A 57,141-nucleotide genomic window follows, 5' to 3' on the forward strand; every position below is an offset into this window, starting at 1 on the left:
TATTGCGTCAGGGGTACGCCCGGTCCCATTCCGAACCCGGAAGCTAAGCCTGGTAGCGCTGATGGTACTGCAAACGGGAGTTTGTGGGAGAGTAAGTCACCGCCGACCTAAAACTTAAGATGGTGGGAGGGGTTGTGTGCAGGCTGTGTGCTTGTGCGCAACCCCTCCCCCTTTTTTTGTCTCATATACCCGTAATCGGTTCCGGGTTGCTTACCATTTCTGGCGCAGGACTATTTTGTCCTTGAAATAGGCTAGAAGATTCCAGATGGTTAGTGTCGATACGGGCAGGATGCGGAGTAACTAACTCGCGGTTATTGTAGTCACCATTTTGCCGACTCCTAGGGGCCCAGGAGTAATAGATCCAGGGAATAAACGCCTAATTGCTCGGTGGAGAGTATACTCTCTACCGGCTCGGGATATAGAGCTGTGCAGCCGGCTTTAGATCTCAAGGGAGTTAATCGACAGCTATAATAAATGGTCCAAAAACTTCCTGTATTCTCCAGCATGGCGCCGTCAGCTCGGGGGGCTTGGGATCCGGATAATTTGGTAGACCTAGATCTAGCGGCTTGATGCTGTACCTAGTTCAAGTGGTCCCGATTCTTTCCTGCAACTAATACCTAAGCGGGGGGCACCCATATCTCCAATAGGGTGGCTATGAAAGCTCTAACTCGAGCAAATTTCTCGGGGTAGCTTGAACGTCTTCAAGACGGTGAAGATTTTCTTCCAAGACTCTCCATTGTTCCTCAGGGATTGCTGCTCTAGCGCGCGCAATTACCTCCCGGTCCGGTGTCCCCCATGTAATAGGCACAGGGGAGACTTCGCCCCATGCATCCTTTGCGTATACATCTTTGCGTCCACTCACCGCTACCGCAGGAACTTTCTCACCGATCTTTCGGGTGTGGTCCCCCAATCCAGTAACGGTGCGCGTAGCTAATGCCCATTGTGGTGGCTGGGTATCGAGTGCGCTTAAATTAACGAGGGCTAAAAGGACGCAGTCACGTGGATTAACCTCCGCGATCATAGCGGCGCACAGTTCGTAGCTATTATAAAGTTTCTCGGCGCTGCCAATAGCTCTAGGTAGAACGAAAACGAGCACTGCGTTCATAGCCGCTAGAGCACCTAAAACGATCTTGGCCACGACTGCGTAACCACCAAGATTTATATAGTCAACCACGAATATTAGGCCTATCAGGAGTACGACGGCTAATAGAGCCGCTTTGATTAATCGCGATCCATCGCGCAGCAGCTCGTTATGTTTGCGGGCATACTGTTCGTCGACGCTAAACGAGAATTTTTGCATCTTTATCCTTCTTTCCGTGGTGCAATCTGAGGCAAGAGCTCATCGAGGTCTTGAAGATCGACTATCCGGTAGGCGTAGCCTTGTTCTGCTAAGAAGCGTTGCCGATTCGCCGCGTACTCGGCGTCAATACTGTCACGACTGACAACTGTATAGAAGTGCACCGATTGCTTGTTTGCCTTAGGTCTGAGCAACCGCCCTAAACGCTGCGCCTCTTCTTGACGGGATCCGAAGGTACCCGAGACCTGAATCGCCACCTGGGCGGCAGGAAGGTCGATAGAGAAATTCGCAACTTTGCTCACCACAAGTGTTGGCACTTTCCCTTCGCGAAATTGCTGGAATAGTTCCTCTCGTCGGCTCGTGCGGGTACGCCCGTCAATGAGCGGCGCTCCGAGTTTCTCACTGAGCTCCTCAAGCTGCTCGACGAAAGCGCCGATAATTAAGGCTGGATCCCCAGCGTGGAAATCAAGAATTTTTCGCACCGCTGAGGTTTTGCTCTCCGAGCACGCTGCGAGGCGGTAGCGCTCCCTAGTTTCGGCGATAGCGTAGCTCATCTTCTCATCGTGCGTCATGGTACTTCTGACCTCAATGCACTCTGCGCTCGCGATGAACCCCTGCATTTCAAGGTCTTTCCAAGGGGCATCATAGCGCTTGGGTCCGATCAGTGAAAAGACATCGCTCTCGCGCCCGTCTTCTCTAATTAGTGTTGCTGTGAGGCCGAGGCGACGCCGTGATTGCAGATTGGAAGTCATACGGAAAACCGGGGCAGGAAGCAGGTGGACCTCATCGTAGATGATGAGGCCCCAGTCTCGGCTATCGAAGAGTTCGAGAGCCCGATACTCGCCCTTGGATTTGCGTGTCACCACCTGGTACGTGGCTATGGTGACGGGTCGAATCTCTTTCTTTTCCCCGGAATACTCACCGATCTCCGCCTCAGTAAGAGAGGTCTTCGCCAGCAGCTCGTCGCGCCATTGCCTCCCTGCAAGGGTGTTAGTGACCAAAATAAGGGTGGTCACTTGCGCCTTAGCCATAGCCGCGGCACCTACGATGGTTTTCCCCGAACCACAAGGTAACACTACGACACCTGAGCCCCCGTTATAAAAGGCGGCTGCGGCCATCTTCTGATAATCGCGGATATTCCAATCGCCGGTCTGTAGCGTGATGGGGTGACTTTCCCCGTCTATATATCCGGCAAGATCTTCGGCCGGCCACCCGATTTTAATGAGCTCTTGCTTCAAGCGCCCGCGCTCGGAAGGGTGGACGGCAATAGTTTCTGAATCAATACGGCTCCCCAGCATTGGTGCGATATTCTTATGCCGCGTGATCTCCGTCAGCACGCTAAGATCTTCAGACTCAAGTATGAGACCGTGAGCGGGATGATCGAGGATCCGCACGCGCCCGTAACGAGCCATTGTTTCAGCTATATCGATCAGGAGTGCTTGAGGGATCGGAAAACGCGAGTAGCTATCGAGGACGTCGATAAGCTGCTCAGCGTCGAATCCTGCGGCACGGGCATTCCACAGGGCAAGGGGCGTTATGCGATAGGTGTGGATATGTTCAGGGGCGCGCTCGAGTTCGGCGAATGGGGCAAGGGCAGCCCGAGCAACATCGGCGTTAGGGTGGTCAATTTCGAGTAGAACTGTTTTGTCTGACTGGACAATAAGGGGGCCCGATCCGTTAGTCATCCGTTTTTCCTTCGCTGTGTATGATCTGCGCTGCACTGAGGCGATGAGCGGGGATACGAATTAGCTCCCCGGTAACTTTCTCAATGGCTGAGATATGACCCGCGGTCATCGCAATGGGGCTCATTTCTTGAGAGTGCTGGATACCTGCAGCATCGACATAGCTAAGTATAAGGTCTAATTTATGGCGAATCGCTTTGTGAACCACGCTTATTGATGCCTCCCCGGACCCGATAGAGTGCGAGGGCGGAGAAGCCTTCAGTGCCTGGAGTGCTTTGAGGATGGAATCCTCACTGAGACTAGGTGTTGATCGTGGAGCCGGAGGGGTTTCCTGGCGTTCACGCTGAGGCCTGATATCGACGCTTAAACCGTGGTGATCCTCGGCTACGGCGTGGTAGCCATCCGCCCGTAAGGCTGCAATAACGTGGGCTAGCGGCGCTGACGATACCGCGACTGTGGGTGCTATCTGACTGAGGCTGAGCCTTTTGATACTTGGGCTGGCAATAATCTGAGTAAGAAGCACAGCATCGTCGATGCGGAGATAACTGGTGGCCACCCCGCCACGGATCTGCCCATGGGTGCGGGAAATATCATCGATAAGAAATTCGATTACTGAGGGTAGCTCCCCGATAAGGTGAGTCGTGAAGAAATTCCTGATATCAGCGGCGCTGCGCCCAGCGTCGAAGCCTCGACGCAGAGAGGATTCCGAGATTCTATATACACTAGCAAGCCCTGGGGATTCGAGGTCAGCATAAAGGTTAATAGAGCGGTGCACCGTTGATTCGAGAGGACCCGGGGCGAGCAAAGTGAGATCGCTATTAGGAATGAGATAGCTGATTTCCTGAGGCGTGAGCGCGACAAGGAGCTCAGCGAAGTTCTTGTCAATGCTGCGAAGCGCAGGAGCAGCGAAGTAGAATCCGTCACTGTGGATGAGAGCCCCCATCGAAAGGCCTTCGTTAATGAGCTCATCGATAAACTGATCATCGTAGGCAAGCTGTTGATAAGGATGGCGAAAAGCTAATTCCGCTGAGATATGTGCTCGAGTTAATCCGGTATCGCCAAAGAGCTTAAAAAATTGCCGTCGTAATGGGGGAAGCTTTTCATCCCAAGTTTCTTCGCTATTGAGGCGGATTGATTGTCCCTTATCATCTTTAGTGCCTGCTATCCAGTGTTGCAAGGCCCCTGCCCGCCACCAGCCCTGCCAGATCATCTCCCACTGAGTGGCCAAGGGCGATTCGAGGAATTCTGCGCAGCGCTCGGTATTGGCCAATTCCAAACCACCCTCCTCGTTGTGGTGGGTGACAACAAGGCGTGCCCCAAAAAGAAGAGCCACGACGGTATGCACAATGCCTTGACTCGTGTGGAGGATGTGAGTCAGTTGTTGTTCACCGCGTACTCCTAATCCGCGATTTTTTAATAGCGCAACGGGTGTGGTGTCTAGGTACTCCACTGTATGGCGACATAATCGTACGATATCAAGAGCGGTTGCAACCGCCTGTTCCGCTAGCTGAGAGTCGAGTTTAGGCTGTGAGTGACTGTTGGGGGAGCTTAGGGGTATAAACCGGTGACCTGCGAGAATCTGGCGCACATAGGTAGGCAAAGCCACTGTAGTATCATCTCGCCGCACCAATAGACCGTCGGCGATTAGGCGGGGTATTGGTTTGGATTGATCGGCATGAGGGTGCGCATCGCGGGTTGTTCCCGTAGCCTGCGGAGCCGCGAGGGCTGTGAGGATCTTCAGCGATATGTGATCAAGAGCCGACACTTTAAGAGCCGTTGTCGCGAAATCATCGCTATCTTTTTCTGCCAGAACGCGAACCACAGGGTGAAGATAGTCAGCCACGGACTCCGCTAGGGCTATGCCGTTAGCAGTGGGGATTACTAAAAGATAGCTGCTGAGGGTATCAATGAGCTCAGAGAGAGACCAAGACCCTTCGATATAAGGGCTTAGTAAGTTTTTCATATCCTCTTCGGGTACCGCGTGAAGATCGCCTCCTAAAGTATCCAAAGCCTCGAGAACTGCGATCTCGCGCGCGTTGAGCTGGAAGAGTGCGCGCACAATACTCTGTTTAAGTCTCAAACGGCCAGCCAGAGAATGAATATGTGGGGGTGTCGGAAAGAGAATATCGGGGCGGTTGGAAAAAAGAACACTCAACTCATCATCGTCGAGGGAGGTGAGATACTCTTCAAGAGATGGTGGTGTGGGGGTGGCAGAATTCATGGTGAAATCCAATTGTAGCTGTTGAAAAGGTGCGGTTTTGGTGAAGATTTGCCAAAATGAGAAGTATGTCAAATATGGAGAAAAAAGGTTATGTTGATCCAGGTTGGCCCACCGAGGTTCCAGGCGGCGGCCACTATGTAACGGATATTATCGCGAAATTTGCTGGTGCCAACAGTCCGTTCGGCGATATTGAGTTTCCTGTTCCAGCCGAGCAGACCGGCTACGTTCATCCTTATACGCGTATCAACAAATAGTATTTCCCAGCAGAAAAGGGCCCGACCGCTCAATAAGCAGTCGTGCCCTTTTTTTGTGGCTACATCGAGCTCCTAGAAGATGGAGTGAATGAGCTCACGGTTAGCGCTATAGAAGGCGTTGAGGTCTACGCGGAAGGAGTAGTAGAGAGCTTCGATCTGCGGGGGAACAGTGAGACCAAATTCTGCGAGGCGAGCCACGATGAGGTTATAGAGTGCGTCAACTGGTAAGGATTCCGCGTTTTGGCCGTCGCGCTCAGCCGCGAATTCTGCTTGGGCTACAGCTTCTTGGACTACAGCTGGAGCATCCGCCACGATAGTGCGGGGGGTAGGAGCTGCGTTGAGTCCTAGGCGAGACGAGCAGGAGGGCCACGCACCCCAGCCTTGGCCGGCGAGCACGCGCTCAGCGACCGCGATTTGCTGCTCACGGGTTGCTTGGTAGGCGTAGGGGGCGAACTCGCCGCCACCATAACCACTCCAGGTCGATGGGGAGAATTGCAGCCCCCCGTGGTAACCGTTGCCGGTATTAATGGACCAATTGCCTCCAGCTTCGCATTGGGCTAGTCGATCCCAGTCGGAGTCAGGAGCAGCATTGGCTGCGGGAGCGAAGATGACGGTGGTTGCTCCTACTACTGCGGCTCCAGCGGCTAGTTTCTTCAGCGGTGTAGCGGTCTTGCGGGCATGTTTCGCCATGAGTTTCTGGGTATCCTCTCAGTGGCCACCGGTTGTGGGGAGAAAGCGGTTAGCTTACTCCTGATACTGGCTGTTGATTTTCGAGCCAGTACTTCCCTTGGTGTGCTTGCAATGTCATTAAAGTGGTCATGATCCCCAATGAGGATCAGCTGTCTTTTTGGTCCTCTGAGCGTAGATTTCTCTCCATAAGGCATTTCGATGATCCAAGCAAAGACCAAGGGAGTGGTGGAGATCATCGAAGAATTGATGAGTATACATCGTACTTATGTTTGGAAAAACCAGAGCTGCAAAGGTTCTGGTCAATCAGCCTAGCGTATTTATAACGAAATTGTCACGTTTTACTGTTTACTTTTTCTCGTAGGTGGCCTCGGGTGGACTATCGTGGCTTGTAGGCAGCACTTTTCGGGTAAGTCGTGGCGAGAGTTAGGTAGTCGCAATATTTGTTGCTGATTCGTTATCTTGGGGCCACTACAGCTCTCTCCTTTAGGGGGTTAGCGTCAGGCTTCAGCCTTCGCTAGAATAGTATCTTTCGTCTATCTATTTTGACCCTCGCAGATTAGACTGAAGAACCAGTGTCCCGCGGAGGCGGCTGAGCTTAAAAAATTTAGGAAGGAATGAGTGTCATGCCTATTGGCAAGATCAAATGGTACGACCCCGAACGAGGTTTTGGCTTTGTATCCAACCCGGGATCTGAAGACGTTTTCGTTAGCCAAGCTGTTCTTCCAGATGGCGTCACTGAACTTCACCGCGGTCAGCGAATCGAATTCGATTTTGCATCTGGCAAAAAGGGCCCGCAAGCCCTCCGCGTCGCTATTATTGATCCACCTCGCGTACACGCAAAGCCGCAGCGCGTTGAGCGTAAGCACTCCGCCGAGGAGCTGGGATCCGTGGTCGCTGATCTCGTGAATCTCCTTGACGGTAAGGTGTTGCCGCAATTAACTGCGGGTCACTATCCTGACCGTAAAGAGGGCAAGCGTATTGCTGAGATTCTGCGAGCTGTCGCTGCTGAGCTCGATATCTAGCATTGAGATCTAATCTCACAGAGCCCGTCTGATCTTTAGGAGGCGGGCTTTTTCGTTGCGCCAACAGACCAAACCACGCTCAGCGGAGTTTCAGCTCCGTCGGCGTCGCGGCCGATGAGTACGGATTTAATCTCCACTACTAATAGCTCGGCATCACTATTGGTTGTGGGGATTTCGATATGCTTCTTTTCGTAGGGGCCGAAGTAGAATTCACTGTTGTGGGCTGGGTCGTCGTAGATACTCAAGACTGTCCAGTCATGGTCGTATATATCTCGAGGTACGTCAACAACCAGCTCGTTAGCGGCGCTAAGATCTTTGAGAGTGGGGCTGTCTTCTCGGCAGGGCTCTCCAAGTTCGCATACGCTATACGGGGGAACTTCGAAGCGCTCGCTTCCCAGTTGAGCCTGTATTTTGAGGTCCTCCGGCGCAGTACCGGGGCGGTTATTCCACCAATTTTGAAAGGCTATTGAGGTGATGAGAACCACGAGAACCGCCACACCAAGCCCCGCTACCTGAACAATGGTTTTTTTCGTCTTTGGGCGCATATTTTTTAAATCCTCCTAGGCTGGCTCACTGCTAAACCGGACCTCATAAAGGTCGGGCCACTGCTTACCCGTGATATAAAAGCGATCAGTGCCGGGGATATTAGCAATACCATTGAGAACATGATCGGTATCGCCGCTGGTGCGATTTGGAACCGTCGAGGCATCGATAATGGCGACCACTCGCTTATGGTCGAGATCAATTTTATAAATATCAGTACTTAAATAGATGTTTGCATAGACATATCGAGTTCCGGACTCCTTTGTGCAGGCGAGCTCGTTGAGCATACTTACCGGCTCACCATCGCGAGTAATGGAAATACGATCGCGCTCTGCGAAGCTCTCTCCGTCGAGAATTCTGAGAGTGTCACTTCCGTCGCTCATCACCATATAGTCCTCGTAGGAGCACAAACCCCACCCCTGGCCGGGGTAACGCACTGTATGAGTAACGTCGAGACTTTCTGCGTTGCGGGCAAAGGCAATTCCGCTTTGCCACGTGAGTTGCCATACCGTATCGCCAAATCGTGTGGCGCCCTCGCCAAAAAGCTCTGGGTCGAGCGGCTGATTATGAGTACTGACGCCGTCGAGTGTGTAGTAGTAAATTCGGGATCGATTGTACTGTCCGCCGCTAACCAGGAGGCGATCACCATCAACCTCCAGCCCCTGGGTGTAGGTGGTGGAGTCGAATGGATAGGTATGAAGAATTTCAACGTGCTGATACTCGATGGGGGCAGCAGAATACGGGGCGCAGGCCCCCGAGCTTAGCGCTGCAAAGACACTTATACTCGCGAAGGCACCGCGCCAATAAGAACTACTCGTCATAGCTATTATCATGCCCCACCACGGCTCGATTTGCGCAGACTTGCTCGGCTATAGGCCATAATAGAGGTGTGTCACGTAAAAGAACCCCTCCGCTGTTATTGAGTGCTAGAGCAGTATCGATCGCCCGTCGCGCCCTTGAGGAACTGGACGAAGGCGAGGTAGGAAGCCATATTGGGGTTGCGGCTCTTGGCAATAATAGTGCCACGCATTGTTTCGAAGCTGCCGTCCCTGGGTATCCTGGGTGGGAATGGAATGTGGTGGTTGCTGCCGCACCTGGTAGCCGTTGGGTAACTATCTCCGAACTTGGTCTCGTCAGTGGAGGGGAGGCTCTTAAAGCCCCTGAATGGGTTCCCTACCACGATCGAGTGCAGCCCGGCGATCTTGGCCCTGGGGATCTCATGCCTCCAGCTCCCTCAGATCCCCGCTTAAGCGATAAGGATACGGAATCGGTTCTCTTAACCGGTCAGGCTATTGCGCCAGGACAGCGAAAGCTTGCTGCGATAGAACTGGAGACCATGAAGCAACGCTGGCACAAAGGAGAGTGGGGACCGGACACTGAATATGCACAAAAAGCCCCGCACCCGTGCAGGAGCTGCGCATTCTATCTGCCGTTCGCTCACCCATTAGGGCCTGATTTCGGGGTATGCGCTAATGAATACTCAGCGCACGATCAGGTGGTGGCCAAAGACTATGGATGCGGTGCGCACTCGGGAGTGGAAACCCCACAAACTCAAAAGCGGGTAGAGACACCCGCTTTCGACGACGAATCCCTCGTCGAGGTGGAGGTGCGCACGTAGGCGGTGGGGTGATGTGAAAGAGCACTCCGGCCGGAGCCGGCATAACCCTTATGTAATATATCTCACATTCTCTCCTGATCATTTGTTAACAATGCAGCTTAAATGGGATTGTTTAAGACGTGCACTCCTCAAAAGTGATTTTTCACATAGTGAGAGTGCAATCGATAGTTACCTAGCCCAACCATTCTGGAGAGAATATGGCCGAAACCGCTGTGGGGCAGAATGCCTCCCCACTAGATCGCTTTTTTCACATCACGGAGCGGGGTTCCTCAATCAGCACAGAGATCCGCGCTGGCGTCGTCACCTTCTTCGCGATGGCGTATATCATCATCTTAAACCCCCTCATTATCGGTACCATTGCCGATTCTGAGGGGCTTACTCTTGGAGTACCCCAAGTAGCAGCCGCTACGGCTCTCGCCGCAGGCGTTATGACCATCGCCTTCGGTTTGATCGCTCGGTATCCTTTCGGCATCGCTACCGGTCTGGGCATTAACACCCTAGTGGCGGTAACCATGGTCAGCGTAGAGGGCCTCAGTTGGCCAGAGGCTATGGGGCTGGTTGTCCTGGACGGTATTATCATCGTCCTGCTTGCCGTATCTGGCTTCCGCATGGCAGTTTTCAACGCCATCCCGGCATCGATCAAGGCAGCTATGGGTGTAGGTATTGGTATGTTCATCGCCATGATCGGACTCGTCGACGCTGGTTTCGTTCGCCGTATACCAGATGCCGCAGGCACGACAGTTCCCGTCACTCTCGGCTCCGGGGGATCGATTGCCTCGTGGCCCACCTTTGTTTTCGTGATCGGCCTCGTTCTGTGTGGAATTCTGGTGGTACGCCAGGTTCGCGGCGGGCTCTTCATCGGAATCGTTGCCACCACACTTGTCGCAATGGTTGTCGAAGCTCTCACGCATGCCGGCCCATCCTTTGTCGACGGGCAACCCGTAGCAACTGGCTGGTCGTTGGCAGTCCCTACTCTGCCCGAAACTATCGGTGGACTTCCAGATCTTTCCATCATCGGCAATATTTCCCTCTTCGGAGCCTTTACTCGAGTCGGCGCGCTGGCGGCCACACTGCTTCTCTTTACCCTTGTGCTGGCCAACTTTTTCGACGCAATGGGGACCATGACAGCACTAGGCAAGCAGGCTCAACTTACCGATGAAAAAGGAAATCTTCCTAACCTACGAGCGGCACTGATCGTGGAAGGCGCAGGTGCCATCGTTGGCGGTGGAGCCTCAGCCTCCTCCAATACGGTTTATATCGATTCCGCAGCAGGCATTGCCGATGGTGCCCGAACTGGTTTAGCAAATATAGTCACCGGCATTCTCTTTCTCTTGGCTATGTTCCTCACCCCGCTCTACGCCATTGTTCCTATCGAAGCGGCAGCCCCAGTGTTGGTCGTGGTGGGTGCGCTTATGATCGCACAGGTTCGCGATATCGATTTCTCCCAATTCCATATCGCGCTACCGGCCTTCCTCACTATTGTCATCATGCCTTTTACCTATTCCATCGCTAATGGAATCGGGGTGGGCTTCATTGCGTATGTCATCATGGCAGCCGCAGCAGGAAAAGCAAAGAGTGTGCATTGGATCATGTGGCTCGTTTCGGCCCTGTTCCTTATCTACTTTGCAGCGGAACCACTGTTGCAGATCGTTGGCTAAAACCCTTTATTAAAGCCGCCTACCACATAAGTGGTAGGCGGCTTTTATCTTTTCGAGAGAGTAACCTCAATGGCTATGACTTATGTGAACATCATCCCTATTGACTCTGCTGTCGATGAGCGGGTAGCCGATTTTCGAGATCTCAAACATTCCGATAAACGCCCCGATATTCCGGGGGCCAAGGGCCTCGTCATAGCCGAGGGACCCTTGGTGATAGAAAGGCTCTTGCGCTCCCGATTTCCAGTTCGGAGCCTAATAGGGTTCCCATCGAAGGTGGACAATTTCCTCGCCCAAGATCATATCCCTGAACTCGTCAAAGATATTCCTATTTATGCAATCGAGCGCGATGATCTCGCTGAATTAGCGGGGTACGATATGCACCGCGGTCTCCTTGCCTCCGCCGACCGACCCAGCCCACTTGCCGTATCGGACGTTATTGAGCATGCGCGCACACTCGTCATCTTGGAAGGCGTCGGCGATCACGAGAATATTGGATCAATTTTTCGCAACGCGGCGGGGATGGGGGTCGATGGGGTGCTCTTTGGCAATGGATGCGCAGACCCGCTATACCGCCGCGTGGTGAGGGTATCGATGGGACACGTCCTGCGTACCCCGTTCGCCCACTTCGGGGGACGCTATACCAACTGGCAATGGGGACTAGAGCAGTTGAGAGAACAAGGTTTTCACCTCGTCTCCCTGACCCCAGACCCGCAGGCTGCGCATATAGCCACCGCGCTTTATGATTCACATGCTCAGCCCTATGAAAAGATTGCACTCTTAGTGGGAGCTGAAGGCCCAGGCTTAACGGAACATGCCATGCGGGCAACAGATATTCGAGCTCGTATTCCCATGGCGCCGGGTACTGATAGTCTTAACCTGGCCACTGCAGCCGCCATTGCACTCTACGAGAGAGTCCGCTCTCAAGCCTTTTCGTCGGGCTCTTCAGATTGTTGAGCTTTTAAGGATGAGAAAAAATTCTTTATCGATGGCGTGAGCCGATCGGAGTAGCGCAGCTTCTCTCCGAGGTTTTCCACAAACGCGTCGTAGAGTAAATGAGCACGCACGGCCGATTTCTGCGCCCAGCTGAATGAGCCACGAGCAGCTTGACCGAGTCTTAGCGTTAGGTCGTCGTCAAGCTCTGCTTCCTCGTCGGGATCTTCGTAATCATCGTAATCTCGATAAACCTCGCCGATCCCCAATTTTGCGGTGGACTGTTGCGCGATTTCGCCGATTGTTGGCTTTCGTGGAGCCGGAGGAGGTTCTGGGCGCCCATCGGTGGCATAACCCACCACGTTGATATTGGGGGCGGAGACTGGGTCGAACCCGAGCCACGCTCTCTGCGCAGCTAATGCCAAATCGAGAGGAGCAAAGGGGAGTAGGATCCCACCCTGACCGGAGCTGAATTCTCCCGCCCAATATGGACTTTCGAAGGGCTCTACGAGACCGCTATCTTCAATAATGCGGTCGGGCTCGGCACTAAATGCCCGCTTGAGCGTTGTGCCATGCCAGTGTGCGAAACCGGCATAACCTGATGCGGTATCGGTGGCGATTACAAATATATCCGCAGCAGGTATTGCTGCGATCAAACGTGGGTCTACATTTTCCAATCGATCTAGATGAGCCACGAGAGTCTGCATAAGACCCAATCCTGGGAAGGCCGCAATATAAAACTCATCGCGAGAGGGATGCGTTGAATGGTTTAGGCTAAAAGATCCGATTGGGGTTATAGGTAGTGTGGGATAAATTTGGGCGAGCAGTTTTCTTCCGAACCCACGATCAGCACGCGGTGAGGCGCTAATGACCTTTTCTGGATTGGCGCTCGTGACGTACCACAAGGTCAGTACCACGTCGCGGGAAAGCCTTTTTACGGTCATTTGCGGGGGCGCTTGGTATTCGTGCGAACTCCCAACAGCACATCTTCCCAGTGCGGCGTTACTGCTTTCCGACGTCGTTTCTCTGGCTTTTCCCCATCAGGATGCTGCAGCAATTCATCTCCACTGAGTTCCTCGAAGGTATCAGTTTTCTCCAGATCTTCTTGGGAAGTCTCAGCCGGACGCAACGAACTCACGGGACTCAAGGAGCGGACTGGCTGAGAAAAACTCGGATTGATGAGGTCTGCTGCGAGCCCATTGCGTGCAACAGCGGTGGCAGGAGAGGAGGAATGACGCAGATAACTCCACTCAGCAATATTGCTGACTAAGCCGGATTGCCACGTCAACGTGACGACCCACTGGGCGGCAGCATCGCGATAAGTATCCCACGTTGCCTGAGATAGATCCATATCGCGGGCGGCGAAAGCAGTAGCAAGGACTTCCCACAGCGTGAGTTTGGCAGGGCCATCGTCGCGGACGGGGTAGGCTTGCTTGGCCATGTCGGCTAGGCGTTTGCGCTCACCAATGATGGGATGTGCATAGGGCTCGATGCGAGAGGGAGAAACGCCGTTTAGCTCAGCAACCTCTTCGATCGTGGCGCCAGCGCGGATGCGATCTTGGATCTCTCTCGGGCGCATTTTTAGCGGTGAAGATGTCCGTAGGTCGACCCCGCGGGAAGGCTTCTCAGCCTTGTCATCGTTGTCAGGGAGCTCTTTTTTTATTTTCTCGCTGGGCTGCACAGTTGCGAGGAGGGAATCAGTGACCGCCAGAAAAAACTGCTCGTCCGTTTCCTTATCGGTAAATACCAATGAGGTGGGAGTCGATTCCGACTCATTGAAGAAGAGTTCTTTCATAGTTGCGGCTCTCCAATCGGTGATGTATCCGAGTTGAGGATCGGGGGAAAGTCCCCGTTCCTCAACTCAACATACTGAGGTGCGTATCCACCCAATCTTATCGCATCCCACCTCCTGTATTGGAGTTCCACGCAGGAGCTGAGTGCCACAAAGATTAGCGATGATCCAAGATATGATCGATCGCTTGGGTGAGAAGGTGAATATCTGCCGCATCAATAGCTGGGAATAATCCCACACGAAGCTGGTTGCGGCCTAGCTTCCGGTAAGGTTCCACATCGACAATGCCGTGTGCGCGCAGGATTTTCGCCAACGCTGCAGCATCGACGCTGTCGTCGAAGTCAATCGTGCCTACCACAAGGGAGCGGTGTGAAGGCTCACTGACGAAAGGTTGGGCATGAGGGTGGTTCTCGGCCCACGCGTATAACGTATCTGAATTGCGGCGGGTGCGTTCCACCATAGCATCGAGTCCGCCCAGCTCATTCATCCATTTTACCTGTTCAGCGAGCATGATAAGGGTGGCCACCGCCGGGGTATTATACGTCTGGTTCTTGCGGGAATTGTTCACTGCAGTCTTGAGATTGAGGAACTCAGGGATATAGCGACCCGACTTGGCAATCTCCTCAACGCGATCGAGTGCGCGAGGACTCATGATGGCTATCCACAACCCGCCATCCGCAGCGAAGCACTTCTGAGGGGAGAAATAATAAACATCAACCGCGTTCAAATCGGCTGGTAGACCGCCAGCACCTGAGGTGGCATCGATAACAGTCAGAGCATCTTCGGGGGCCGCGGGGCGATGGGTGGGAATCATAGCGCCCGTGGAGGTCTCGTTATGCGCCCATGCGATGACATCGCATCCGTCAAAGTCATGAGAGCCCGGTGTGGGGATCTTGCCTGGCTCAGCAGAGATAATGGCGGGCTGATCAAGCCACGGGGCTTGGGCGGCTGCGGTCGCGAATTTAGAGGAGAACTCACCGCATACCAAGTGTCCTGATTTTTTTCGTATGAGACCGAAGGTGGCGGCATCCCAAAAGGCAGTCGCTCCACCTAAGCCAAGAATGACTTCATGGCCTTCGGGGAGATTGAATAGTTGGCTTAGGCCGGTGCGGATACTCCCGACAATGTCTTTGATCGCAGATTGGCGGTGCGAAGTACCCAGAACGGTGCGGGCTCCAGCTGCCACGGCATCAACCTGCGCGGGCCGCACCTTTGACGGCCCACAGCCGAAGCGCCCATCGTGAGGAAGAAGGTGTGCGGGGATTCTAGGTGTCTCACTCATATTTCTGCTTTCTGGTTTCGGGTAGATACTCGCGGGTGGATACTCATGGAGTAGAAATTCCAGATTACCGATATTCGTGCCCTAGTGGGGTATAAGTGAGGAAAATCTTCCAGCCATAACCGTTACCTTAACGGGGGTAGTTAGAGGACGTTGATCTTCCCTTTTTGCCTAGTTTTAGTGAAATAAAGGGGGTAAAGGTAGTTCATATCACAATTTTTGCTAAAATGTGCACCAGGCCACTTTTTAATATTTTGGCGTCACTCACAGCTCGATAAACCCGCCTGCGCCTAGGATTAGAGGGTGGAGTGGTTTGAGGTTGTGGCTCCATAGAAGAAGTGCTCGCTATATTTGAACTAGAATATTGGGAAACGGCAATCCGCTCTGCAAGGCATGTAGGTGAAGATCCTTTTCAACCAAAAGAATCAATCTAATCTCTTGTGGAATTGGCACGTTGTAAGAACTCGTGTGACTTATTTGGCCAGCCTCCTGCTGCTCACGAAGTCTCTGCGAGGGTCGCGAAGTGTGAGGGTGGAGCTAACGAGCCGGGAACCACAACGAGTTTTCATGAAAGGGAAGCTATGACTACCAACAAAGATAAGGCCGTTCTTCAATATCCAGGCGGAGAATATGAACTTGACATCATTCGCTCTCATGAGGGTAATGACGGCATCGCGCTGGGCAACCTGCTCGCTGACACTGGTTTTGTTACCTACGATCCAGGTTATGTATCCACTGGGTCAACGGAATCGAAGATTACCTATATCGACGGCGCAGAGGGAATTCTTCGTTATCGCGGCTACAATATTGCTGACCTCGCTGAGAATGCCAATTTCAGTGAAGTTTCCTATCTACTGATCAAAGGGAAGCTCCCGAATCAAGAGGAGCTCGACGCTTTCGAAAATGAAATTCGTCATCACACGCTCTTGGACGAGGACTTTAAAGACCAGTTCTCCATCTTCCCGCGCAACGCGCACCCCATGTCGGTGCTCGCATCCTCGGTGAATATTCTCTCGACGTACTACCAGGATCAATTGGATCCACTGGATGAGAGGCAACTTGATATGGCCACAGTGAGGCTGCTGGCCAAAGTGCCTATGCTGGCAGCCCAGGCGTATCGTGCATCCAAGGGCGCACCGTTTATGTACCCGGACAACTCCCTCAATACCCGCGAAAACTTCCTGCGGATGATGTTTGGCTATCCAACTGAGCCTTATGAGGTTGATCCGGTGATGGCTCGTGCTCTGGACAAGCTGTTGATTCTGCACGCCGATCACGAGCAGAACTGCTCCACATCGACGGTTCGGATGATCGGATCTGCTCAAGCCAATATGTTTGTTGCCATTGCTGGTGGCATTAATGCCCTTTCTGGCCCCCTTCATGGAGGTGCTAACCAGGCGGTATTGGAGATGCTCGAAGAAATCGACGCCCAAGGTGGAGACGCAACAGACTTCATGAACCGGGTGAAGAATAAGGAGCAAGGCGTTCGCTTGATGGGGTTCGGACACCGCGTCTACCGCAACTACGATCCACGCGCCGCTATTGTTAAGGATGCTGCCCACGAGATTCTCGAGCATTTGGGCGGTGACCACCTGCTCGATCTAGCAATGAAGTTAGAAGAGATTGCACTGAAGGATGATTATTTTATTCAGCGCAAGCTGTACCCGAATGTTGACTTCTATACGGGTCTAATCTACCGAGCCATGGGATTTAATACCGATTTCTTTACGGTTCTTTTTGCAATCGGCCGGTTGCCTGGCTGGATTGCTCAGTATCGGGAGCAATTGGCCACCTCAACAAAGATTAATCGACCACGCCAAATATACACTGGCGAGGTGAATCGCACGCTTCCACCTATCTCCGAGCGCTGAGAAATTACTGGATAATTAAGGTCTCGCTGGACTTTACCGCTAGAATAAGCGGGAAAGGTTCCAGTGGGGCCTTAATTTATCAACTAAGACCTCATATGACGTAGAACCAAAACCCATCGACAGTAGTCGTGCTTGAAGGAGATACAGCTTCCATGGAAAAACCAGTTATTGAAGTCCCCGCAGGTGCAGCCCCTGAAGATCTTGTCATCACTGACCTTCTTGAAGGTGATGGAGCAGAAGCCCAGCCTGGTGGCATGGTTGAAGTGCACTATGTGGGCGTAGATTTTGAAACCGGCCAGGAGTTCGATTCCTCCTGGGACCGCGGACAATCCATTGAATTCCCCTTAAGCGGCTTGATAGCTGGATGGCAAGAGGGAATACCCGGAATGAAGGTGGGAGGTCGGCGCCAACTCGTTATTCCCCCAGAGGCTGCGTACGGCCCTGCTGGAGGCGGCCATCCACTTGCGGGACGTACCCTTGTCTTTGTGATTGATTTGCTAGACGCCCGCTAAATCGAATTCTTCAAACCCGCATCGCTAGAGCTGATGCGGGTTTTTTGTACGCAAAGGAAGAGTGGCTTAGCAAAATTGTCGATTCCAGAACAGTGGTTTTTTTAGGGTGCGGGGGTAGCTAAAATCTTGCATAAAGCGCGGAGGTCGGGGGTAGTAGATAAAAAAAATAGTGAAAATAATTCAGGATCTGCGGCTATTGGGGGGAAGTTTGGGTAGGTTAGGAAGCGAAGATATAAACATGTGACTGGCAACACATGGTGTTGCTGTTGTGGCTTATTTCTAAAAATTTACCTAGACGTCAAGCCGCACATCGCCAGAGTTTTAGCACACGCGAAATTCTCAAATATTCCGGCTCCGCGTAGTAAAAGCTCAGCCTTAGGCCCCAATCGACCGAAAATAATATAGCTCCGCAGTCAAAAGACCCACCTCGGTATTTGCACGCGAAGCTGTGATGCGAAAGAGAGTGCACCATGAATGCTCAGCCCATGCCTAGGCGGCGCGAGCCCACCGCCCAAGAATTTGTAGAGATGCAAAAAGACCGCCAATTCCTGGAACTCAAGTCGACCTATCGATCCTTTACTTTCCCTATGTCGCTTGCGTTCTTTGTGTGGTACATCGCCTATGTCCTAACCGCTACGTATGCGCCGAGCTTTATGGCCACCCCCGTGTACGGGAATGTGAATATCGGAGTGATTTTCGGATTTGCTCAGTTTATTACCACCTTCGTAATCACGTGGGTGTATATCCGTTATGCCAATAGGAATATTGAACCCCAGGCTGCAGCAATCCGTTCACGTATGGAGGGTTAAAAATGAAGATATTATATGTAGCTGAAACCGTTTCAACCGGAAACCCCGTGCTCAACATCTCCGTCTTTATCATCTTCATTGTTATAACCATGGGGGTGGTGTTAAAAGCTGGGCGGTCTACAAAGGAGGCCTCCGACTTCTATACCGGTGGTGGATCCTTCTCTGGACGACAAAATGGACTCGCAATTGCGGGTGACTATCTTTCTGCTGCCTCCTTCTTAGGTATCGTCGGTGCGATAGCGCTCAATGGATATGATGGATTCCTCTATTCTGTCGGCTTCTTTGTTGCATGGTTGGTCGCCCTTCTACTGGTGGCTGAACCCTTAAGGAATGTGGGTCGTTTCACGATGGCCGATGTGCTCTCCTTCCGTCTCCGCCAGAAGCCAGTACGGGTGGCAGCGGCATTTGGCACCCTATTCGTTTCCCTGTTTTATCTGATCGCTCAAATGGCCGGAGCGGGATCCTTGGTATCAGTCTTGCTTGATGTCCACGACTTTGGAAAACAGGCGATAGTAGTCGCAGCGGTGGGAGTAGTCATGATTTTGTACGTGCTCATTGGAGGCATGAAGGGCACCACCTACGTGCAAATGATCAAAGCTGTTCTTCTAATTATTGGCGTGGGCAGCATGTCGATTTTGGTTTTTATCTCCATCAAGGGTGGTCTCTCCGCCGTTATGGACATGGCGGTAGAAACCCATCGTGTGTCAGACACCCTCGCCCAAAAAGGTTACGAAGCGTCACAGATTCTGGAACCAGGGTTAAAATTCGGCCAGACTGCGACCTCACGTCTTGATTTTGTTTCCCTCGGACTATCTCTAGTCCTGGGTACAGCCGGTCTCCCGCACGTGCTCATGCGCTTTTACACCGTTCCTACCGCAACGGAGGCACGGCGCTCAGTTACGTGGGCTATCATCCTCATCGGCGCCTTCTACCTGATGACGTTGGTTCTTGGATACGGTGCTGCCGCTCTGGTGGGACCGGACCGGATCCTTGCCGCACCTGGGGGAGCCAATTCAGCCGCTCCGTTACTTGCTTTGGCACTCGCTGGCCCGTTCTTCATGGCGATTATTTCGGCAGTAGCCTTTGCAACCGTCCTAGCTGTTGTCGCGGGACTCGCAATTACCGCCTCGGCATCAATCGCCCACGATATCTACAATGGGGTACTTCGCAATGGAGAAGCCACGGAAGAAGAGCAAGTACGGGTATCGCGCATAACAGTTGTCATCATTGGCGCGGTTTCGATAGCTCTGGGTATCCTTGCCATGGGGCAAAATGTAGCTTTCCTAGTCTCTCTTGCATTCGCAGTTGCCGCCTCGGCAAACCTACCCACCATATTGCTCTCGCTGTACTGGAAGAAATTCAATACCACAGGTGCTGTAGCCTCTATGTACACAGGTTTAGCTCTGGCCGTCTTGCTTATAGTCTTCTCACCAGCAGTCTCGGGATCGGCGAATTCCATGCTGGGGGAGAACGTCAACTTTGCATACTTCCCGCTCAACAGTCCAGGTATAGTATCGATTCCTTTGGCCTTCTTAGCCGGCATTATTGGAACTTTTATGGGCAAACCAGATAACCTCGATCACCTTCAGGCGGAGATGGAAGTCCGCTCTCTAACTGGCGTCGGAGTCGAAGCGGCGGTCGATCACTAGTATCGCGGTAGAGCCTTAAGGCTCCAAAAATAACCCTGTTAAGGCTTTAATCACGGCCGTTTGTATGTGCTCATATACCGTCAATAGAATGAAGAAATGCTCTTAACCTCTGCTAGCAGGAAGGGCTTCGGTATATGGCCACACCGGGTCATAGGCCCGCTACTCATAGTCGGACTATGCCTCGGGGCTTGCACCCGCGAACCTGCAGATCAACCCTCCTTAACCCGACGTCAACACGAAGGGCGATGGCTTGATCTCAAAGGGTTTCAGGTCCCTCAGCTGGGAGATCCAGTAAAAGATAATTTCAGCGCTCAAATTACCTATGTCAATATCGCCGAAGGCGGTCATATCGGGACTGTGAATGAGCGCGCACCCCGTCCCGCTCTCAGTCTGATCAAGCTCTATATCGCTCAATATATTTTCGAGCGTGGCGATACAAGCGATTTCCCCCGGGCTAGGTCAATGGTTAGAACTTCCGATGACGATCTAGCCACGGATCTGTATGAAAAATATCCGCAATCCATCGATTGGGTGATTAAAAAATACGGTCTCGAATCAACCCAAGCGAATACTCAGTGGGGATATTCGCTGACGAGTACTTTCGACGTTGCCTACTTCCTTGCCCAGGTGCTCATTAATAATCCGCAGGCGCCGGTGCTGCGAGCGATGCGAGACACGGCAGCGACCGCTAAGGACGGAACGAGTCAAAACTTTGGTACCGCTATTTTTCCGGGAGTGGAAGGAACTAAGTTTGCGTGGTCTAATGAAAAAGACATCCACGCCTCCGCATCTTTTGGAACTGACTTTGTGGTCGTGGCCAGCAGTTACGGTGATGCGGACAAGCTGACCAAGCTCGTCCGCATGCAGCTTATCGATGCTCCGTTAGCGACATCGACTAGCTCGACAGCCGCACAATTTGAAGAGCCTGATTGATCTGATCCCCATGTGGCAATGGGAAGCGATCTGCACCTGGAATGTGCGAGCTTAAACCAGCAAGAGCGTGTCCCAGATCAGCGCGAGGTGGCGCCGGTGGTTGGGGGAGAAGGATTCCGCGGTCGCCCGGTCGCCACTGACCCCAGTCGCGAGCATAAACATTGTTGACATCAACGAGAATTCCGTCCACAGTACGTTGTTGACCGGCCTTTTGGTGGATGGTTGTGAGGGGATGGATACGTCCCTGGGAGCCCCAGTCGTGCTGCCAGTAGAAGGATCCGAGTCCATCGCGACTGGCCCACTCAATAGTGTTGTAATTGCCATAAACGCCCATGCTGTAGCCCCCTAATAAGAGAGCTTCTTGGAAAGCTCGAAGGTAGGGGCGAATGAGCTGATCGTACTCTGCCCATGTGGGGTTATCGTCGATGGCTACGTAGATGGGGCGACCAGTCGGTCCCCCTGCAGCCTTGTGCAAAGCGATAGCCTGCGGCGCGTGGATTGCCGCGCCGTATGCTCCCTGGCGCCAATCCGCTGTGGGGCCTTTGCCAAATTGATAGACGGAAGCGGTGCTGAGACCGTTCGCTGCAAAATCACGAGTCTCTCTTAGGCCAACGGGTTTGCCTAGCATCCAGAGTGCATCGGGGCGTGGGCGGGAGACATAGCGGACAGCGCCCGCAGCACCGCTGGCTTTTACAGCAGCTGCCGAGGGAACGCCAGCAGAATAGTCGAGAACGGTTGCTTGGATGGGTCCCAAAGCAAATGCTTGGGGTGAAAAGCCTATGCTGATGGCGGCGCTGAGAGCGAGAGCCTTGACGAGGCGGGTGTTAAAGAAAGACATATTGCTCCTTATCAGTGATGCTAATAGATCACACTGGTTCAAGACTTTAACACTTTCAACGCTTAAAAAACTACCCTGTTTGTTCCTGTTGCGAGTTGGATTTATCCAACAGGTGAGCCAGTAGAGGGAAAAGTAGCACTGTGATGCTACCTGCCGCCACCAGAATTGAAGCGTTGGCAGAGCTTATGATCTCAGAGGTTGTCGCCACATCGGTGACGGCCACAATAATGGGTAGCGCGGTCGCGCCATATAAGCTGAGCTGGATTTTCTCTCGAGTTGTCTCGAGCCCGGAGCCAGTATTGGAGAAAATCTCGCGAAGTAAAATTGGTAGCCCGCGCGCGATATAGATGACCGGAATGAGAATCGCTAGACGCATGGGGTTGTCGACGACGGCGGCAGTGTCGATTGCCATACCCGAGCACACGAAGAAAACGGGAATTAATAGACCGTACCCAACGACATCGAGACGCTGTTCAAGAGCGTTGCGATATTTTTTCGGCACCAACTGACGCAGGATGAAACCAGCTGCAAACGCGCCCAAAACTACGTCGAGTTGGAAAGCGGCTGCGACCGCCATCAATATGGCGAGCATCCAAATTACCACGCGCAATACCATCTGATTCGTTGCGCTCGCTGAGCTAGTCATAGCTCTGCCCACCCATGGAACTAGATTCCTTACTGTCGCTGGAATTGCGGCGATGAGCACCGCAATCGCGAAGAATGAAAGCAGTACCGTGGCGGTTAGCCAGGTGGTGCGGGTAGAAAGCAGCAGAGCCATAGCGAAAATAGGGAAGATCTCGCCGATAGCGCCATGCACTAGCAGCGACTTGCCTACATTAGTATCCAGCATGTCCTGTTGTTTCATGATGGGCAAGAGCGTGCCTACGGCCGTCGATGTCACTGCGATTGCGAGCACCGTTGCGGTAGCCGATGTGCCATAATCTAAAATATAATTAGCGCCTATATAAGATAGAGCGATACATGCGAGCCATGTAACAGAGGCCGTGAATCCTTCACGGCTGCGCACAGTTGACACCTTGATCTCGTATCCAGCCAGTAGGAAGAGCATTCCTAGGCCCAGATCTTTAAGTAAAGAAACTCCACCTTCAATATCAGCGAGGTGAAGGGCATGAGGGCCAATGAGAGCTCCCAAACCAATAAGCAAAACCACAGCTGGAATACGCTTTCCAGTTAGCCAAGACAATATTGGGGCTAAGGAGGCCGCAGCCATGATCCACGCGAAGGAGACAAGCGTGCTGGTTTCCACGGAGCCGGCGGCCAGGAGGACGGGTTCTGAATCACCCAGAAAATTCTGCATTGCATTGATTTTAATGTGATCACCGGAGAAATCTCATAATAAGAATCAAGCCAATTTCTCAGGCACGGGTGAATATTCCTAAGGCTGGATGGTGCTACAGACAGCGCACCCAGTCAAGGGCAATGTGAGCTTCGTGCTTCTAGCGGTATTGGATGTCATCTCTTCCATTGTTAATTTCGCATTGCCACCTGTACCCCTGCGTTCTCGGAAGCTGCGATAAAGGGGGGAGGAAATTAAGCAAAGTCACATGACGGCAAAGATTATGGCTACGCCCTTAGGACTCCGTGATCCTAGCCGAATGAGCACGGCAGATATGAGGGCCGACGATAGGGGTGCATTCTGCACATCGAGTCCACACCAAGGGGCCCACGCGGTTAACACGAATCGAATTCTCCAAGCGTCAAAGCCTCATAGTTAAGGAATGACTCAGGATAAGACAGGTTGCGATTGTTGTTCACGCATAAAGGAGATGACGGAAGCGGGGTCCATGAGATAGATACTAAAAATCCGGCTATCGTTTGGAGTTCACTCACTAGGGATCGCTCTTAGGAATAAAAAAGTGCCCCAGAGAGGAATCGAACCTCCGACACCGGCTTTAGGAGAGCCGTGCTCTATCCACTGAGCTACTAGGGCAGCGGTAGGGTCAAAGCCCACCATCTAGGTAGCGTACCCGAATGCTAGGAAGTGGCCATAATTAGTACCCCTAGCAGCAAAAATATCTCGCCATTCCAGCCGGTGGCTATCTGGCCTATGCTTTTGCTTAGCCATAGAACCGTATAGAATCACCACTACTAACTAGTGCAGACGAAGTGTGAGGAAGGTTTAGATATGTCCAGCGAGGCGATTTTTCGCGATGTTACAGGAATTAGCGTATCGGCATCAATGATCGAGGAGGATGGCCACCAGTATCTCGCCCTTGATCTGATCGACGACGAGGGACATCCGCTCTCTCGTTTGCTCACCCTCAACCGGTATGACGCTAAACAGATGTCAATGGCATGTGAGCACTATTTACGTCAACAGATATCGGCTGATTTTACCGTCCTATCAGGGCACTTCACCTCTAGTGAACGTGAGAGCTTTGTGGATCCAGTGGATCCAGTGGATCCACAAGATGAGAATTAGATAAATGCGGACAGTTCTCGTGATCGGCATCGGTGCCGGCGACCCAGATTTTCTCACCCTACAGGCTAGCGCAGCTCTTAAACGCGCCCGAGCTGTTTTTGCTCTCGATAAAGGCGATACTAAGGCCGATCTCTTAGAGCTTCGGCGTCGTATCATCGAGCGCCATGCTCCACAAACACCGATCTATTCCGTGGAAGATCCTCCCCGAGATCGCAACCCTAAGAATTATGATGCCGAGGTACGCTCCTGGCACAGCGCTCGAGCGCACCTGTTGGCCTCAAGTATTCGAGACAATTCAGACGAGGACGATACGATCGCCTTTCTTGTCTGGGGGGATCCCTCTCTTTATGATTCCACCTTGCGCATTATCGAGAAAATGCGGGAGCTCGAGGGGCTAGAGATGGCAGTTGATGTTATTCCTGGCATTACTGCTATCCAAGTGCTGACCGCACGCCATGGACTGCTTCTCAATCGTATTGGTGAAGCTATTCATATCACTACCGGCCGCAACCTCAAAGATACCCGAGAGATAGAGCGCCGCAATTGTGTGGTTATGCTGGACGGCCACGCAGCTTGGCTGGAGAATTTTAGCCCTCAGACCTATATGTGGTGGGGCGCCTATCTGGGCACCGATAAGGAGGTACTGCGCCACGGGTATGTTTCAGAGATCGGTCACGAGGTGCGCGATCTCAAGCAAGATCTCCGTCAGCGCCACGGCTGGATTTTGGATATCTATCTCTTGCGAGAGCTATAAGGCGCTGAGCTCCTTATAGCGGCGCGCCACTTGACCGGCCGGAGGATTGGTGGCGTGGGATCCGTCAGAATACAGCACGGTGGGCACTACCCGATTGCCGCTATTGACGGATTCCACCCACGCTGCGGCTGTGGCATCAGCATCGACATCAACCGTGGTGTAGGGGATATTCTTGTGGTCCAAATCGGCCAGCAAGCGCTGACAGAACGGGCACCACGAGGTGGCATAGATGGTGATGGGGGTTGAACTCATGAATCAAATCCTTAGTCGCTGAAGATTTCTGTTGCTATTCTATCCCAGGTTTGAAAACAATAACGCTGGCCTGAACGGGAGATGGTCCAATCGGTGTGATCGGTGAGTCTAAAATCTTGGGGGATCTCAGGGGCTAGAACGGCTTTTTCACCAACTTCGATATCGGCGTCGATAAGTGTCCGAACAATGCGACCCACCTGGGGGAGTGTTTGCCGGTAAATCTCCCCACCCCCGATGATCCAGCCACGATCGGGTAGCTGAGCTAGATCGTGTATCACCCTGGCACCCTGCGACCACGCGCCGGGTTCGCGAGAGGAAATAATAATATTTTCCCGATGAGGTAGGGGACGCACGCTCAACGATTCCCACGTCTTGCGCCCCATAATGACAGTGTGGTTAAGTGTCTGTTCTTTAAAGAACCGCATATCCTCTGGCACATGCCACGGCATGGTAAGGCCATCGCCGATTATACGGTTGAGATTTTGCGCCCAAATAGCTCCTAGCATCTCTACACCGCCACCTGAGCCTTAATTACAGGGTGCGGATCGTAGCCTTCGAAAGCAATATCGTCGAAGGTGTAGGAGAATATATCTGGTGCCGTGCGTAATTTGAGCTGGGGATAAGGGCGGGGATCTCTGGATAATTGCAGGGCTACCTGCTCACGGTGATTATCGTAAATATGGCAGTCGCCACCGGTCCAGATAAATTCCCCGACGTCAAGACCAGCTTGCTGGGCAAATATGTGAGTAAGTAGAGAATAGGAAGCGATATTAAAGGGAACCCCGAGAAACATATCGGCACTACGCTGGTAAAGCTGGCAGGAAAGCTTGTTATCTGCCACGTACAGCTGGAATAAGAGATGACAGGGGGGCAGAGCCATATTGTCGAGCTCGGAAACATTCCACGCCGAGACAATATTGCGGCGGGAATCGGGGTTATTTTTCAATGTGGTGAGAGCTTGAGAGATCTGATCGATATGAGCCCCATTGGGGGTCGGCCAACTGCGCCACTGCACCCCATAGATGGGGCCTAGGTCCCCATTCTCATCGGCCCATTCGTTCCAGATGCGAATATTATTGTCCTGTAACCATCGCACATTTGATGAACCCTGCAAGAACCACAGTAATTCGCCAACAACTGAATGCACGTGCACTTTCTTGGTAGTAATAAGCGGAAACGATTGCGCTAAGTCAAAGCGCATTTGTTGTCCAAATAAGCTCGTCGTTCCCGTACCTGTGCGATCGTCTTTATGAGATCCATCTGAGAGAATTTTCCGCAGGAGATCCTCATAGGGGGTGGCAATAGTAGACACGGTGAACGCTCCTTTATCTCCGAGTTGTATTTATGCTCAGTGCACCATCGTACGTTTTTAAACCCGCCACACACCGAGTGAATCAAAGGTCTCGGGGTGCAGCGGGCTAAAGTCTAGAGGTGCATCTTAATAAGATCCGTGCTCATCTCGAAACTCAGTAGCCAGCTTAATGATCTCTTCCGCTAACTCTGGGCGGCAGATGAGAATATCTGGCATATAGGTATCTTTGTTGTTATAGGTTAATTCACTGCCATCGAGGCGCGAGCAATGCAGACCTGCGGCTTTACACACACCAACTGGGGCTGCGGAATCCCACTCGTACTGGCCGCCGGCGTGGATATAGGCATCATAATCACCCAGCAGAACGTGCATAGCCTTGGCACCAGCCGAACCTAAGGAGACCGAGGAGAAACCGAGGCTCTTTGTTACATGCTGGGCTACTGCGGGTGGGCGGTTGTGTGAAATTGCGATACGCTTGGACATCGGGCCGGTAACGGCACGGGCTTCGTCGGAATGGAAGACCACGCCAAGGTCGGGGAGACCAACTGCGGCATGAGTGGGAATCCCGTTCTCAACCAGTGCGATATGCACAGCCCAATCCTGACGTCCGGTGGCATATTCTTTAGTGCCATCGAGCGGATCGATGATCCAAACGCGCTCTTTACCTAAGCGCTCTGGGTTATCGGCTGCTTCTTCAGAAAGGAATCCGTCGTGTGGGCGGTGCTGGGCGAGAACGCGGGCGATCCAGTTTTGGGCAAGATCGTCGCCAGCATCGCCTAGGGCACGATCCCGCAGAACATCATCTGTGCGCACGCCTTTAAGGATATCGCCGGTGCCTTTGGCGATTCGGTAGGTCAACGTAGCATCATCAAATTGAGCAGTCATAGTTAACTAGTCTAGAGGGTCAGCGAAAAATTGAACATTATTGACAATGATCTCTCAGTGGATTCTGAGAAAGTTTTCGAGCGTTTTCAACCAGCTGTGCGCACCTGGTTCACCGATGTATTCGCCTCACCTACCTCTGTGCAGAATGCCTCATGGAAGGCCATTTCTGCTGGTGAAAATGCCCTCGTGGTTGCTCCAACCGGCTCAGGTAAAACGCTAGCAGCCTTCTTATGGTCACTTAACGAGCTTTCTACGACCTCAGGTCAAACCACACTAGCTGTGGCAAATAACACTTTCGACCCAGCGTCGGAATCAGATAAAGACGCAGGTGTAGGCGTTAAGGTCCTCTATATCTCTCCACTGAAAGCGCTCGGAGTCGATGTCGAGCGCAACCTGCGCGCCCCTCTTATCGGAATCGCGCGCACCGCAGCCAATCTCGGACTCGCGCACCCTACTATTACCGTTGGTGTTCGCTCGGGCGACACCCCAGCCGCCGAACGCGCAGCTCAATTACGTAACCCACCAGATATTCTTATTACCACCCCAGAGTCTGCCTACTTGATGCTGACGTCCAAGGCGCGAGGCATCCTCACAACAGTGCGCACCGTGATTATTGACGAGATTCACGCCATAGCGGGTTCCAAACGCGGGGTGCATTTGGCCCTCAGCTTAGAACGCCTCGAGCGCCTGATTGCAGCCGAGGGCACGAACCGGAGCGGACTCCAGCGCATCGGGCTTTCAGCAACCGTGCGGCCGATTGAGACAGTAGCCCAATTTCTAGGCGGCGATCGTCCTGTGCAGATTATTAACCCCCCAGCAACTAAGAGCTTTGATCTCGTGGTCCGCGTGCCCGTGGAGGATATGTCGGATTTGCCCACACTCGATCAATCTCTCACAGCTAATGATGAACTGATCGACGATTCTTTAGGGCTCAGTAGCAATACCGACGAAACTATGATGATCGGCGGGGATCAGCGCACTGGCTCCATCTGGCCACATATAGAAGCCATGCTCTACGACGAGGTCATGGACCACCGATCCACGATCATCTTTGTCAATTCCAGACGCAGCGCCGAAAAGCTCGCCGCGAGGCTCAACGAACTCTATGTCACAGAGCATTCGCCCGAGGTGCTTGAGACCCCAGCACAAAGTACGATTCCGGCCCAGGTGATGCCGAGTAAGGATGCGATCAAAGATGCGGGGTTGGTGATCGCCCGAGCGCACCACGGCTCGGTGAGCAAAGACGAGCGCGCCACCACCGAAACCATGCTCAAAGAAGGAGCACTCCGCGCCGTGGTGTCCACCAGCTCACTCGAACTAGGCATTGATATGGGAGCAGTGGACTTAGTCATTCAGGTCGAAGCTCCGCCATCGGTGGCATCAGGGCTGCAACGAGTAGGGCGCGCCGGGCACGTGGTGGGAGCTGTTTCACACGGCTCTTTCTACCCCAAACATCGCTCGGATCTCGTGCAAACAGCAGTGACTGTTAAAAGGATGCGGGGCGGCCGTATTGAGGCACTGCATATCCCGCGCAACCCCCTCGATGTGTTGGTTCAACAGACTGTCGCCCAGGTGGCGGTCGAGGATATCGATGTCGAGGAATGGTATGCGACTGTTATACGCGCTTTTCCCTACCGCACGCTGCCGCGTGAGGTCTACGATGCCGTGCTCGACTTAGCCAGTGGAGTGTACCCTTCCACTGATTTTGCGGAACTGAAACCCCGCATAGTCTACGATCGCATCACTGGCACGTTATCTGCCAGACCTGGGGCCCAGCGTGTTGCGGTGACCAGTGGCGGCACGATTCCCGATCGGGGCTTATTCGGGGTCTATCTCGTAGGCGGCGAGGTCGGCGCACGCCGTGTGGGTGAACTCGATGAGGAGATGGTATATGAATCTCGGGTTGGTGATGTATTCACTCTTGGAGCGTCGAGCTGGAGAATTGAAGAGATCACTCGCGACCAGGTATTGGTTAGTCCCGCACCAGGGCATTCGGGGCGCCTGCCGTTTTGGGTGGGCGATCAGCTCGGTCGCCCAGCGGAATTAGGAAAAGCGGTCGGCGCTTTCCGACGCGAGATCTTTTCTACACCACATGCTCTCGAGGAGATTGCCACCCTCGACCATAATGCCCGCGAGAATATCGTTCGTTTTCTCCAGGAACAGCACGAAGCGACAGGGGTCATCCCCGATGAGCGCACCTTTGTTCTGGAACGTTTCCGCGACGACCTCGGAGACTGGCGGGTCGTTTTACATACGCCGTTCGGTCGCGGGGTTAATGCCGCGTGGGCGTTAGCTGTGGGCTCGGAGATTGCGCAGCGCACAGGAATAGATGCGCAAGCAGTGAGCTCGGACGATGGGATTGTGCTGCGGTTGCCTGATGCTGATGTGGAACCTGGGGCTGAACTATTCCTCATTGACCCCGATGCAATCGAGCATATTGTGACCGAGCAGGTTGGCAATTCGGCGCTCTTTGCCTCGCGTTTTCGTGAATGTGCCGCCCGTGCGCTGTTATTGCCGAGACGTCATCCGGGCAAGCGCGCACCACTATGGCAGCAGCGGCAGCGGGCCGCCCAGTTACTCGATGTGGCTCGGAAATATCCGACTTTCCCCATTATCTTGGAGGCAGTACGCGAATGCTTGCAGGATGTTTATGATCTACCGAGTCTGGTAGGCGTTCTCGAAGACCTCAAGCTCAAGAAAACGCGCATTGTTGAGATCACAACTGAGCAGCCCTCGCCATTCGCGGCCTCGATTCTTTTTAGTTATACCGGTGCCTTTGTCTACGAGGGCGATAGCCCCTTAGCTGAAAAACGAGCAGCCGCCTTGGCCCTCGACCCAGCCCTCTTGGCCAAACTCATGGGCACAGTGGAATTGCGGGAGCTCCTTGAACCTGAGATTATCGCCGAAGTAGACGCCCAGCTGCGTCGTATTAGCACGGATCGCCAGGCCCGCAACCCCGAGGAATTTATAGATGCCTTGCGCATTTTAGGGCCTATTGCTGATCTGAATGAGCATATTAGCTTTGATACCAGCACGGCTGAACTCCTCAAACAATTCCCCAACAGGATCATGCAGGTACGCATTAACGGCCTCGACCATCTGGCACAGGTAGCCGACGCGGCTGTTTTACGCGATGGTCTTGGCGTCCCCGTACCGAGAGGGGTGGGAGCACAGATTGAGCCAGTGACTGATGCTCTTGACCAATTAGTAGCCAGGTGGGCTCGCACCCGCGGACCATTTGTGCTCTCAGATCTCCAAAACGCTTTTGGACTCGCTGCGAGCGTCGCTTTTGCTTCCTTAGAAAAACTCATGGAATCTAAGGCCATTATCGCTGGCCATTACCGTAAGGGAATTGAGGCGGAAGAGTATATTGCCAGTGAAGTGCTCCGCATAATTCGGAGTAAATCGCTGGCGAAATTGCGCAGCCAAACCGCCCCCGTGTCACCTTCTGCCTTTGCCCGGTTTCTCTCGTCGTGGCATCAAGTGGCTGCCGTGGGCAGCGAGCCTGAACTCTATGGTGTGGATGGGGTGTACAGCGTTATCGAGCAGCTCGCCGGCGTCCGGTTGCCGGCGAGTGCCTGGGAGGAGTGGATCTTCCCCAACCGCGTGCGAAACTACAACCCGGCGGACCTTGATGAACTGACCTATAACGGTGAGGTACTCATCATCGGCCAAGGTAAGGCCGGGGCCGGAGATCCATGGCTGACCTTGGTTCCAGCTGCCTACGCAGATTCTCTGATCACCGACCCCAGCGATTATTCGTTGACTGATTTACAAGAAAGTGTATTAACTCAACTGGGCACTTCTGGCAGTCATCTCTACCAGGAGCTCAGATCGGATGCCCTTGATAAGGACCTGAGGGAGGCGCTATGGGGTCTCTTTGAATTGGGGCTGGTGTCTCCCGATAGTTTTCGCCCTATTCGCGCCCGCCTGGCAGGGGGAAAGAATACCGCGCATAGGGCCAAGCGCACCCCGAACCGAAGCAGGGGGCGCTTTCGAGGAATGCGCAGTCAAGTCCCCACTCACACCACGCCTCCCGATATGGTGGGACGGTGGGGGCGCACGATAGCCGCCTCCACGGATGCCACGTCGCGGGCCTTTACGCTCGGTGAAACACTACTGGATCGCTATGGAGTGGTAACTCGTGGTAGTGCGATGGGTGAAGATATCGTTGGTGGCTTCGCCTTGGTGTACAAGGTTCTCAAGCAGTTCGAAGAATCTGGCAAAGCGATGCGCGGGCACTTAATTGAAGGTATGGGCGCTACTCAATTTTCAACACCGGCGATTATCGACCGTTTGCGTGGTTATGACGATAGTGCCGATATTTCAGGATGGCCGTCGGGTGCGAAGAACCCTGAGGTTGTGGTTCTTGCCGCAGCCGATCCTGCCAATCCTTATGGGGCCGCTATCGCCTGGCCAGAACGGGGTTTAACGCGGGCTGCTGGATCCCTTGTTGTGCTCATCGATGGCCTCCTCGCGGCTTATATGACTCGAGGAGGAAAGAACCTCATCCTGATGGACACCCCCGAGCCAGCTTATGATTTGGTCATTAATGCCCTCGGAGAAAAGGTGCGTTCCCGGCTGGTTATCGAGAAAGTCAACGGAGATTCAGCTTTGGAGTCGCCTCTCCTTAAATCGCTGAAAGAGGCTGGTTTATCCATCAACCCACGGGGACTGGTCTTGATGCACCAGCCTACCCCGCGCCGCAATACACGAGGGCGACCAGGGCGGAGTTTAGACGATGCATCTGCTGATCTCAGCTTCGATGACTAGTGATCGCTAAGATGAGCCCTATGCGTACTATCCTCAATATCATTTGGGTCCTCTGCGGAGGCCTGTGGTTAGCATTGGGCTATTTTTTAGCGGGAATTATCGCTTTCCTTTTCGTAATTACCGCCCCAATTGGGGTGGCTAGCTTCCGTATGGCCAGCTATGCGCTCTGGCCTTTCGGCCGAGTCGTGGAACCCCAAGCAACAAACGGCTTGAGCGATGTAGCCAATATCCTCTGGTTCCTAGTAGCAGGCTGGTGGCTGGCCCTCAACCATATTATGACCGCTGCAGCGCAAGCAGTCACCATTGTGGGGATCCCACTAGCTATAGCTAATATCAAGATGATTCCGGTGAGTCTGTTCCCGTTCGGGAAACGAATTGTCGCCGCTGATCAGTCCTCCCAACCGCGCGGTATTCTTTAATGCCCGAGGGTGATTCCGTCTTCCGATTAGCCCGACGCCTGCAATTTATGAGCGGACGGGAAGTTATCTCTAGCGATATTCGGGTTCCCCGATTCGCCCTTGCGGATTTCAGTGGTCGACAATGCGAGAAGGTGTGGCCCTATGGCAAGCACCTGTTTATGGCTTTCGGTCCAGATATTCTGCAGACCCACCTCAAAATGGAGGGAACATGGTCGGTTCACCGCTTAGGCGATCGATGGCGAAAGCCAGCTTTTACCGCCCGCGTGGTACTCAGACTGGCAGATCCCCCCAACGATCCCATCGAAATAGTGGGTCATTCTTTAGGACTGGTCAGAGTAATCAAGGCGAGTGAATATGACGAAGCGATTGGTTATTTGGGACCTGACGTTCTAGCCCCTGAGTTTGATGCCGCCGAGGCTAAAAGACGCCTCCTTTTAAGGCCGGATCGAACGATCGGGGCAGCTCTGATGGATCAGAAAAATCTAGCTGGAGTAGGTAATGAGTACCGAGCCGAGATTCTTTTCCTGGCTGGTTTGCACCCGTTACGCCGTGTTGGAGATGTTGATATCGATCAAGTGTTAGCAATCACTCGACGGTTGATGTGGTCCAACAGGCTATCGACCACCCGCGTGAGTACAGGGGTTAAAATCCCCGGCCAAACCTCCTATGTCTTCGGTCGTAATCGTAAGCCGTGTCGACGGTGTGGCACGCTGATCGAAAAAGGGAAATTGGGTGGCAAGGACGCGCACGGGGAAGAAGGGGAGCTCGAACGCATTATTTGGTGGTGCTCTCAGTGCCAACCTAATACATAGCAAAACCGGCCCAATAAGAGGGCCGGTTATGCTATGTCATGGTTTTAGCGATGGTTGCGATACCAGGTAATGAGCTGATCGGTGGAGCTATCGCCAGAATCTACAGTTTTCTCGCCAGAGACTGCTGGAGCCAGGTCATTAGCCTGCTGCTTGCCTAGTTCTACACCCCACTGGTCGAAGGAATTGATATCCCAGATGACTCCTTGAACAAAAGTGATGTGTTCATAAAGGGCAATCAAGGCACCGAGTACCTGTGGGGTCAATTCCTTAGCCAAAATAGTGGTGGTGGGGCGATTGCCCGGCATCACCTTGTGATTGACCAATTCGCTCTTAACACCTTCGGCGGCGATTTCTTCGGCGGTCTTGCCAAAAGCTAGAACCTTGGTTTGAGCAAAGAAATTGCTCATCAGAAGGTCATGCATGGAGCCAGATCCACTAGCGGTAGGAAGATCTTCCTTGGGGCGGGCGAATCCAATGAAATCAGCAGGGATCAGTTTGGTTCCCTGGTGAATCAGCTGATAAAAAGCGTGCTGGCCGTTGGTGCCGGGTTCACCCCAGTAAATCTCACCGGTCGAGGTAGTCACAGCGGTGCCGTCATGGCGCACAGACTTACCGTTGGATTCCATGGTGAGCTGTTGCAAATAAGCAGGGAAGCGCCCTAGGTCTTCAGAATAAGGTAGGACCGCGTGGGTCTCCGCACCGAAGAAATTATTATATAGAACTCCCAAAAGGCCCATTAGAACAGGAATATTTTCTTCCAAGCTGGCGGTGCGGAAGTGCTTATCCATGGCATTAAAGCCCTCGAGGAAGCGCATAAAATCGCGGGGGCCGATAACAGCCATCAGGGCCAGACCGATGGCAGAATCGACAGAGTACCGGCCTCCGACCCATTCCCAGAAGCCGAACATATTCTTGGTATCAATACCGAATTCGGCAACCTTCTCAGCATTCGTGGAAACCGCAACGAAATGCTTGGCCACTGCTTCTTCGGCGCCGAGCTTTTCTACCAGCCACCGCTTTGCAGCATGAGCATTCGCTAGGGTTTCCTGGGTGGTGAAGGTTTTCGAGGCCACGATAAAGAGAGTGGACTCAGGATCGAGATCATCGAGCGCCGCAATCATATCGGCAGGATCAACATTGGAAACAAATGTGGCATTGATACCGGCAGTGGCATAGCTGCGCAGTGCTTTGGTGGCCATGGCTGGACCCAGATCGGAGCCGCCAATACCGATATTGACTACGGTTTTGATGGTGTGTCCGGTGTAACCTAACCAGCTACCCGAGCGCAGAGAGGTTGCGAAGTCGCGCATCCGGCTGAGGACCTCGTGCACATCGGCGGCGATATTCTGGCCGTCAACCTTGAGGCTTTCTTCCACAGGTAGGCGCAGGGCGGTGTGGAGAACGGCGCGGTCTTCGGTGTTATTGATGTGTTCGCCGGTGAACATCTCCTCGATACGTCCGGAGAGATTGGCGGCTTCAGCGACCTTGATCAGGGCTGCGAGGGCCTGGTCATTGATCAGGTTTTTCGACAAATCGACGTGTAATCCTGCGGCTTCGAAGCTGAGGCGGGAAGCGCGCTCACTGTCAGCGCTAAAAAGCTCGCGCAAAGTGGTCTGCTCGAGTTCTTTATGGGCAACGCTGAGTTCTTTCCACGCTGGGGAGCTAGTGATATCAAGGGACATGAGAATATCTCCATTCATGACGATTACTGGTTTCGCACAATGCGAAAGATCCTAAAAGTCTACGGTAGTCGATAATGATATTAAGTAGTGACCTCGAGGGAGCTCAAGGTGGTCAACACCATAGTTGAGGCTAGGTGGATTTTGTGCCGAGCTTCCCGCGACCCATGCGCAATAAGATCTGCGCTAAGCTCGGGCCTTCATCGCCCAATTCGGCGTGAAACTGATTGATAATTGCCAGTTCGCGGGTGTGAACGAGACGCGTGCCGCCAGCGGACATCCGCGTGCGTCCAATCGCCTTGGAAATCTCAGTGCGACGCTTCACCGCATCAAGGATCAGACGGTCGAGACGATTAATCTCTTCGCGGTACAGCTGGATCTCGCGATCCGTGAGGGGATCGTCGGTGCCTGAGGGAAACCGAACCTCGAAGTGGGGATCAGAATCGTTCATGGTTACCTATTGTGCCACGCTAGAAGGCAAGAAGGTAGAGGGAGAACATCTTGTGTCCTTTTGGCGTTGTACATTAGAGGCACTATGAATGACAATCACTCGCCATTTTCCCCCTCCCGCCGCCATCGTGACATATCCAACCCCAGTCACCCGGTGCGAGATGAGCCAGATCTGCTTACCGGTTTAAATCCGCAACAAGAGGCCGCGGTGAAACATCAGGGATCCCCACTGCTGATCGTGGCCGGTGCTGGTTCTGGCAAGACCGCGGTGCTGACGAAGCGCATCGCCTATCTCATGCGGTATCGCGATGTCCATCCCGGCCAGATTCTTGCCATTACCTTTACCAACAAAGCCGCAGCCGAAATGCGAGAGCGTGTCACTGAGCTCGTTGGCACGGTGGCTCAACGTATGTGGGTGTCTACCTTTCACTCGACGTGTGTGCGCATTCTGCGCGAGCAGTCACATTTGGTGGCGGGGCTAAACGCAAATTTCACCATCTATGATGCAGACGATTCGAAACGGCTGATCGGCATGATAGCCAAAGATCTGCAGCTGGATTTAAAGCGTTTTAGCCCCCGTATGCTCGCCGCCCATATATCGCAGTGGAAAAATGAACTAATCACACCTGAACGGGCACTCGCGGACGCAGAGGCAATTAAAAATCCCTTTAATACCACTGTAGCCGAGGTTTTTGCGGAATATCACAGGCGGTTGCGCAGTTCCAATGCACTCGACTTCGATGATCTCATCGGTGAAGTGGTGCGTATCTTCACCGAGTATCCCGACGTGGCTGCGTTTTACAGGCGCCGATTTCGGCACGTGCTGATCGACGAGTACCAAGATACTAACCACGCGCAGTACCGCATGATCGCGTTGCTGGTGGGCACTGGTGACGATGCCTCAGAATTGTGCGTGGTAGGTGATAGTGACCAGTCGATTTATGCTTTCCGTGGGGCAACAATTCGCAATATCGAGGAATTTGAGCGAGATTATCCCCAAGCAAGCACGATCCTCCTAGAGCAGAACTACCGCTCCACCCAGACCATTCTTTCAGCCGCTAATGCACTAATCGCCCAGAATGACAATCGGCGCGAGAAGAAATTATGGACCGATCTTGGAGTCGGTGACCAGATCACGGGCTATGTAGCTGATAATGAGCACGATGAAGCGCGCTTTGTGGCTGCTGAAATTGATAAGCTCACCGATCGCGGACGCAATTACTCCGATATGGCTGTGATGTATCGTACTAATAACTCCTCGCGCGCCCTGGAAGATATCTTTATTCGAACGGGCATTCCCTATAAGGTGGTTGGCGGTACGCGGTTCTATGAACGTAAGGAAATCCGCGATATTATCGCCTACCTCAAGGTTATCGATAATCCGGACGATGAAGTATCCCTGCGCCGCGTGATCAACACTCCACGGCGCGGGATCGGGGATCGGGCTATTGCGATGCTTACTATGCATGCAGAAAGCACTGGAGTCTCTTTCTCCCACGCGCTCAAAGACGCCGTCGAGGGAAGAATCGCCCTGATGACCTCGCGGGTGCACAAAGCTCTTGCAGGCTTCGTGGAGTTGATCGAGCATCTGCGCACATTCGCACAAGGAGCGGTTGACGATGTCACCCAGCTTCCCAATATTGGCGATATTATCGCCGAGATTCTCGAAACCACAGGGTATCAGGCGGAACTGGAAGCTTCGAGTGATCCTCAGGATGGGGCGCGCTTGGATAACCTCAATGAACTGGTATCCGTGGCCCGCGAATTTTCCTCGGAGGCTGCCAATCTTTTGGCCTATGAACGGATGGGAACCGATGAGGAACTAGAAGAAGAGATAGGAAGCGTAAAGGCCTTCTTGGAGAAGGTATCTTTGGTGGCTGATGCCGATCAGATCCCGGAGCACGAACAAGGTGTGGTCACATTGATGACCTTACATACCGCCAAAGGCCTAGAGTTCCCGGTGGTTTTCCTCATCGGGTGGGAAGATGGGCAATTTCCGCATATGCGCGCTCTCGGGGATCCACGGGAACTCTCAGAGGAGCGTCGATTAGCTTATGTCGGTATTACACGAGCGCGGGAGCAGCTCTATATTTCGCGCGCTATGATTCGATCTTCCTGGGGTAATGCGGTGAGTAACCCGCCGTCTCGATTCATTGGCGAAATTCCGGAAGATCTTATTCACTTCCAGCGGGTGGAACCTGAGAGATCTGAATGGTCAGGTGGGTCGAGTGCCCCGTATATTCCTCCGCAGCGCTCAACGCGGCAGCGGCCCTTGGGTGGGCCGAAGACGCAAGCACGTGACCTTCATCTCGAGGTCGGTGATCGTGTGAATCACGCTAAATATGGGCTCGGAACTGTGATGGAGGTAGGCGGAAGTGCCGCACATACCACCGTGATGATCGATTTTGGTTCTTCCGGAAAAGTTCGTCTGATGCTCATTGGCGGAGTTCCGTTGGAGAAGCTATAGGGATATGGGGGCCATATCTCATGGCCCCTATTTCTAATCCTGTCGGTACTTCACCAGATCGCGCGGACGGCCGAGGAAGGCCCCCAGCAGCCCCGCCACGGCGGGAAGCACTAGAAGGAAGAGAATGACGATCGGCCACGAACCTTGGTATAGCCCCCGGCCACCCAAAGAGATGAGTTCGCCGTTGATATCATATTCGCTACTGTCGAGTAAAATATAACCGAGCCCATGTCCTAAGATCAGGGCTGGAATAGTAGCCAATAATGTGGTGATAATTCCATAAAAGGCGCTGATTGCGCTGAGCAGCTTCGGCGCGGCGCCGAGAGTGAATAGTTGTTCGTTCTGCTGCCTCATTGTTGGCGCTGCCAGAATGATCATCAGAGCTACAATCACAATGAATAATGCCGCTAGGTAGAGGTACTCTGCCTGGAATTGCGATTCTGGGAAGTAGGAGGTGTAGTAATAATCGTCGACCATTTCGGAGATCTTGTTGAGTATCTTCGATGAGGGAATCTCGGGGAAGTTGACCGCGTAGGTTGAGGTGTCGAACTTGATGGTCTGATTCTGCTGGATGAGCGCTTGGGCAGCCTGTGGGCTCAGGATCCACCCATTATAGAATTCGGGCAGAACAGCCGCGAAGGGGAGTTGGGCTCGTCCAATGGTATGGACTCCCTCGTCTTGGGGAAGTTCACTCAGAATAAAGTCTGCCGTGGCGCCCTCGTGGACGATGGCGCTACTTCCCAAGACTCCACCTGCTGCAAGAACGTCAGCGGCGCGGGCACGTTGCTCTGGACTTAAGGTAAAGAGGTCCAGGATTCCGTTATCGGCCTCTCCTAATACTATTGTTGAGATGCCTGATTGCAGATTCACAGTGGGATTTAATATCTTATGTCGACAGTGCCGAGCCGCCTCAGGAGAATCAGTAGGCGATTGACCTTGATAGGAGAAATGAGACCAATCGTGAGCGCGGCAGCCATCTGCAATCTCCAGGGAGAAATCTGACCAGTCCGAGGTCGTCAGGGTTGGCAGTGGGGTAATAGTGGCGCCGGCGACAACTTTTTCGATATTTTCATCGCGGGCGGATAAGGCGCTGGCGATATCCGGAGATGTTTTCTCGGTAGCACTCCCAATGGTGACAAGTGTTTCCGAGAATGTTTTAGCCTCGACGACGCGCCACGGACTAGAGTAGCCGAGGCCGGCGACTGTGAGGAAGGTTGTTATTGTTGCAATGGCCAAAAGCGCCATCACGATGGAGCTCGAGCGCAGGGCTTGCCTTCTCACGAGCCGAGCTGCCAGACGTGCGGATAGTGGTTTTCTGATCAGCCCCGCAAGGTAGATCAACCCCGGAACGCAGCCGATGAGACCGAGTATTCCTCCCACTGTGAGCAAGAACTGGATGGCTGCAAGGGCCATGACAGTGTCCCCACTGGAATAGGCTACGGCCTCGGAAGAGTGCGGTAAGGAATGCAGGGCGATAGCACCAATAATGCTCAGCAGGAGCAGCACAGGACCGATGGTCATCCACTTGTGCCAGCGCAGAATCTGGTCGGAGCGATTCAGGGTAACCCCAGCGATAGGGGACCCGCGACTAGCCAGGAGGGCGGGCACATATGCGGCTCCTATACCCCCAGCTACAGCGGTAACGAACACTAATAGCTGAAGCAGCGGGGCAAAATCTAAGCTGAAATCAGGAAAGAGGTACGTCCACCGAAAAAAGAAGGTACCCAATCCGATGACCAGCCCCAGGGTGGCGCCGATAAGAGCGGTGACGAGGCCGTAGCTTAAAACCGCGAGGCGAATATGGCGTCGGGAAGCGCCCTGGGTGCGCATCTGGGCGTAGACCTCGGCCTGTTTCGTGGCCGCAATAGCAAAAACAGGAGTGATCACACTCATCATGATCAGCAAGAGAATGAGGATAAAAGTGAATGATATGAACAACCACATCACAGACTCTGCTGCGTAGGAAGAATTAAAGTCCTTCAAGTCAAAACCTGGATAGAGTTCTTCGTCAGGGATATCCGAAGCCGATTCCATGACAGCTTCCGATTGCACCACCATGCCGCGGGCATTGGCCTGCTTCACGGTGGACCAGCTCGGGGTTTCGGCATCCCTGAGGACCCACTGGGTGTTGGCTGATTGGGCCACGTCGTCGACAGAGAGCAGGGAGCCGATGAGCACGAAGCTGTCCCAGCCTGGCGATATGGATTTTACTGTGAGGGTGGTTGTGGCTGCACGGGTGCTATCAATGAGCCGATTTTCCGTCACCCTCAGCGTATCTCCTGGCCGCAGCCCTAACCGTCCCGCTGATCCTTCGCCAATGATAATCTCTCCTGGGTTTAATGAAGGCGCCCGTTCGAGGGCCTGATTATCAGGGATATGCGTGATCTGGAGTGTAGTATTTCTGCCGTCGATAGTAGCGAGAGCCTCTGCTGTGGCAACGGGCTCGAGCTGAGCGCGTGCACCAAAGATCCGAGCTTCTGAGCGGGGATCTGTGCGGGCATCGGACTCGTTAGAGCATTCGTAGTTATACCCGGTGATATCTTGTTTACACTGGCCTCCGAGAGACTCTACGACAGTTGTGTCGGCGCGAAGATCCGAGAGGCTCATACGCGACTGGTCCATGGCGATATTAAAGCTCACCACCGCTACGGGGATAGTAACGAGCAATATACCAGCAATACTTCTCCATAGGTGCGCTCTTAAGTCTCGAAGCGTGGGCCTAAGACTGGCTATATACGCGCTCATTAGAACTCCTTCACTGAGATTTTGCCGTCACGGACATGGACAATGCGGTCAGTCCAGGCCGCTAAACGAGGTTCGTGGGTCACCAGAATTCCTGCGGCACCGCGATCAACTCGATCTCGGAGGACTTTCATTACCTCTTCGCTGCTGGAGGTGTCCAAAGCCCCTGTGGGCTCATCAGCAAGCACGATACTTCGAGGACCAATGAGGGCTCGAGCAATGGCGACGCGCTGCGCTTGCCCACCGGAGATCTCCCCTGGGTATCGGTCGAAGGTGTCCGAAAGTCCCACTTCCTCCAAAGCCGCGGCGATATCGTCGGTGAGGCTGGCAAAGGAAGCACCCTCAAGCTCTAGAGGGAGCGCAATATTCTCGGCTACTGTCAGCGTTGGTATGAGGTTATAGCGCTGGAAAACTACTCCGATGTGTTGGCGACGCAGTCGGGCAGCATAAGCATCATTCATATTGGAGGTATCAACACCATCAATAAGAACCCGCCCTGATGTAGGTTGTTGTAATAAACCCGCAACATTGAGCAAGGTGGATTTCCCTGATCCGGATGGTCCCATGACGGCGACAAGCTCGCCTTGACCCACTGTGAGATCGATATGATCGAGGGCCACGACGCGCCGGGCGCCGGAGCCGAATACGCAAGAGATGCCGTTGAGTTCGATGGGGTACATTACCGTTCTCCTTGGTGGGTGGGGCAGGGGTGGAGGGATTCGATGCGATCGAGCCAGCGAGCCTGAGCTTCGAGAGTGTAGATGCGGTGTTCGATCAGCAGACGTCGCGGGAGGCGTTGGTGGGGTAGCTCTCGAGCCTGCTTATTTAAGATGCGAAGCTGGCCTAAAATTTCGGAGCGCTGATTATCGAGTAGATCGATGAGGTCGATGGATGGGTCGGCAATAGCGAGGTAGATCTTTGTTTCTAATTCATCTCTTTCGCTTAACGGGGTAGATACTGGGCGCCTAAACCACTCGCGGACGAGTTCAGCGCCTTGTTCGGTGATGAGGTAACTTTCCGATTGGTGTCCGTTGGCGCCAGTGATGGGGCCAGCTGCAGTGATGAGCTGATCTCGTTCGAGCCTCTTGAGGGTCTGGGTTACTTGCCCCATATTGAGGGTTTGAGTGTGGTCGGTCAGTTCGAGGAATTGCGCTTGCAATTGACTGGGTGTGAGGCGTTGTCTGAGCAGTAGCGCAAGGAGTGCTTGCTTGATAGCCATGGTGCTGCCTTCTCCTAAGAATAGAGGTTACTGAGTAACTAACTTTGAGGTTACCGAGTAACTTAAGAGTAGGGCAAGTGACTGTGGGTTAAGACACAAAAATCCCCCAACCTCTTCAGAGGTGGGGGGTGATCTAGTGAGCCAACTTAAGCGACGAAAACGCCACGTTCAGCTAGCCACGGCACCGGGTCGATAGGACCTTGACCCGCAGGGTGAACCTCGAAATGAAGATGAGATCCAGTTGACCAACCACGAGAGCCCATGCCAGCAATACGCTGGCCAGCATCTACATGCTGACCAACAACGACCTCGACGGTCTCCATATGGCCATAAACGGTGATCGTTCCATCGTCATGCAGTACTCGAACCCAGTTGCCAAAACCTGATGCGGGACCAGCGTCAATAACAGTACCTGACATGGCAGCAACGATGGGAGTCCCCATAGCATTCGCGATATCGATACCGTTGTGCATGGTTCCCCATCGCGCACCAAAACCTGAGGTGAATAAACCCTCAGCAGGCTTTACAACAATATTTTTAGGGGTCCTAGCAAGATGATCAGCCTCTTCGACCTGAGCGGAGAAAGCGATAGCTTTGATCAGTTGGTCGGTGAGGTTAAAAGCCGGCTTGAATTCCGCAAACTCCAGAATTTGAGGAGCAGCAAGATCTGCGGCCGGGACATCATTAGCGGCGAGCTTAATAGCGGGCGAGCCGGACTGGGGTGCTGCGGCTAAGGCGGCGCCAGTGGCGCCCGCAGAGGAAGCGATGCCAGTAGCAGCTGCAACGAAAGCTACTCTCCCGCGGACTGGGTTGATCTGCTTGCGGTGCTTGCCCCCACTCCGAGTTCGTGGCTGATGCATGAAGCTAACTTCCCTTTGCTTGTTGGAAACCTGACGGACAATAAAATTTGCGTATTGTCCTCTATGAACACGCATTATCGCTGGTGTTACATCTTAATCACGATTGTAACCAGTTTGTTATGTACTGCGATATAACACTAGCTGTTAGCGAGGCGATAGGCAAGCCAATTGCGAAGAAAAAATACTTCTTATCAATCGTGATACCCCTCATCTTATTGCTGGTGGTTCACACAGTGCCTATCGATTGCTCGCCTACTCTTAGACATATTCTTCTAGTGCCTTAATAAGTATATGGACTGCAGCTGACGCATGCCCCACATTCTTTGAGGTTGTGCTTAGGAGATAGGTTGAGCGGGGTCCTTCTCTTATCCCCAAAATTCCCGCGGTGACGCGTGAGCAGTGGCTACCGGGTAAGGGTAGGAGAGTAAGCTTAATCTCTTCCGATTTCACAAACTTGCCACCACAGCCAGTATTCACTCCATATTGCCGCGTTTAAGAGATTCCCTAGTTCGAGGCAGATAGATATCCTCGGCACCACCCGTACGGGAGGTTTGGACTTGTGAGGGTGTGCGCATTCGAGGTGTAGATTGATTTAAATTTTTCAGGGGTGGCCGCGTCTTTCTGGCTGATCCCCACAGGTGATGGCAGACTGGAAAGAATGAGCAAAAAGACCGGCCCGAGTGTCGAACCGCAGCGTATTCGTCGCCCGCGAACAGCGGTGAGATCAACCGCTCCCGCTTCACGCACGAGCACGTCGAAGAAGAAAAGTGCCAGGATCTCTTCCACGGACAAGATTCCAGCTGATCTGAGTATAAAAGCTAAAATTCGTCATATCCTCTTTACCTTGACGGTTCCCATAGCAGTTATTCTGGGTGTGATAATTTCTGGCGCCCTGCTTATTTTACTTCTCACTGAAACCTCCATGGCGGCTCTACCTGCCACGATTGCGTTGGGTTGGTTAGCTTTTAATGCTGCGCCCCTCAGCGGTGAGGATGTGGTGATCTCCTACGTACCCCTCGCGCCTCCTCTCCTCTTCGCTTGTGTGCAGGCTCGAACGGTCTACCGTTTGATTAAGGACCGCGTCAGCCTTTATGATCTCGCGGTTATTGCCTGTGCGGTCCTTGGTATACCCACTGCCTTGACGCTGATCGCCGCCGGGATGCTCTTTGATGCTTCCGTCGTTTTCCCAGTTGCGGTGCCACCGTTGCTGCACGCAGTGGGGGCTACAGTCCTTCTGCATCTGCTTGCTCTGGTTGTGGGAATGGGCCCACGGTTGTGGCGCGCCCTGATAAAGCGAGCAGGTCTGTCGCCGAACCTGATTGACGGAGCAGTAGCCGCAGTCCGTTTTATTGCTTATTGCCTTGCGGCAAGCTTAGTGGTCCTTCTTATATCCTTAGGCTTCCACTATCACGTGCTATCCGAGCTTGTGCAGGTATATTCACCGTGGGGCATCGTAGGAGCGAGTATTCTCAGCCTCCTGTATGTGCCGAATTTTATGATCGCTACTTTAGCTTTGCTCTCTGGTTCAGAAGCGATTATCGGCCAGGCAACTATCAGCCTCTTTGGGATTAATCTGGTGGCCCTACCACCGCTACCGCTTATGGCCGCGATTCCTCAGTCTGCTCATAGTGTCGCACCTAGTCTATTAGCTATACCTGCTGGTGTAGCAATTTATGTCGCTGTAAAGGCGCGGTTGAACGCTCTAGAATCTGCCGTAGCTGTGAGCGTGGCTACTGTACTCAATGCGGCCCTTATTTACTTCGGACGGGGCGAATTGGGTGTTTATGGGCTGACAGGTCCACACGTCATCGCGATAGTTCTCGTTCCCACGATATTCACCACTGCACTATTTTGTACGTGGGCCACCGCCACTGTCCAAGCCTCGCGGCGCACCGACAATGAATCCTCGATATCTAATGAACCAGATCCTAGCGACACGGGGAATCACCCTGAGGCAGCCACTGGTGAGACGGAAGAAGATACCAGTCAACCTGAGCTAGCAGGATCGCCAGAAGTCGCGGGAGCTTTAGATTCCCAAGAGACCGAAGAGATCGCAAACGTATCAGAGCCGGTAGAGCCCGACAAAACTGATAGCGAACCAGAATTAGAGGAGAAGGATGAGGAGGGCGTAATTGAGGTCGGGCCATTAGATTCTGAAGAGGTCGCTGAAGAATCCGAGCCGGTAAAACCAGAGGCAAATCTAGAGGAACCAATCGCCTTCGGGCCCGAACGCACCGAAGCTGACCTTGAAGACATAGCTTTTGAATCAGCTCAAGAAGAAAAAGAGACAGAAAACTAGGAAAACCTTATATCAGCACGGCTAGGATATCCCTGTGATCAGCTTCGAATCTTCTCAGCCGCTCAAAATTGTGGTGCTCGCCTCAGGGGCGGGCACCCTTTTGCAATCCATCCTTGATAACCAGGGTTTATACCACGTAGTAGGGGTGGTGTGCGATATCACGTGTCCCGCGTTGTCGCGCAGTGAAAAGGCTGGTATTCCCAGCAGCATCGTGCCGCTGGGAATGAATCGAGATCAGTGGAATGCGGATTTAGCGGTCACTATCGCCCAGTATGAGCCAGACCTCATCGTATCCGCTGGATTCATGAAGATACTTGGTGCCCCATTTCTTGATCACTATGCAGGGCGTACCATCAACACCCACCCCGCTCTACTGCCCGCTTTTCCTGGGGCTCATGCGGTGCGGGATGCCTTAGATTACGGTGTGAAAATCACAGGATCTACCGTGCACTTTATTGATGAAGGGGTGGACACCGGTGAGATCATCGCTCAAGAGCCCGTGGCGGTCTTGAGCGGGGACTCTGAGGCGGAACTACATGAACGAATCAAAGACGTAGAGCGCAGGCTCATCGTCGACGTTCTCAATTCTTTTGCCCGAAAATTTCGGGAGGACCAGCACACAGAGAGGTTTTCTTCCATCCATGAGTGAAGATCGCAAAAAGATTAGCCGTGCGCTCATTAGCGTCTACGATAAAACAGGGCTCGCTGAACTCGCCCAAGCCCTTGACAGCGCTGGAGTGGAAATTGTTTCCACTGGTTCAACCGCGAAATATATAGCTGGACTCGGCATCGGAGTAACCGCAGTGGATCAGCTGACGGGTTTTCCAGAATGCCTGGAAGGGCGGGTCAAAACTCTACATCCCAACGTGCACGCCGGCATTTTAGCCGATACCCGAAAAGCCCATCATCTCAACCAGTTGGCAGAGCTCAACATTGCCCCTTTCCAGTTGGTTGTTGTTAACTTGTACCCCTTTAAGGAGACCGTCGCCTCGGGTGCCGATGTGGATTCGTGTGTCGAGCACATCGATATTGGGGGCCCCACAATGGTGAGGGCAGCCGCTAAAAATCACCCCTCGGTCGCCGTGGTGGTATCCCCGGCTCGCTATAGCGATATTGAGCATGCCCTTCAAATAGGAGGCTTTAGCATTAAGCAGCGCCAGAGCTTAGCCGCCGAAGCTTTCCGGCACACTGCCTCATATGATCTCGCTGTAGCGACGTGGATGGCCGAAAACGAGACTGATTCTCAATTCCCAGAATTTTTAGGGCTCGAGTACCAGCTCAGCACCACTCTGCGTTACGGAGAGAACCCACATCAAGAAGCCGCCCTCTATAGCTCGGGCACGGGACTCGCTAGTGCACAGCAGCTGAGCGGTAAAGAAATGAGTTATAACAACTTTACCGACGCTGACGCCGCCTGGCGGGCCGCGTGGGATCACGAGCGCAGCTGCGTGGCCATCATTAAACATGCCAATCCTTGCGGCATCGCGGTCTCGGATGAATCGATAGCGCACGCTCACCAACTAGCCCATGACTGTGATCCACTGTCCGCATTTGGTGGAGTTATTGCAGCCAATCGCGAAGTCACAGCTGACATGGCGCGCCGTATCGCTGAGATCTTTACTGAAGTGATCATCGCACCCAGCTATGAGGCTGAAGCGATCGAGATCCTCGAAGCTAAGAAAAACCTTCGCATCCTGCGCGCCGAACCACCTCTCGTTGGGGGAGTAGAGCGCCGTGAGATAGCAGGCGGCCTCCTAGTCCAATCGCGAGATATAATTGATGCCCATGGGGATAACCTCAAGAATTGGACCCTCGTTGCTGGTGCTCCCAGCGACCCAGCGGAATTAGAAGACCTTAACTTCGCCTGGCGGGCAGTACGCGCGGTGAAGTCCAACGCCATCCTTCTTGCAGCCAACGGCGCCACAGTGGGGGTAGGCATGGGGCAGGTTAATCGGGTAGATGCCGCAAAATTAGCAGTCGAACGCGCTAATAGTCTCGCTGGAGATATCGAACGGGCTCGCGGTGCTGTGGCGGCATCAGACGCCTTCTTCCCCTTCCCTGATGGCTTCGAAATTTTGGCGGACGCCGGTATTAAAGCGGTCGTGCAACCCGGTGGTTCGATTCGTGACACCGATGTTATCGAGGCCGCTAAACGCGCGGGAGTGACGATGTATCTTACGGGAACCCGACACTTCGCTCATTAGGAATTGGTGATCGTGGTGGTGGTTTTGCTCGCACTAGAAGAAAGCCGCCACCCGATCGACTATTTTTAAAGCTATGACTATTACCCTTCCTGGCCCTGCCATTCTATTTGCACCCGCAGGCCGAGTTGATATCATCCCCAAGGCAGCCCGTATAGCCGATATGGTCATTCTCGACCTCGAGGACGGTGCCGGTGATATCGACCGTGACTTGGCTTATGAAAATATCCGAGCATGCGGTCTGGATCCGGCTTCTACCATTGTGCGCACGATTGGTCCCGACAGTCAGTTCTTTGAACAAGATGTGGCTTTCGTAAAAACGACTCCTTATTCCACGGTGATCGTGCCTAAAATAGGTTCCAATATTCCAGCAGTCCTAGAGGGCCTCGATGTGATTGCGATGATCGAGACTCCTCAAGCAGTGGTCAACCTGCCAGCGATCGCCGCGCATCCGAGCATTGTGGGCCTTTTGTGGGGAGCCGAAGACCTAACCGTGCAACTGGGAGGTACTCACTCGCGCCGTGGACCCGACGAGGTGTACCCGCACACCTATCGCGACACGATGCGGTTGACTCGAGCCATGATGCATATGCAAGCCGCGGCTCACGGCAAGATCAGTATCGATGCAGTTTACGGGGACTTCACCGATGATGAAGGTCTGCGGGCGGAGGCAACCGATGCAGCTCGCTCTGGCTTCGCCGCCAGTGCGTGTATACACCCGCGCCAAGTCGAGGTGATTCGCAAGGCTTACGCCCCCGAGCCCAGCCACTATCAGTGGGCAGAAAAAGTTGTAGCTAAAGCAGCGAACTACCCGGGAGCTTTCCAATTAGATGGTGAAATGATCGATGCTCCACTTATCCAGCAAGCACATCGGATTATTGCGCGGCATAAGTACGCAAAAGATCAAGAGTAACGTCGACCCGGTCTTCTGGCAGAGGGGAATTTAAAACGGCGAGAGCTGCGTCGGCGAGCATGCACGCCGTTTCCGGCAGGCAGGTGGAACTGAGCTGATATGGGGTCGAGCCGTCATTATCGCGCATTTCGCTCACCGAGGTGGCTAAAAGAAAAGGTACGTGAGCGCGAGGATCGTCTGGGCCCACAATTTCAGCCGCGGTTGCGCGGAAGAATTCCCGCAACCGGCGACGCTGATCATGATAGGTGGCAAATTCTTCGGAGCTCACTACTGGCAGTTGGTATAGTTTACCGACATTCCACCGAGTAGATAGTAGCAGGCGACATTCTGAGGCTGTCAGCGCCCACAGCCGCATTGGGGCGGGTAAGGTAGCGTTTTCGAAATGCGCAGCGAGCGCCATCGACGGTTCTACCGTGGAGTTAAGTAAGGTTAGAAATATCTCAGTCTTAGAAGGAAAGTGGTAGTACAGACTCGCTTGCCTAATACCCACCGCATCAGCTATCTGGTGGGTGGACGTAGTGGCAAAGCCTTGGGTGGTGAATAACTCCGCGGCTGCATCCAAGATCTCTTCGCGGGCGGTAGCGCCACGCCGACGAGGACTGTTTTTGCGGGGACGCCCCACTGCTCCAGCCATCCTTATACCTCTTTCTGTGCAGGAAGCGCGGACTCTAGGGAAGAAAATACATCCGAAACCATACGTGTCGACGCTCCATAAGTACTGCGCTGAATGGCAGGCAAAGAAGCGGCGGTGGTTTCGTGGCCATGTACTCGATCAGTGAAGCGTCTAAATTGCAAGCCTAGTCCAGATTCCCACGCGGTGCGCAGATAGTCTGCCTGTGCAGCCTCGAGCGTTCCCGCCAGCACTGCCGAGTTTAGTCGCGCGGGAGTAGAGAACTCTTGTGATTTCGCGGCCACTCCAGCCCATCTAGCGAGCGCAATAATAGGATAGAGCAGCGATTGTCGAATATCGATATGAGCCTTAAGATCTGGCAATCCTGAGTTCATCCTAACGGCTGGCGGTCGGTAAGTAAATGCCTCTTTAAGCAGCTCAACGGCTGCATTTTCTTGGTTAACGACGTGTGCTAATAGCCACGTGCCAGCGTCGGCAAAGACGGCGAACCCACGACCATCAGTGCCTTTCAGTTCCATGAGCCACTTTTCCTTGCTCCGCGCTTCGAATCCAAAGTGGGTGCGTTCAGTCAGGAGTCCTACTTGCCCAATAAGCTCGATCAGTGGCTGGGTATCAACCGCGGTACCGCCGACGGTTAGCCACTTAATGGGTGAACTAGGCAGTGCGTCGCCACGGCCGACCGCTCCGGTGAGTACTAGATCCGCACCCCCAGTCAGGTCCTTGATACCTTCCGAGTGGAGTACATCGGTAATAAGTCGTGAAAACCAAATGACCAGCTCTTGGGGCCTAGCCTCATGCTCAATTGCGTTGCGGATGAGATCCTGAGACTCAAGGAGAATACCGCGAGCGGTGGCAGCATTCTGGCACTGCGGCGCCTGGGAGGCGAGTTCAAGAAGAGAATCATGCAACACAGTTTTCCAGCTTTCCCCGTTGTAAAAAAATAACCACATTAGTTTAGCGCACAAATCCAATAATAACTCGCTGTGCACAACAAAGCGCTCCACCAGATATAAGGTGGAGCGCTTAGGGCTGTCGTTGCAACTCTCTACGAAGAGAGAGGCGTTAATCGTCCCAGACTTAGCGGCTGGTGAACGGCAGGAGAGCCATCTCGCGAGCGTTCTTCACAGCGGTTGCGACCTGACGCTGTTGCTGTGGGGTAAGACCAGTCACGCGACGTGAACGGATCTTGTGGCGATCTGAGATGAATAGACGAAGGGTGTTAATGTCCTTGTAGTCTACCTTCTCAATGCCCTGAGCCTTGAGAGGGTTTTTCTTCGGGCGGCGGGATTGTTCCATCCGCGCCTTCTTCATATTAGTGCGCTTCATTAGATACTCCCTGAATTACCAGCTGGACTTACGAACGCCTGGCAGCTCACCGCGGTGAGCCATCTGGCGCATACGGACACGGGACAGGCCAAACTTGCGGAGGTAACCGCGAGGTCGGCCATCGTGCGAGTCGCGATTGCGGACACGAACTGGGGAGGCATCGCGAGGTTGACGGTTCAGTTCGAACTGTGCATCCAGACGATCCTCGTCAGAGGTATTGGGATTCTTAATGATTGCCTTGAGCTCGTTACGACGCTCCGCATAGCGGGCGACGATTTCCTTGCGCTGCTCGTTCTTGGCGATCTTGGACTTCTTAGCCATAGATTATCGCTCCTCGCGGAATTCGACGTGCTTGCGGACAACCGGATCGTATTTTTTCAAGGTAATGCGATCAGGATTGTTGCGCTTATTCTTACGAGTGACATAGGTATAACCAGTGCCAGCCGTAGACTTCAGCTTGATAATTGGACGGATGTCATTACGTGCCATGTGTTAGACCTTCTCTCCCCGGGCGCGGATCTGTGCAACCACGGACTCAATGCCGTCGCGATCGATGATCTTCAGACCCTTGGTGGAAACATTCAAAACAATGGTACGGCCCTCAGAGGGCAGGTAGAACCTACGACGCTGCACGTTGGGGTTCCAACGGCGGGAAGTGCGTCGGTGCGAGTGAGAGACAGACTTGCCGAAACTCGGCGTGCGTCCCGTAACCTGGCAAATAGCCGACATGGGTAAAACTTTCTCCTAGCCGCCCTTCGTTCACACCTGCGCTAACAAGGTACTAAGGGCGTTAACGAACAATTTCGACAACAGCAAGGGACAACCATACCGAAAAACTCAATAAATTCCTAATCCCAATCCTCGATGACCCCGAAAAGTAGTCTGATGGACGTAAAGGAGTAGCACATTAGTGGTTGCAGTCATGCGGACCACCTCGTACTACCCGATGCCGCATGAGAAGTTTCACTGTAAAAGTGGCTAAGAAGATTTCCTTTTCCACCCTTGCTGCTGGTAGTATTTCCGAGGTTGCTATCACGCCACCGCATAGGTGGTGGGCTTATATGTGGTAGAAGCATGACAACTAACCGTAAACGAAACCCAACTCAGGCACGATCACTCCATATAGTAAGTAGGGGCGAGACGACCTGAAGTTTCAATCCTGAGGGAATCGGAGAATTATGAAGAAGGACATCCACCCGGACTACCATCCGGTCGTGTTCCAGGATGCTGGTACTGGCTTCCAGTTCCTGACTCGTTCCACCGCTCATAGCGACCGCAAGGTCACGTGGGAGGACGGTAACGAATATCCGTTGATCGTCGTAGACGTCACAAGCGAATCGCACCCATTCTGGACCGGTGCTCAGCGCGTGATGGATACCGCTGGTCGTGTTGAGAAGTTCCAGCGTCGTTTCGGTGGCATGGCCCGCCGCACTAAGAAGTCCTAAGGAGGGAAGAAAAAATGGCAGTTCCAAAGCGTCGTATGTCGCGTGCTAATACCCACGCCCGCCGTTCCCAGTGGAAGGCTGATAACGTGGCCCTCCAGGAAGTCACGATCGATGGTCGCACTGTGCGTATCCCTCGTCGTCTGGTTAGGGCAGCTAAACTAGGCTTGGTCGACGTCGAGCAGTTCTAGATTTATTAATATAGAACCTAGCCCCATGGTGCGGATAAAATCTGCGCACCATGGGGCTAGGTTTTTCTTAATCTAGCAAAAGTGCTGTAGAAGTGATCCGAGTAACTTAAGATAGGCATAATGAACTCCTGATCGTCAGGAGGTAGAACAGTAGGGCTTTTTATATTATGAAAATCTTAGTCGTCGACGATGAGCAAGCAGTGAGAGAGTCACTCAGGCGCTCATTATCGTTTAATGGATACACCGTTACTACAGCCAAAGATGGTGAGACGGCGATCAGCATGATCGACAGCGAGGACCCAGATCTGGTGATCTTGGATGTCATGATGCCCAATATGGATGGGCTGGAAGTGTGTCGCTTCCTGCGCGGTTCTGGGGATGACCGTCCTATCCTCGTCCTAACCGCCCGTGATGGCGTTTCCGATCGCGTCGCCGGACTCGATGCTGGCGCAGATGACTATCTTCCAAAACCATTCGCCCTCGAAGAACTACTAGCAAGGGTCCGATCTCTGCTGCGCCGTGCTGCTGCCGAATCAACCACTCCTGCTGCCAGCGGCGAGTTAGTATTCGCCGATCTGGTTCTCAACCCCGAAACCCGTGATGTCACTAGAGGCCGCCGCCGTGTAAGTCTCACGCGTACCGAGTTTGCTCTCTTACAGTATTTACTCGCTAATCCCAAAAAGGTACTCAGTCGCAGCCAAATCCTCGAGCAGGTCTGGGGCTACGATTTTCCAACCTCGGGTAATGCCTTGGAAGTTTATATTGGTTACCTACGCCGCAAGACCGAGAGGGGAGGGGCGACCCGTCTCATCCACACGGTGCGCGGCGTGGGTTATGTTCTACGCGATACGGCACCGTGATCCTCAGACGTCCCAGTTTTGGCCCCGCCGCGCCGGTGGGGCCAGCGGAGGATGCGCTCCTTAAAGACGACCTGTTCGGCTCCTCCAATTCTTTGCGGTGGAGGGTAACAATCTTTACCACCTATATGGTGGCGATCGTCATCTTCGTGGTATTAATCCTCAGTTACTTATCGGCTTCGAGGGCGATTACTAATGCAGTCGACCAAGACCTGCGTGCCAAGGCGGAATCTATGATGGTTCTGAGCGAGTCCCCTCAATTCGCCTTAAATGCTCGATCAGAGATTGATTATTTCAAGGTCCGCAACCCTGACTATTTTGCCACTGTGCAGCGCTCCGACTGGGTCTATTCCGTTGGCGATGAACTCCCGCTTCCGGTCATTCGAGCCACCGACCGATCTAAAGTAGAAACTATTGACGGAAAACGCATCTATCTGCTTATCGATGACCAGCGCACTATGGTGATGATAGCCCGCGACTTTGGTGGCGTTCAGTCGCTCTTAGCTGCTCTAGGTTTTGTTTTACTGATTATCGCAGGCCTGGGTATCGTACTCGCAGTGGCAATAGGTTTATTTGTTGCTAGGGCAGGATTACGGCCTTTGGTAGCACTGCAAGCTGCTGTAGAAGAAGTCACCAAAACCAAAAAACTCGAGCCGATTCCGGTCTCAGGCACAGTAGAATTAGCCCAACTGACCACTTCCTTCAACGAGATGCTTCGAGCATTGGAAGAGTCCCGCAAACAACAAGCAGAACTCATCGCTGATGCGGGTCATGAACTTAAAACACCGTTGACTTCTATGCGAACCAATATTGAATTGCTCATGATGATGGAAAAACAAGGCGGGATAAGTGCCAGTGATCGCGCTGAGATGGAATCCGATGTGCTGGCGCAGATGGAAGAATTGACCACCCTTATCGAGACCTTGGGAGATCTAGCACGCGAAGATTCATCCTCCCTAGAACTGCAAGTGGTCGAGTTAGCCGACTCCGTTGACGAGGCCTTTGAAAAAGTGCGCCGCAGGCGCCCCGATATTCAATTCATAGCGAATCTCAGTCCTTGGTATTTATGGGGAGATCTCCAAGGGATAGATCGAGCCATCCTCAACTTGATTGATAATGCGGCGAAATTCTCTCCCCCGGGGGCCCCTGTCAAGGTAAATATGGAGCAACTCTCTTCAGATCTCTTGGAGCTATCTGTTGCTGACTCGGGACCTGGAATTGCCCCAAGGGAGAGGCACAAAGTATTCGGGCGATTCTACCGGTCAATTGAGGCTCGAGCGGTACCTGGGTCCGGCTTAGGGCTATCGATTGTGGCCAAGGTGATTGCGCGCCATCACGGCACTATAGAAGTCCTAGATTCCGAGGACGGCGGCACACTAATGCGAGTGACCATTCCGGGATCAACGGACCCCGACGCAGTCGGCGGAACACAAAGAAGATAAGCTAGATTCACAGACTCTTTTTAAAATCATTCCAGCCTCCCTTAACAAACGTGGAGCATCATGACTGATATGAACGATAATAATCAATGGATCCATCCCGAGCGCGATCCTCGCTTTGAGCAGGTTGTTAACCCCTACGCCCAGCCAATCGTTGCACAGCAGACACCAGATCCCCAGTCTTTAGCCACCCCAAAGCGCACCATCGGTGTTCGCAGTGCTATAGCTCTAGCACTAGCAGCGGCCGTCGGTTCAGGTACTTTGACCGGCATTTATGCCACCCAACTATCAACCAATAACCAGTCCCAAGGTCAAGTCATTGCTGCATTAAATGCTCCAGTTAGTCACGGGGTCACACCTGACATGCCAACCGGGGGAGTTCAGGAAGTGGCAGCCAAGGTGCTACCGGCGGTGGTTTCGTTGAAGGTCAGCGACTCCACGGGAGTGTCAGAAGGGTCAGGTTCAGTCCTGTCACCCGACGGCTATATCCTGACAAATAACCACGTTGTGGAGGGAACTGCGGGTGATCCCCACCGCACGCTGATCACGGTTGTGTTCAACGATGGACGTCGCATGCAAGCTCGCTTTGTAGCCGGGGATCCCAATACCGATGTAGCTGTTGTAAAAATCGATGACGTCCAGGATCTTCCCGTTATGAGCTTCGGCGACTCCTCATCGATCCAAGTAGGACAACCTGTCGTCGCAGTCGGTGCCCCCCTCGGATTGTCTTCGACAGTAACAACGGGGGTGATCTCGGCAATTAATCGACCCGTACGAGCCAGCAGCAGGGACCTCGGCCAGTCCTCCCTCATCGACGCTATCCAAACCGATGCTGCGATCAACCCCGGAAACTCAGGTGGACCACTCGTGGATATGAACGGAAATCAGATAGGTATCAATTCTATGATTGCCTCGATTCCGCACAACGGTGACAGTGCTGGATCGATTGGATTGGGCTTCGCCATTCCCGCCAATTTTGCCAAACGAGTAGCGCAGCAATTAATTGAGAGCGGGGAAGCTAAGCAGCCCATGATCGGAATTCGATTAGGCAACGACCCCCGCATCGTTGGTGCTGTCATCGCTGATACCACTTCAGGGAGCCCAGGTGAAACTGCGGGCCTACGCCCAGGCGACGTAGTAGTAGGATTTGGTGATCGCCGCATTGACAGTGCTGACGCTCTTATAGCGGCCGTGCGATCTGCTGACTTCGGCCAGACCATAACTCTCAAACTAACGGATCTCAGGGGTGAAAATCCGCGGGAGGTAGAGGTTCGACTTTCCGACGAGTAGGTTAATAAGAAACCGAGCGACCGCCTAATTTTCAAGGAGAAACTGAGCATAATATGGGTTCCAAAAACCATTTAAATTTGCCCCGAGATCTATCAAAGCTGAGTGATATCCGAGAACCTGACGATGATCTCTTCTTCGCCCAAGAACAAGCTGAGCATAAGAAGGGGTTGCGCCGCGCTCTGGCAGTTTTGGTCACTGATAGTCGTGATGACCGCGAATGTGAAGCAACCTGCACACTCGTCGCTGAATTGCTGGCTGAGGGCGGATTCGTGGTGGATGGCTCTATTAGGGTTCCCGCAAAGGCCTCGCAGATTCGCAACGGTATCGAGGCAGGAGTCATCGGTGGAGCTGACCTAGTGGTGACAATAGGGGGAACAGGTGTGGGCCCGCGCGATAAGACCTTGAGGGCCACCAAAGCGGTTCTCGATCAGGAAGTGCCAGGGATTGCTCAGGCTTTACGCTTTTCAGGTATGCTGTGCAACGCTTTAGACGCTTGCACGTCGAGGGGAACGTCTGGTGTCTCGGGTTCTACCGTGGTGGTCAATCTTGCGGGATCTCGGACCGCAATTCGTGATGGGATGGCCACGATGATCCCGCTGGTTCATCACCTAGTTGATCAGCTGCGTCCACCAGTAACCAATGGCTAAGCGGCGCGTCTTTCGACAAAGCCTCGCTCAGAACTACGATCGCGAGGCTGACCGAGTCGAACCAACGGAGGTTCTACACGAACAGTGCGATCACTATTCACGGGAGCATTATCTTCATCAACGACCGCCGCACTACGGGGAGTAGAACCACTCGAAGTGGGAGCTTAGCTTTTTTCGTGAAACGGATAAATTCTTCCCCATGGAAAAATCCAATGCTTGGCATTTAGTTATGCAAGCGGCGGCTTTCACCATCGTGGTAAGTGCCTGCAGTTCATCTGATGAACCTCATGGGGCGAGCGCATCGTTACTACAGGACTCCGAAAAAGAGCCTGCACCTTCCACGACGCTGATTGACTATTTGCGTGACAGTAGCGGCATTGACCAATCAAACGGCATCAGCTTGGCTAATACCGGCACCCGGGACCTGCCGAGACAAAAACGTCGAGCGCTATCCCAATGTTTTTGATATGACTATTTGATTACGGGTAGCTGGACGGTTGATTTGTCAGATGGAGGTGTGCTGAGCTCTCATATGGACATACCTGATAAGTCAGTTAGGGATGCGACTTAGTGCCACGCTCTTGGCTGAGCAAATCGCGGATCTCGGTTAAAAGCTCCACCTCAATGCTGGCAGCTTCAGAAGTCTGGTCGACTCCTTTTTCCTTGGCAAGGGTCTCACTGAGCTTATTCATAGGAACTATAACGAGGAAGTAGACAACTGAAGCCACAATCATGAAATTGATTCCGGCAGTAATCACGGCACCAAAATCAAGGAAGCTGGCCTCATTGCCCGGGCGCAGATAGAATCCGAGACCAGAAACATCAGCTCCGCCCAACGCGGCGATTACTGGGCTGATCAGGGAATCACTGAAGGCGTTGACCAGGCCAGTAACGGCTCCTCCCACAACCACAGCGACGGCCAACTCGATGACATTACTTCGTAGCACAAACTCTTTGAAACCTTGAAACATCTCTATAACTTTCGTCGAAGGGATACGATCTTCGAGTTATCGTACCCGACTTCAGCCTTGAGCGCGTGCTCCCGTTACGATAACGCTAATGGGGGATTGCGCCGCCGCAGCCGCCACGCTCTCGGCGTCTGCAATATCGAGGGATAGCAAAAGTGATCCAGTTTTTAAACCCGCCGCCTGGTGATCGGCACTACTACTAAAAACCACCTGAGCACCTGAGGCAACTGTGCGTGGTTCCCCGGTCTCGGCGGAGAGCGCCACAATACTAA

At 53.2% G+C, this 57,141-nt stretch carries 56 protein-coding genes, 1 tRNA gene and 1 rRNA gene (1 of these 58 only partly in view); 28 read left to right on the plus strand and 30 right to left on the minus strand.

Annotated features, from left to right (window positions below; all coding sequences use genetic code 11):
• Positions 1-108: ribosomal RNA gene (gene rrf / locus N7326_RS04175) — 5S ribosomal RNA — on the plus strand; the annotation flags it as partial.
• 544 nt (positions 109-652) lie between these two features.
• Here rrf and N7326_RS04180 read toward each other — a convergent pair.
• The 3 genes from N7326_RS04180 to N7326_RS04190 are packed head-to-tail and all read right to left on the minus strand — an operon-like array spanning position 653 to position 5,200.
• Positions 653-1,300 carry a DUF3239 domain-containing protein gene (locus tag N7326_RS04180; RefSeq protein WP_259078429.1) on the minus strand — a complete coding sequence of 216 codons (648 nt, stop codon included), beginning with the start codon at positions 1,298-1,300 and terminating at the stop codon, positions 653-655.
• A 2-nt stretch (positions 1,301-1,302) separates the two neighbouring features.
• Positions 1,303-2,982 carry a DNA repair helicase XPB gene (locus N7326_RS04185; RefSeq protein ID WP_259078427.1) on the minus strand — a complete coding sequence of 560 codons (1,680 nt, stop codon included), beginning with the start codon at positions 2,980-2,982 and terminating at the stop codon, positions 1,303-1,305.
• Positions 2,975-5,200 carry a helicase-associated domain-containing protein gene (locus tag N7326_RS04190; RefSeq protein WP_263088213.1) on the minus strand — a complete coding sequence of 742 codons (2,226 nt, stop codon included), beginning with the start codon at positions 5,198-5,200 and terminating at the stop codon, positions 2,975-2,977. The genes N7326_RS04185 and N7326_RS04190 overlap by 8 nt, the downstream gene beginning before the upstream one ends.
• 65 nt (positions 5,201-5,265) lie before the next feature.
• Here N7326_RS04190 and N7326_RS04195 point away from each other — a divergent pair, with 65 nt between their 5' ends.
• Positions 5,266-5,454: a hypothetical protein gene (locus N7326_RS04195; protein WP_259078423.1), complete on the plus strand. Its 189-nt coding sequence runs from the start codon at positions 5,266-5,268 to the stop codon at positions 5,452-5,454.
• A gap of 72 nt (positions 5,455-5,526) precedes the next feature.
• Here the strand turns inward: N7326_RS04195 and N7326_RS04200 are convergent, their stop codons facing one another.
• On the minus strand, positions 5,527-6,144 hold the full coding sequence (locus tag N7326_RS04200) for a resuscitation-promoting factor Rpf1 domain-containing protein (protein WP_259078422.1): 618 nt from the start codon (positions 6,142-6,144) through the stop codon (positions 5,527-5,529).
• A 623-nt stretch (positions 6,145-6,767) separates the two neighbouring features.
• Here N7326_RS04200 and N7326_RS04205 point away from each other — a divergent pair.
• Positions 6,768-7,166, plus strand: a complete 399-nt coding sequence (locus N7326_RS04205; RefSeq protein WP_259078420.1) for a cold-shock protein — start codon at positions 6,768-6,770, stop codon at positions 7,164-7,166.
• A 35-nt stretch (positions 7,167-7,201) separates the two neighbouring features.
• On the opposite strand, the gene N7326_RS04210 is transcribed toward N7326_RS04205, so the two are convergent.
• Positions 7,202-7,711, minus strand: coding sequence for a DUF2771 domain-containing protein (locus tag N7326_RS04210; RefSeq protein WP_259078418.1), 510 nt, complete (start codon positions 7,709-7,711; stop codon positions 7,202-7,204).
• A 15-nt stretch (positions 7,712-7,726) separates the two neighbouring features.
• Positions 7,727-8,530: a glutaminyl-peptide cyclotransferase gene (locus N7326_RS04215; protein ID WP_263088215.1), complete on the minus strand. Its 804-nt coding sequence runs from the start codon at positions 8,528-8,530 to the stop codon at positions 7,727-7,729.
• A gap of 68 nt (positions 8,531-8,598) precedes the next feature.
• On the opposite strand from N7326_RS04215, the gene N7326_RS04220 reads away from it, so the two are divergent.
• The 3 genes from N7326_RS04220 to N7326_RS04230 all read left to right on the plus strand — a co-directional run bounded on the left by N7326_RS04220 (position 8,599) and on the right by N7326_RS04230 (position 11,939).
• Entirely contained in the window at positions 8,599-9,327 is a 729-nt protein-coding gene (locus N7326_RS04220) for a DUF3027 domain-containing protein (RefSeq protein ID WP_259158190.1), read from the plus strand.
• 197 nt (positions 9,328-9,524) lie between these two features.
• Positions 9,525-10,985, plus strand: a complete 1,461-nt coding sequence (locus N7326_RS04225) for an NCS2 family permease (RefSeq protein WP_263088217.1) — start codon at positions 9,525-9,527, stop codon at positions 10,983-10,985.
• 75 nt (positions 10,986-11,060) lie between these two features.
• The gene (locus N7326_RS04230) at positions 11,061-11,939 is read left to right on the plus strand and encodes a TrmH family RNA methyltransferase (protein ID WP_263088218.1); all 879 of its coding nucleotides are present in this window, start codon (positions 11,061-11,063) and stop codon (positions 11,937-11,939) included.
• Here N7326_RS04230 and N7326_RS04235 read toward each other — a convergent pair.
• The 3 genes from N7326_RS04235 to serC form a co-directional block, all read right to left on the minus strand.
• On the minus strand, positions 11,906-12,832 hold the full coding sequence (locus N7326_RS04235) for a DUF6928 family protein (RefSeq protein WP_259289418.1): 927 nt from the start codon (positions 12,830-12,832) through the stop codon (positions 11,906-11,908). The two genes, N7326_RS04230 and N7326_RS04235, sit on opposite strands and share 34 nt — an antisense overlap.
• 23 nt (positions 12,833-12,855) lie before the next feature.
• A complete protein-coding gene (sepH, locus tag N7326_RS04240) occupies positions 12,856-13,710 on the minus strand; it encodes a septation protein SepH (RefSeq protein WP_259078407.1) in 855 nt (284 codons plus the stop codon).
• 154 nt (positions 13,711-13,864) lie between these two features.
• On the minus strand, positions 13,865-14,989 hold the full coding sequence (gene serC, locus N7326_RS04245) for a phosphoserine transaminase (protein ID WP_259078405.1): 1,125 nt from the start codon (positions 14,987-14,989) through the stop codon (positions 13,865-13,867).
• 578 nt (positions 14,990-15,567) lie between these two features.
• Here serC and N7326_RS04250 point away from each other — a divergent pair.
• The 5 genes from N7326_RS04250 (at position 15,568) to N7326_RS04270 (ending at position 20,760) form a co-directional block, all read left to right on the plus strand.
• Positions 15,568-16,857, plus strand: a complete 1,290-nt coding sequence (locus tag N7326_RS04250) for a citrate synthase (RefSeq protein WP_259158196.1) — start codon at positions 15,568-15,570, stop codon at positions 16,855-16,857.
• Between the two features lie 152 nt (positions 16,858-17,009).
• Positions 17,010-17,369, plus strand: coding sequence for an FKBP-type peptidyl-prolyl cis-trans isomerase FkpA (fkpA, locus tag N7326_RS04255; RefSeq protein WP_259078400.1), 360 nt, complete (start codon positions 17,010-17,012; stop codon positions 17,367-17,369).
• A gap of 470 nt (positions 17,370-17,839) precedes the next feature.
• Entirely contained in the window at positions 17,840-18,178 is a 339-nt protein-coding gene (locus N7326_RS04260; RefSeq protein WP_259158198.1) for a DUF485 domain-containing protein, read from the plus strand.
• Between the two features lie 2 nt (positions 18,179-18,180).
• Entirely contained in the window at positions 18,181-19,827 is a 1,647-nt protein-coding gene (locus N7326_RS04265) for a solute symporter family protein (protein WP_259078392.1), read from the plus strand.
• A 96-nt stretch (positions 19,828-19,923) separates the two neighbouring features.
• On the plus strand, positions 19,924-20,760 hold the full coding sequence (locus N7326_RS04270) for a hypothetical protein (RefSeq protein WP_259078390.1): 837 nt from the start codon (positions 19,924-19,926) through the stop codon (positions 20,758-20,760).
• On the opposite strand, the gene N7326_RS04275 is transcribed toward N7326_RS04270, so the two are convergent.
• The 3 genes from N7326_RS04275 to N7326_RS04285 form a co-directional block, all read right to left on the minus strand.
• Positions 20,723-21,598: a DUF1906 domain-containing protein gene (locus tag N7326_RS04275; protein WP_259158201.1), complete on the minus strand. Its 876-nt coding sequence runs from the start codon at positions 21,596-21,598 to the stop codon at positions 20,723-20,725. The genes N7326_RS04270 and N7326_RS04275 overlap by 38 nt on opposite strands.
• A gap of 70 nt (positions 21,599-21,668) precedes the next feature.
• Positions 21,669-22,916 carry a cation:proton antiporter gene (locus tag N7326_RS04280; RefSeq protein WP_411512289.1) on the minus strand — a complete coding sequence of 416 codons (1,248 nt, stop codon included), beginning with the start codon at positions 22,914-22,916 and terminating at the stop codon, positions 21,669-21,671.
• Between the two features lie 560 nt (positions 22,917-23,476).
• Positions 23,477-23,549: transfer RNA gene (locus N7326_RS04285), tRNA-Arg, on the minus strand.
• 195 nt (positions 23,550-23,744) lie between these two features.
• Between N7326_RS04285 and N7326_RS04290 the strand changes: the two genes are divergently transcribed.
• Together N7326_RS04290 and cobF are read left to right on the plus strand one after the other, a co-directional pair.
• A complete protein-coding gene (locus tag N7326_RS04290; protein WP_259078386.1) occupies positions 23,745-24,041 on the plus strand; it encodes a hypothetical protein in 297 nt (98 codons plus the stop codon).
• Positions 24,042-24,045: 4 nt separating this feature from the next.
• Positions 24,046-24,795 carry a precorrin-6A synthase (deacetylating) gene (gene cobF, locus N7326_RS04295; RefSeq protein ID WP_263088222.1) on the plus strand — a complete coding sequence of 250 codons (750 nt, stop codon included), beginning with the start codon at positions 24,046-24,048 and terminating at the stop codon, positions 24,793-24,795.
• Here cobF and N7326_RS04300 read toward each other — a convergent pair.
• The 4 genes from N7326_RS04300 to N7326_RS04315 form a co-directional block, all read right to left on the minus strand.
• Positions 24,790-25,047, minus strand: a complete 258-nt coding sequence (locus tag N7326_RS04300; RefSeq protein WP_259078383.1) for a mycoredoxin — start codon at positions 25,045-25,047, stop codon at positions 24,790-24,792. The two genes, cobF and N7326_RS04300, sit on opposite strands and share 6 nt — an antisense overlap.
• Positions 25,048-25,058: 11 nt before the next feature.
• Positions 25,059-25,553: a dihydrofolate reductase gene (locus tag N7326_RS04305; RefSeq protein ID WP_259158206.1), complete on the minus strand. Its 495-nt coding sequence runs from the start codon at positions 25,551-25,553 to the stop codon at positions 25,059-25,061.
• A gap of 2 nt (positions 25,554-25,555) precedes the next feature.
• Positions 25,556-26,359 carry a thymidylate synthase gene (locus N7326_RS04310; protein WP_259078381.1) on the minus strand — a complete coding sequence of 268 codons (804 nt, stop codon included), beginning with the start codon at positions 26,357-26,359 and terminating at the stop codon, positions 25,556-25,558.
• A 126-nt stretch (positions 26,360-26,485) separates the two neighbouring features.
• Complete coding sequence (locus tag N7326_RS04315) at positions 26,486-27,244, minus strand: 3'(2'),5'-bisphosphate nucleotidase CysQ (RefSeq protein WP_259078379.1); 759 nt, start codon at positions 27,242-27,244, stop codon at positions 26,486-26,488.
• Positions 27,245-27,274: 30 nt separating this feature from the next.
• On the opposite strand from N7326_RS04315, the gene N7326_RS04320 reads away from it, so the two are divergent.
• From N7326_RS04320 to N7326_RS04330, 3 genes are read left to right on the plus strand one after another with little or no spacing between them, the layout of a single operon-like run.
• Positions 27,275-32,017 (plus strand): ATP-dependent helicase, encoded by a 4,743-nt coding sequence (locus N7326_RS04320; RefSeq protein ID WP_411512290.1) that lies wholly within the window; start codon positions 27,275-27,277, stop codon positions 32,015-32,017.
• 20 nt (positions 32,018-32,037) lie between these two features.
• Positions 32,038-32,436, plus strand: a complete 399-nt coding sequence (locus tag N7326_RS04325) for a YccF domain-containing protein (RefSeq protein ID WP_259078376.1) — start codon at positions 32,038-32,040, stop codon at positions 32,434-32,436.
• Positions 32,436-33,248, plus strand: coding sequence for a DNA-formamidopyrimidine glycosylase family protein (locus tag N7326_RS04330; RefSeq protein ID WP_259078374.1), 813 nt, complete (start codon positions 32,436-32,438; stop codon positions 33,246-33,248). Before N7326_RS04325 ends, N7326_RS04330 begins: the two co-directional genes overlap by 1 nt.
• Before the next feature lie 44 nt (positions 33,249-33,292).
• Here N7326_RS04330 and pgi read toward each other — a convergent pair whose 3' ends face one another.
• On the minus strand, positions 33,293-34,930 hold the full coding sequence (gene pgi / locus N7326_RS04335) for a glucose-6-phosphate isomerase (protein ID WP_259078372.1): 1,638 nt from the start codon (positions 34,928-34,930) through the stop codon (positions 33,293-33,295).
• A 130-nt stretch (positions 34,931-35,060) separates the two neighbouring features.
• Positions 35,061-35,378: a chorismate mutase gene (locus N7326_RS04340; protein WP_259078370.1), complete on the minus strand. Its 318-nt coding sequence runs from the start codon at positions 35,376-35,378 to the stop codon at positions 35,061-35,063.
• 84 nt (positions 35,379-35,462) lie between these two features.
• On the opposite strand from N7326_RS04340, the gene pcrA reads away from it, so the two are divergent.
• Complete coding sequence (gene pcrA / locus N7326_RS04345; protein ID WP_263088229.1) at positions 35,463-37,844, plus strand: DNA helicase PcrA; 2,382 nt, start codon at positions 35,463-35,465, stop codon at positions 37,842-37,844.
• A 33-nt stretch (positions 37,845-37,877) separates the two neighbouring features.
• Here the strand turns inward: pcrA and N7326_RS04350 are convergent, their stop codons facing one another.
• From N7326_RS04350 to N7326_RS04365, 4 genes are all read right to left on the minus strand, one after another.
• Positions 37,878-40,589 (minus strand): ABC transporter permease, encoded by a 2,712-nt coding sequence (locus N7326_RS04350; RefSeq protein WP_259289423.1) that lies wholly within the window; start codon positions 40,587-40,589, stop codon positions 37,878-37,880.
• Positions 40,589-41,266 (minus strand): ABC transporter ATP-binding protein, encoded by a 678-nt coding sequence (locus N7326_RS04355; protein WP_259078366.1) that lies wholly within the window; start codon positions 41,264-41,266, stop codon positions 40,589-40,591. Before N7326_RS04355 ends, N7326_RS04350 begins: the two co-directional genes overlap by 1 nt.
• Entirely contained in the window at positions 41,266-41,805 is a 540-nt protein-coding gene (locus N7326_RS04360) for a PadR family transcriptional regulator (RefSeq protein WP_259078365.1), read from the minus strand. The genes N7326_RS04355 and N7326_RS04360 overlap by 1 nt, the downstream gene beginning before the upstream one ends.
• Positions 41,806-41,951: 146 nt before the next feature.
• Entirely contained in the window at positions 41,952-42,665 is a 714-nt protein-coding gene (locus tag N7326_RS04365) for a M23 family metallopeptidase (protein WP_259078364.1), read from the minus strand.
• Positions 42,666-43,323: 658 nt separating this feature from the next.
• Here N7326_RS04365 and N7326_RS04370 point away from each other — a divergent pair.
• The 4 genes from N7326_RS04370 to N7326_RS04385 all read left to right on the plus strand — a co-directional run bounded on the left by N7326_RS04370 (position 43,324) and on the right by N7326_RS04385 (position 48,078).
• Positions 43,324-44,964, plus strand: coding sequence for a cell division protein PerM (locus tag N7326_RS04370; RefSeq protein ID WP_263088231.1), 1,641 nt, complete (start codon positions 43,324-43,326; stop codon positions 44,962-44,964).
• 28 nt (positions 44,965-44,992) lie between these two features.
• The gene (gene purN, locus N7326_RS04375; RefSeq protein WP_396124749.1) at positions 44,993-45,613 is read left to right on the plus strand and encodes a phosphoribosylglycinamide formyltransferase; all 621 of its coding nucleotides are present in this window, start codon (positions 44,993-44,995) and stop codon (positions 45,611-45,613) included.
• Positions 45,606-47,168, plus strand: coding sequence for a bifunctional phosphoribosylaminoimidazolecarboxamide formyltransferase/IMP cyclohydrolase (purH, locus tag N7326_RS04380; protein WP_259158222.1), 1,563 nt, complete (start codon positions 45,606-45,608; stop codon positions 47,166-47,168). Before purN ends, purH begins: the two co-directional genes overlap by 8 nt.
• 73 nt (positions 47,169-47,241) lie before the next feature.
• Positions 47,242-48,078, plus strand: coding sequence for an HpcH/HpaI aldolase/citrate lyase family protein (locus tag N7326_RS04385; RefSeq protein WP_259078358.1), 837 nt, complete (start codon positions 47,242-47,244; stop codon positions 48,076-48,078).
• Here the strand turns inward: N7326_RS04385 and N7326_RS04390 are convergent.
• The 6 genes from N7326_RS04390 to rpmB all read right to left on the minus strand — a co-directional run bounded on the left by N7326_RS04390 (position 48,041) and on the right by rpmB (position 50,764).
• On the minus strand, positions 48,041-48,712 hold the full coding sequence (locus N7326_RS04390; RefSeq protein WP_259078357.1) for a TetR/AcrR family transcriptional regulator: 672 nt from the start codon (positions 48,710-48,712) through the stop codon (positions 48,041-48,043). The two genes, N7326_RS04385 and N7326_RS04390, sit on opposite strands and share 38 nt — an antisense overlap.
• Before the next feature lie 2 nt (positions 48,713-48,714).
• Positions 48,715-49,617, minus strand: a complete 903-nt coding sequence (locus N7326_RS04395) for a putative nucleotidyltransferase substrate binding domain-containing protein (protein WP_259158363.1) — start codon at positions 49,615-49,617, stop codon at positions 48,715-48,717.
• A gap of 169 nt (positions 49,618-49,786) precedes the next feature.
• A complete protein-coding gene (gene rpsR / locus N7326_RS04400) occupies positions 49,787-50,035 on the minus strand; it encodes a 30S ribosomal protein S18 (RefSeq protein ID WP_259078355.1) in 249 nt (82 codons plus the stop codon).
• 15 nt (positions 50,036-50,050) lie between these two features.
• Positions 50,051-50,356 carry a 30S ribosomal protein S14 gene (gene rpsN / locus N7326_RS04405; protein WP_259078353.1) on the minus strand — a complete coding sequence of 102 codons (306 nt, stop codon included), beginning with the start codon at positions 50,354-50,356 and terminating at the stop codon, positions 50,051-50,053.
• 3 nt (positions 50,357-50,359) lie between these two features.
• Complete coding sequence (rpmG, locus tag N7326_RS04410) at positions 50,360-50,524, minus strand: 50S ribosomal protein L33 (RefSeq protein ID WP_006063179.1); 165 nt, start codon at positions 50,522-50,524, stop codon at positions 50,360-50,362.
• A gap of 3 nt (positions 50,525-50,527) precedes the next feature.
• Positions 50,528-50,764 carry a 50S ribosomal protein L28 gene (gene rpmB, locus N7326_RS04415; RefSeq protein ID WP_259078350.1) on the minus strand — a complete coding sequence of 79 codons (237 nt, stop codon included), beginning with the start codon at positions 50,762-50,764 and terminating at the stop codon, positions 50,528-50,530.
• Positions 50,765-51,213: 449 nt separating this feature from the next.
• On the opposite strand from rpmB, the gene N7326_RS04420 reads away from it, so the two are divergent.
• From N7326_RS04420 to N7326_RS04450, 7 genes are all read left to right on the plus strand, one after another.
• Positions 51,214-51,480 (plus strand): type B 50S ribosomal protein L31, encoded by a 267-nt coding sequence (locus N7326_RS04420; protein WP_259078349.1) that lies wholly within the window; start codon positions 51,214-51,216, stop codon positions 51,478-51,480.
• Positions 51,481-51,494: 14 nt separating this feature from the next.
• Positions 51,495-51,668, plus strand: a complete 174-nt coding sequence (rpmF, locus tag N7326_RS04425; protein ID WP_259078348.1) for a 50S ribosomal protein L32 — start codon at positions 51,495-51,497, stop codon at positions 51,666-51,668.
• Positions 51,669-51,835: 167 nt separating this feature from the next.
• Positions 51,836-52,528, plus strand: coding sequence for a response regulator transcription factor (locus N7326_RS04430; RefSeq protein WP_259078347.1), 693 nt, complete (start codon positions 51,836-51,838; stop codon positions 52,526-52,528).
• Positions 52,525-53,967 carry a HAMP domain-containing sensor histidine kinase gene (locus N7326_RS04435; protein WP_259078346.1) on the plus strand — a complete coding sequence of 481 codons (1,443 nt, stop codon included), beginning with the start codon at positions 52,525-52,527 and terminating at the stop codon, positions 53,965-53,967. Before N7326_RS04430 ends, N7326_RS04435 begins: the two co-directional genes overlap by 4 nt.
• 60 nt (positions 53,968-54,027) lie before the next feature.
• Positions 54,028-55,254, plus strand: a complete 1,227-nt coding sequence (locus N7326_RS04440) for a S1C family serine protease (RefSeq protein ID WP_259078345.1) — start codon at positions 54,028-54,030, stop codon at positions 55,252-55,254.
• A gap of 53 nt (positions 55,255-55,307) precedes the next feature.
• Complete coding sequence (locus tag N7326_RS04445) at positions 55,308-55,901, plus strand: MogA/MoaB family molybdenum cofactor biosynthesis protein (RefSeq protein ID WP_259078344.1); 594 nt, start codon at positions 55,308-55,310, stop codon at positions 55,899-55,901.
• Between the two features lie 199 nt (positions 55,902-56,100).
• Complete coding sequence (locus N7326_RS04450) at positions 56,101-56,367, plus strand: hypothetical protein (RefSeq protein ID WP_263088233.1); 267 nt, start codon at positions 56,101-56,103, stop codon at positions 56,365-56,367.
• Between the two features lie 88 nt (positions 56,368-56,455).
• Here N7326_RS04450 and mscL read toward each other — a convergent pair whose 3' ends face one another.
• Both mscL and N7326_RS04460 read right to left on the minus strand, forming a co-directional pair.
• The gene (mscL, locus tag N7326_RS04455) at positions 56,456-56,872 is read right to left on the minus strand and encodes a large conductance mechanosensitive channel protein MscL (protein WP_259078341.1); all 417 of its coding nucleotides are present in this window, start codon (positions 56,870-56,872) and stop codon (positions 56,456-56,458) included.
• Positions 56,873-56,923: 51 nt separating this feature from the next.
• Positions 56,924-57,141 carry the end of a hypothetical protein gene (locus N7326_RS04460; protein ID WP_263088236.1) on the minus strand. 418 nt of this gene lie beyond the right edge of the window, so the window shows 218 of its 636 coding nt (coding positions 419-636); its start codon lies off the right edge, out of view; its stop codon occupies positions 56,924-56,926.

Source organism: Corynebacterium sp. ES2794-CONJ1, from assembly GCF_025660615.1.
Classification (GTDB): Bacteria; Actinomycetota; Actinomycetes; order Mycobacteriales; family Mycobacteriaceae; genus Corynebacterium.

Coding starts and splice junctions, on each gene's coding strand:
- N7326_RS04180 (WP_259078429.1), bottom strand. CDS start 1,300: ATGCAAAAATTCTCGTTTAGCGTCGACGAACAGTATGCCCGCAAACAT.
- N7326_RS04185 (WP_259078427.1), bottom strand. CDS start 2,982: ATGACTAACGGATCGGGCCCCCTTATTGTCCAGTCAGACAAAACAGTT.
- N7326_RS04190 (WP_263088213.1), bottom strand. CDS start 5,200: ATGAATTCTGCCACCCCCACACCACCATCTCTTGAAGAGTATCTCACC.
- N7326_RS04195 (WP_259078423.1), top strand. CDS start 5,266: ATGTCAAATATGGAGAAAAAAGGTTATGTTGATCCAGGTTGGCCCACC.
- N7326_RS04200 (WP_259078422.1), bottom strand. CDS start 6,144: ATGGCGAAACATGCCCGCAAGACCGCTACACCGCTGAAGAAACTAGCC.
- N7326_RS04205 (WP_259078420.1), top strand. CDS start 6,768: ATGCCTATTGGCAAGATCAAATGGTACGACCCCGAACGAGGTTTTGGC.
- N7326_RS04210 (WP_259078418.1), bottom strand. CDS start 7,711: ATGCGCCCAAAGACGAAAAAAACCATTGTTCAGGTAGCGGGGCTTGGT.
- N7326_RS04215 (WP_263088215.1), bottom strand. CDS start 8,530: ATGACGAGTAGTTCTTATTGGCGCGGTGCCTTCGCGAGTATAAGTGTC.
- N7326_RS04225 (WP_263088217.1), top strand. CDS start 9,525: ATGGCCGAAACCGCTGTGGGGCAGAATGCCTCCCCACTAGATCGCTTT.
- N7326_RS04230 (WP_263088218.1), top strand. CDS start 11,061: ATGACTTATGTGAACATCATCCCTATTGACTCTGCTGTCGATGAGCGG.
- sepH (WP_259078407.1), bottom strand. CDS start 13,710: ATGAAAGAACTCTTCTTCAATGAGTCGGAATCGACTCCCACCTCATTG.
- serC (WP_259078405.1), bottom strand. CDS start 14,989: ATGAGTGAGACACCTAGAATCCCCGCACACCTTCTTCCTCACGATGGG.
- N7326_RS04250 (WP_259158196.1), top strand. CDS start 15,568: ATGACTACCAACAAAGATAAGGCCGTTCTTCAATATCCAGGCGGAGAA.
- fkpA (WP_259078400.1), top strand. CDS start 17,010: ATGGAAAAACCAGTTATTGAAGTCCCCGCAGGTGCAGCCCCTGAAGAT.
- N7326_RS04260 (WP_259158198.1), top strand. CDS start 17,840: ATGAATGCTCAGCCCATGCCTAGGCGGCGCGAGCCCACCGCCCAAGAA.
- N7326_RS04265 (WP_259078392.1), top strand. CDS start 18,181: ATGAAGATATTATATGTAGCTGAAACCGTTTCAACCGGAAACCCCGTG.
- N7326_RS04270 (WP_259078390.1), top strand. CDS start 19,924: ATGCTCTTAACCTCTGCTAGCAGGAAGGGCTTCGGTATATGGCCACAC.
- N7326_RS04275 (WP_259158201.1), bottom strand. CDS start 21,598: ATGTCTTTCTTTAACACCCGCCTCGTCAAGGCTCTCGCTCTCAGCGCC.
- N7326_RS04280 (WP_411512289.1), bottom strand. CDS start 22,916: ATGCAGAATTTTCTGGGTGATTCAGAACCCGTCCTCCTGGCCGCCGGC.
- N7326_RS04290 (WP_259078386.1), top strand. CDS start 23,745: ATGTCCAGCGAGGCGATTTTTCGCGATGTTACAGGAATTAGCGTATCG.
- cobF (WP_263088222.1), top strand. CDS start 24,046: ATGCGGACAGTTCTCGTGATCGGCATCGGTGCCGGCGACCCAGATTTT.
- N7326_RS04300 (WP_259078383.1), bottom strand. CDS start 25,047: ATGAGTTCAACCCCCATCACCATCTATGCCACCTCGTGGTGCCCGTTC.
- N7326_RS04305 (WP_259158206.1), bottom strand. CDS start 25,553: ATGCTAGGAGCTATTTGGGCGCAAAATCTCAACCGTATAATCGGCGAT.
- N7326_RS04315 (WP_259078379.1), bottom strand. CDS start 27,244: ATGACTGCTCAATTTGATGATGCTACGTTGACCTACCGAATCGCCAAA.
- N7326_RS04325 (WP_259078376.1), top strand. CDS start 32,038: ATGCGTACTATCCTCAATATCATTTGGGTCCTCTGCGGAGGCCTGTGG.
- N7326_RS04330 (WP_259078374.1), top strand. CDS start 32,436: ATGCCCGAGGGTGATTCCGTCTTCCGATTAGCCCGACGCCTGCAATTT.
- pgi (WP_259078372.1), bottom strand. CDS start 34,930: ATGTCCCTTGATATCACTAGCTCCCCAGCGTGGAAAGAACTCAGCGTT.
- N7326_RS04340 (WP_259078370.1), bottom strand. CDS start 35,378: ATGAACGATTCTGATCCCCACTTCGAGGTTCGGTTTCCCTCAGGCACC.
- pcrA (WP_263088229.1), top strand. CDS start 35,463: ATGAATGACAATCACTCGCCATTTTCCCCCTCCCGCCGCCATCGTGAC.
- N7326_RS04350 (WP_259289423.1), bottom strand. CDS start 40,589: ATGAGCGCGTATATAGCCAGTCTTAGGCCCACGCTTCGAGACTTAAGA.
- N7326_RS04355 (WP_259078366.1), bottom strand. CDS start 41,266: ATGTACCCCATCGAACTCAACGGCATCTCTTGCGTATTCGGCTCCGGC.
- N7326_RS04360 (WP_259078365.1), bottom strand. CDS start 41,805: ATGGCTATCAAGCAAGCACTCCTTGCGCTACTGCTCAGACAACGCCTC.
- N7326_RS04365 (WP_259078364.1), bottom strand. CDS start 42,665: ATGCATCAGCCACGAACTCGGAGTGGGGGCAAGCACCGCAAGCAGATC.
- N7326_RS04370 (WP_263088231.1), top strand. CDS start 43,324: ATGAGCAAAAAGACCGGCCCGAGTGTCGAACCGCAGCGTATTCGTCGC.
- purH (WP_259158222.1), top strand. CDS start 45,606: ATGAGTGAAGATCGCAAAAAGATTAGCCGTGCGCTCATTAGCGTCTAC.
- N7326_RS04385 (WP_259078358.1), top strand. CDS start 47,242: ATGACTATTACCCTTCCTGGCCCTGCCATTCTATTTGCACCCGCAGGC.
- N7326_RS04390 (WP_259078357.1), bottom strand. CDS start 48,712: ATGGCTGGAGCAGTGGGGCGTCCCCGCAAAAACAGTCCTCGTCGGCGT.
- rpsR (WP_259078355.1), bottom strand. CDS start 50,035: ATGAAGCGCACTAATATGAAGAAGGCGCGGATGGAACAATCCCGCCGC.
- rpsN (WP_259078353.1), bottom strand. CDS start 50,356: ATGGCTAAGAAGTCCAAGATCGCCAAGAACGAGCAGCGCAAGGAAATC.
- rpmG (WP_006063179.1), bottom strand. CDS start 50,524: ATGGCACGTAATGACATCCGTCCAATTATCAAGCTGAAGTCTACGGCT.
- rpmB (WP_259078350.1), bottom strand. CDS start 50,764: ATGTCGGCTATTTGCCAGGTTACGGGACGCACGCCGAGTTTCGGCAAG.
- N7326_RS04420 (WP_259078349.1), top strand. CDS start 51,214: ATGAAGAAGGACATCCACCCGGACTACCATCCGGTCGTGTTCCAGGAT.
- rpmF (WP_259078348.1), top strand. CDS start 51,495: ATGGCAGTTCCAAAGCGTCGTATGTCGCGTGCTAATACCCACGCCCGC.
- N7326_RS04430 (WP_259078347.1), top strand. CDS start 51,836: ATGAAAATCTTAGTCGTCGACGATGAGCAAGCAGTGAGAGAGTCACTC.
- N7326_RS04440 (WP_259078345.1), top strand. CDS start 54,028: ATGACTGATATGAACGATAATAATCAATGGATCCATCCCGAGCGCGAT.
- N7326_RS04445 (WP_259078344.1), top strand. CDS start 55,308: ATGGGTTCCAAAAACCATTTAAATTTGCCCCGAGATCTATCAAAGCTG.
- N7326_RS04450 (WP_263088233.1), top strand. CDS start 56,101: ATGGAAAAATCCAATGCTTGGCATTTAGTTATGCAAGCGGCGGCTTTC.
- mscL (WP_259078341.1), bottom strand. CDS start 56,872: ATGTTTCAAGGTTTCAAAGAGTTTGTGCTACGAAGTAATGTCATCGAG.